Origin of the sequence: Pseudomonas sp. nanlin1, from assembly GCF_045571515.1 — a bacterium.
Classification (GTDB): domain Bacteria; phylum Pseudomonadota; class Gammaproteobacteria; order Pseudomonadales; family Pseudomonadaceae; genus Aquipseudomonas.
In genome coordinates, this window is the sequence record NZ_CP124218.1 from 4,061,532 (window position 1) to 4,118,015 (window position 56,484).

Below are 56,484 nucleotides of genomic sequence, written 5' to 3' on the forward strand. Positions count from 1 at the left end.
CATCACCCAGGCTTTCATGCTGCGCTCAGCCTGGGTGTCGAAATGCACCACTTGGCCGCAGGCATGCACACCAGCATCGGTGCGCCCGGCGCACATCAGCGACACGGGCGAGGCCGCGACCTTGGACAAGGCGTCCTCAAGGGTTTCCTGCACGGTACGCACGCCCGAGGCTTGGCGCTGCCAGCCGCGGTAACGCGAGCCTTTGTATTCGACGCCCAGGGCGACGCGGAAAAAGCCTGCGGCGGCCATTTCGGCCGCCGCTGTTTCATCGTTTTGCAAAAGAATTACAACCTGTGAGTGTGCCCAGTGGCGGGCATTATAGAGAGCTTCGCGGCAGAAACGACAACGGCAGCTCGTCAGGCTGCCGTTGCACGGGGTAAATCGACGCTCAGACCAGGCGCGACAGCATGTCCTCGGCTTCGCCACGCTGCTCGGCAGTCCCCTCTTTGCTCACTTCGTCGAGAATGTCGCGCGCGCCGTCGTTGTCGCCCATCTCGATATATGCCCGCGCTAAATCCAGCTTAGTGGTGACTTCGTCAGTGCCGGAGAGGTAATCGAATTCGTCCTCTTCAGCGCCCGGTGCCGCGAAAGGTTCGGCAATCGGCGCCTGGCCCAGGCTCTGGGAGAGGCTGTCGAGCTGGCCACTGACTTCATCGCTGCCCTTTGGCCCTGAACTGGCGGGCGGAGTGTTGTCCATTTCCTCGGCCAGGGACAGGTCGAAGTCGTCCGGCAGCTCCAAATCGTCGACGGGAACCGGCGCCGGATCTTTTTCGGCGACGTCCAGGGCTTGGTCAAATTCGGCGAGTTGCGCGTCGATTTCCAAGTCGCCCGTACTCTTGACCGGTTCATCGGCGGCGATGTCTAAATCGAAATCGCTGAGTTCATCGGCCGGCTTGACCTCGGTCTCGGCCTGGGCCAGCAGCGACTCGAAGTCCAGGTCGTTGTCGAACGCCGAACTGTTGTCGTGCTTGATGGGGTCTAGCGGGTCATCGAGGCTCAAGTCGAAGTCATTGTCAAAACCGCTGTCGAAGGCATCGTCGATGGGGTCGGCGGCGCCGGGCTTGTCTTCCAGCAGGGACTTGACGTAGTCGGCGTCCATTTGCGCGGCCACTGCGGCAGCACCGGCGGTCGCCGCGGCGATACCCAGCATCGCCGGGTAGCGACTTTTCAGGGTTTCGACTTCGGCGTGGTTCTGCCCGTTGGCAACCAGTTGGCGCTCCTGAAACACAAAGCCATCGCGATCGCCCTGCTGAGCATAGACTTCCATCAGCTTCAAACGCAGATCACTGCGGCTGGGCTCCTTGTCGATGGCGGCTTCAAGCACGTCCACCGCGTCGTTCAAGCGGCCGTGGTCGATGCACCGATCGGCCTCGGCGATGGGGTCGTAGTCAGGGCTTGGGGTCAAACCTGGGGTGGGGATCACGGTCTGCGGCGGTGCCGGGGCAAACCGCGACGGGCCCGCCGCTGCGGTCGCGGCGGCTGCAGAGGCCGCCATCATGGCCGGGGTGAGTTGTACATTGGCCGAGGGCCGCTCCAGACCTTCGAAGCTGCTTTCCGGTAGATCGTGGTCTTCGTTGCGGTACTCCGACTCCTCGGCCAGGGCCCGCGCCATGCGCATGTGTTTTTCGGCTTCTTGCTGGGCCTTGCGGCGGCGCGCCAACAGCAGCAACAAGAGCATGACCAGCAGCAGTGCCGCGCCGCCGACGAAGGCTAGCATTGCCGGGCTCGAGAGTAGCTTGTCGACCGAGTTGGTTTCGCCTGCGGGCGGGTTTTGCCCGTCGGCGGCTGACTCGGCAGGAACGACCTGCACCTGGGTGGCGGGCGGCAGCACGGCAAGCTCGTTGGGCACGCTAGCTTCACCACCCTCAGGGCTCTCGGCCGCAGGCCCGGCGAGCGGCGCCTCAGCGGCAGGCGCAGGCGCCGGATCGCTAGCCGGGGTGCCGGTGGCAGCGGCTTCCAGGCGGGCCAGCTGATCGTTCTTCAGTTGGATGATTTTCTGCAGCTTGTCCAATTGGCTCTGCAGGTCGCTCATACGACTTTTCAGTTCTTCGTTGTCACGGCGCGCGGTGTCCAGGCTTTCCTGGGTCACGGCGAGCTTTTCGCTCAACGCCTGAGCATCGCCTGCCGCGCCCTTGGCTGCCGTGCCTGTGCCAGACACCAGGCTGAGGTTGTCCTTGGGCGCCACGGGCGCAGCGGTACCGGCACCGCCCCGACGGGTGGCATCGACCTGTTGCGCGCGCGGCCCCAGGCGGCGCCCTTCGCGCCAGGCCGCATTTTGCCGGGCCACTTCAGCAATCGCCTCGCCCTGGGGCATGGCGCTGCTCTGCTGCGCGTCCGGCATGCGTAACACCTGGCCGGTTTTCAGGCGGTTGATATTGCCATCAAGGAAAGCGTCCGGATTCAGCGCTTGAATCGCCAACATGCGTTGCTGGACCGAACCACCGGCACGCCCGCGTGCAGCGATTTCCCACAGGGTGTCACGCGGCGTGGTGGTATAGCTGGCCGGGCTGGCATTGCGCGTGGGGGCACTGACCGCAGGCGTCGCCTGGGCCGCCTGCGCGGCTTGTGGAGAGAAACGCGCCGGGTCGAGCAACATGCTGTAGTCGCGCAACAACCGGCCATTGGGCCAAAGCACCTGCACCAGAAATTTGACCATGGGCTCGGTCAGCGGCTGGCTACTGGTGACCCGAATGACACTGCGGCCCCCGGGATTGATGACTGGGGTGAAGGTCAGGTCATTGAGAAACGCCGGCCGCGTGACGCCGGCCTTGGCGAACTCGTCGGCCGCCGCCAAGCCAGGCTTGACGTCGGCCGGGCTCAAGTCGCGCACATCCAGCAGCTCGATCTCGGCCACCAGCGGCTGGTTCGCGGCGGACCTCAGGGTCAACTCGCCGAGCCCGAGGGCGTGCGCCATACCGGAGGACAGCGCCGAAGCGGCCGCTATTGCTAACACCAGTTTGCGAACATGAACCATGGCCTAATCCTTTGTCTGAACATTCCCGGCTAGCGAGAAAAAGCATGCACCCGTGTATGACCTACTGCGGTGCCAAGCTAGAAATCTAGATACAAATTGCCGCCAAGTATCTTTTACACAAGGTCTTTTATCAACAATTCCGCCAACTGCACAGCATTCAACGCGGCGCCCTTGCGTACATTGTCCAAGGTCGCCCATAGATTGAGCTGGCGAGGGTCATCGATACCACCGCGAATACGTCCGACATAGACAACGTCCTGGCCCACCGCGTCGCCCACCGCAGTGGGGTAATCGTCGCCATCGACGCATTCGATTCCGGGGGCGCCGTTCAATAGCGCTTGGACCTGCGCTAAGTCGACATCGTTCTGTGTGTGCAACGAGACACTCAGGCTATCGCCGAAAAACACCGGAGCTTGAAGGCAGGTGACGGAAATCTTCAGTAAAGGCATGCCAAGGACTTCGCGCAACTCACTGACCAGGCGCCGCTCCAGCGCGCCGTGCCCTGCTGGGTCTGGCTTACCCACTTGGGCCAACAGGTTGAACGCGATCTGTCGGTCGAACACCTGCGGCTCTAGCGGGCGTACGTTGAGCAATTCTGCTGTCTGACGGGCCAACTCGCTGACGGCTTCGCGCCCTTGGGCGGAAACGGCCAGGCAAGCGGTGACATTGAGGTGGCTGATTTGCAGGGTGTCACGTAAAGGCGCCAGCAGCACCGCCAACGCGGTGGCACAGGAACTGGGGCTGGTGACCTGGGCTGGGGTCGGCAACCCGGCGAGGCGCCCGGCATTGGCTTCCGGCACCAGGGGTGGGGCTTGGTCGGCCGGCAAGGCCCCGGACAGGTCGACCACCGAGCAGCCAGCCGCCGTGGCTTTGCTGGCAAAGCGCGAAGTCACGGCCGGACCCGCAGCGAAAAACACTAATTTTGCTTGGTGAAAGTCAAACGACTCCACTTCACGGACCCGCACATTCTTGCCGCGAAACGCCACCGAACTGCCCGCCGACTCCATGCTGGCCAGCAAATGCAGGGTGCCCACCGGGAATTTTCGCTCCTCCAACACCTGAACCAGGGTTTCGCCCACGGTGCCGGTGGCGCCGACGACGGCAATATCGAAAGTGGAGGTCATGGCGGATTCCTTCGAGGGACACAGAAGGGGCGGCACTTTAGCGGGATTGTCACAGGTTGTGGAGCATTAAAGCGAACGCCATCCAAAAGCAAAGGCAAGATCAAAAGATCGGGGCCAAGGCCCCTCCTACATACCCCGTAGGAGGGGCCCGGGCGGCGCTCCGCTTGGCCCCGATCTTTTAACTAACGACGCCTCAACGCTCCAGCAGAATCCGCAGCATGCGGCGCAACGGTTCGGCGGCGCCCCACAGCAACTGGTCGCCTACCGTGAAGGCACCGAGGTATTGTGAACCCATGTTCAGCTTGCGCAGGCGCCCGACGGGCACATTCAGCGTGCCGGTGACCTTGGTGGGGGTCAGTTCCTGCATGCTGATCTCGCGTTGGTTCGGCACCAGCTTGACCCATGGGTTGTGCTGGCTGATCAGGCCTTCGATGTCAGCCAGGGGCACGTCTTTGTTCAACTTGATGGTCAGCGCCTGGCTGTGGCAGCGCATGGCGCCGATACGCACGCAGATACCGTCCACCGGGATCGGGCTTTTGAAACGGCCCAAAATTTTGTTGGTTTCGGCCTGGGCCTTCCACTCTTCACGGCTTTGGCCGTTGGGCAATTCCTTGTCGATCCAGGGAATCAGGCTACCGGCCAGCGGTACGCCGAAGTTCTCTGTAGGGAACCCCTCGCCGCGCATGGCTTCGGCCACTTTGCGGTCGATGTCGAGGATCGCACTGGCCGGGTTCGCCAGCTCGTCGGCCACGGCTGCTTGGGTAGCGCCCATTTGCTTGATCAGCTCGCGCATGTTCTGCGCGCCAGCACCGGACGCCGCCTGGTAGGTCATGGCGCTCATCCACTCCACCAGCCCGGCTTCGAACAACCCGCCCAGGCCCATGAGCATCAGGCTGACCGTGCAGTTGCCGCCGATGTAGTTCTTGGTGCCAGCGTCCAGTTGCTGGTCGATTACCCGGCGGTTGACCGGGTCGAGCACGATCACCGCGTCGTCCTGCATGCGCAAGCTAGAGGCGGCGTCGATCCAGTAGCCCTGCCAGCCGGCTTCACGCAGCTTGGGGAATACCTCGCTGGTGTAGTCGCCGCCCTGGCAGGTCAGGATCACGTCGAGGGTTTTCAGCTCGTCAATGCTATAGGCGTCTTTGAGCGGGGCAATGTCCTTGCCTACCGCCGGGCCCTGCCCGCCTACATTGGACGTGGTGAAAAACACCGGCTCGATCAGATCGAAATCCTGCTCTTCGAGCATCCGCTGCATGAGCACGGAACCGACCATACCGCGCCAACCGATCAGACCTACACGTTTCATCGCAACTACACCTTCAACAAAAAGTGGGCCGCTGCTCACGGCAGCGGGCCCAAGAGATTACAGATTCCGCAGCGCGGCGACTACCGCGTCGCCCATTTCCTGAGTACCCACCTTGGCACAACCTTGTGACCAGATGTCACCGGTGCGCAGACCTTGGTCGAGGACCAGGCTAACCGCTTTCTCGATGGCATCAGCGGCGGCCAGCTGGTTGAAGCTATAGCGCAGCATCATCGACACCGACAGGATAGTCGCCAGCGGGTTGGCAACGCCCTGCCCGGCGATGTCCGGTGCCGAACCGTGGCACGGTTCGTACATGCCCTTGTTCTGCGCATCCAGCGAAGCAGAGGGCAGCATGCCGATGGAGCCCGTGAGCATGGAAGCTTCGTCGGACAAAATGTCGCCGAACAGGTTGTCGGTCACTATCACGTCGAACTGCTTGGGCGCCCTGACCAGTTGCATCGCGGCGTTGTCGACATACATGTGGCTGAGTTCAACGTCGGGGTAGCCCTTGGCAACGTCCTCGACCACTTCACGCCACAATTGGCTAGAGGCCAGGACGTTGGCTTTGTCCACCGAGCACAGCTTTTTGCCGCGCACCCGGGCCATGTCGAAGCCGACCTGGGCGATCCGGCGGATCTCGCTCTCGCTGTAAGGCAAGGTGTCGTAGGCCTGACGCTCGCCGTTGGCCAGTTCACGCACGCCACGCGGGGCGCCGAAATAAATACCGCCGGTCAACTCACGGACGATAAGGATATCCAAACCCGCGACGATTTCTGGCTTGAGGCTCGAGGCATCTGCCAGTTGTGGGTAGAGAATCGCTGGGCGCAGGTTGGCGAACAGGCCCAACTGCGCGCGAATTTTCAACAAGCCACGCTCGGGGCGAATGTCGCGCTCGATCTTGTCCCATTTAGGCCCGCCCACAGCGCCCAACAGCACGGCATCGGCCTGACGCGCCCGCTCCAGGGTGGTATCGGCCAGGGGCACGCCATGTTGGTCGATGGCAGCACCACCGATGACGTCATGTTCCAACTCGAACTTCAGCTGGAACTTGTCGTTGGCCAGTTCCAGTACCTTGACCGCTTCGGCCATGATTTCCGGGCCAATGCCATCACCGGGGAGAATCAGAATCTTGCTCATGCTTTCCTCATTCGCTGCGGGGTACGGGTTTGCGGCCCCGCCCCGTTGGTCATTTATCGTTGGGCCCACAGCACCAGCACATCGGTGCTGAAAGAGCCGTGTTCATCGATTTGGTAATAGTCGCGTACTTCAGCGCCCATGGCGCGCTGTAACTGCCGAATGGCCGCGCGCATCACTTCAGGGGTGCGCATGCGCTCAACCCAGGATGTGTACTCCAGATGCAACCGTTGGCGGCTGTGGCTGCGCACCTGCAAGCCGGCTTCGTTGACCTGGCGCAGCCATTCGCCTGCCGAATAATCACGTACATGACTGGTGTCGCGCAGCACTTCGACAGTTTGCAAATAGGTGTCGAGCAAAGCGCTGCCCGGCGACATGACATCGATCAGGCAGGCTACGCCACCGGGCTTGAGCACACGCCGCACCTCGCGCAGGGCCAAGCCCAGATCACTCCAGTGGTGCGCCGAATAGCGACTGAACACGTAGTCGAATTCGCCGTCAGCGAAGGGCAACCGCTCAGCCGCCCCGCACTGGGTGCGGATGTTGCTAAACCCGCGATCAATGGCCGCCTGGGCGACCACATCGAGCATGGCCTGGGAGAGATCATAGGCGATCACCTCCTTGACCAACGTCGCTACCTGAAAGCTCACATGCCCGGCGCCGCAGCCCAAATCCAGCACGCGCGCCTGGCCCTGCCCCGTCAGCTCAGCCTGTAACAGGGCGAACTCTGTGCCTTGGGCATGCACGGCGCTGCTGAGATAGGCCTTGGCCTGCTCGCCGAACTGACGCTGGACAACTTGGCTGTGGCTGCTCACAAGGAAAACCTTCAATGGCTGGCGGTGGATTCATCGGGGGCAAGCCCCCCGATGCTTTCAAGCGTCGCGAAACAACCACGGCTGGCTCGCGCGATGACGCACTTCGAAGCTGGCGATCGCTTCGTGGTCTTGCAAGGTCAGGCCGATGTCGTCCAAGCCGTTGAGCAGGCAATGCTTGCGAAATTCATCCATTTCGAACCGATACACCGTGCCACTGGGGCTGATGACCGTTTGCTCGGCCAGGTCTACGGTCAATTGATAACCTGGGTGGCTGTCCACCTCTTGGAACAGCTGCTCCACTTCGGCATCGCCGAGGATGATCGGCAACAGCCCGTTCTTGAAGCTATTGTTGAAGAAGATGTCCGCGAAGCTGGGGGCGATCACGCAGCGGAAGCCGTACTCGTCCAGCGCCCAGGGCGCATGCTCGCGGCTGGAGCCGCAACCGAAGTTTTCCCGCGCCAACAAGATGCTAGCTCCTTGATAACGCGGTTGATTCAGGACGAACTCCTGGTTCAGCGGGCGTTTGGAGTTGTCCTGGTAAGGCTGGCCGACGTCCAGGTAACGCCACTCGTCGAACAGATTGGGGCCGAAGCCGGTACGCTTGATCGACTTGAGAAATTGTTTCGGAATGATCTGGTCGGTGTCGACGTTGGCCCGATCCAACGGCGCTACCAGGCCCGTGTGCTGAGTAAAAGCTTTCATGCTGCACTCCCTTCGATCATCTTGCGAACGTCGATAAAACGGCCGGTCACTGCAGCAGCAGCGGCCATCGCCGGGCTGACCAAATGGGTACGCCCGCCCGCCCCCTGGCGCCCCTCGAAATTGCGGTTCGAGGTAGAGGCGCAATGCTCGCCTGACTCCAACCGATCCGGGTTCATGGCCAGGCACATGGAGCATCCGGGCTCGCGCCACTCAAACCCGGCTTCGAGGAAGATTTTGTCCAAACCTTCCTGTTCGGCCTGGGCTTTGACCAGGCCGGAACCGGGCACAACGATGGCCTGCTTAATGGTCGAGGCGACTTTGCGGCCCTTGGCAATCGTTGCCGCGGCACGCAGGTCTTCGATGCGCGAGTTGGTGCAAGAACCGATGAACACGCGGTCGAGCTGGATATCGGTGATGGCCTGGTTCGCGGTCAGGCCCATGTACTTGAGGGCACGCTCGATAGAGCCACGCTTGACCAGGTCAGCCTCACGGGCGGGGTCCGGGACGTTCTGGTCGACCGCCAGGACCATTTCCGGCGAGGTGCCCCAGCTGACTTGCGGCTTGATCTGCGTGGCATCCAGGCGTACTACAGTGTCGAACACGGCATCGGGGTCCGAGACCAAGTCTTTCCAGGCTTCTACGGCCAGGTCCCATTCGGCGCCACGGGGGGCGAACGGGCGGCCCTTGACGTAAGCGATGGTCTTCTCATCGGCCGCCACCATCCCCACCCGCGCACCGGCCTCGATGGACATATTGCAGATGGTCATGCGGCCTTCTACGGACAGGTCGCGAATGGCGCTACCGGCAAACTCCATGGCGTGACCATTGCCTCCAGCGGTGCCGATCTTGCCGATCACCGCCAGTACGATGTCTTTCGCGGTGACGCCAAATGGCAACTGGCCTTCGACCGACACCAGCATGTTTTTCATTTTCTTCGCCACCAGGCACTGGGTGGCCAGCACATGCTCCACCTCGGAGGTGCCGATACCGTGGGCCAAGGCGCCAAAGGCACCGTGGGTAGAGGTGTGGGAGTCGCCGCATACAACGGTCATGCCCGGCAAAGTCGCGCCCTGCTCCGGGCCAATGACGTGGACGATGCCCTGGCGCACGTCGTTCATCTTGAATTCGGTAATGCCGTACTCGTCGCAGTTGTCGTCCAGGGTCTGGACTTGCAGGCGCGAGACCTGGTCAGCAATGGCCTCGATGCCGCCCTTGCGCTCCGCAGTGGTGGGCACGTTGTGATCGGGCGTGGCGATATTGGCATCGATACGCCAGGGTTTGCGCTTGGCCAGCCGCAAGCCTTCGAAAGCCTGGGGCGAAGTCACTTCATGGATGATGTGACGGTCGATGTAGATCAGCGACGAGCCATCGTCGCGCTGCTTGACCACGTGTGAATCCCAGAGCTTGTCGTAGAGCGTTTTGCCGGCCATCGGACGGTTCCTCATCAGGGTGTTGCTATTTTCTGTGCCAATAACCGCTTGGCTTGTAGGGATGAATATTATGGGGTTAACTTGGATAACTCAAATTCATAATTTTCATGCTTTGCATAACCATTAGGAATTCGCACCCGTGGACTTGGCCAATCTCAATGCGTTTATCGCGGTCGCTGAACTGGGCAGTTTTTCCGGGGCCGGCGAGCGTCTGCACCTGACCCAGCCGGCGATCAGCAAGCGCATCGCTGGCCTGGAACAGCAACTGGACGTACGCCTGTTCGACCGACTCGGCCGTGAGGTCAACTTGACCGAATTCGGCCGCGCGCTGCTGCCACGCGCCTATCAGATTATCAACGTGCTCGACGATACCCGCCGCGCCCTGGTCAACCTGAGCGGCGCGGTCAGTGGGCGCCTGACTTTGGCCACCAGCCACCACATTGGGCTGCACCGCCTGCCGCCGTTGCTGCGCACCTTCACTCGCCTCTACCCCGCCGTGGCCCTGGATATTCAGTTCCTCGACTCGGAAGTGGCCTACGACGAAATCCTCCATGGCCGTGCCGAATTGGCAGTGATCACCTTGGCCCCCATGCCCCACCCGTTGGTCAAGGCCGTAGCCGTCTGGGACGACCCACTCGACTTCGTGGTGGCGCCAGAACACAGCCTGGCCCTCAAGAAAGACGTCAGTCTGGCCGATATTGCTCATCATGCTGCGGTTTTTCCTGGCGGAAATACCTTTACTCACCACATTGTGCAACGGCTGTTCCAGCAACAAGGTTTGGCGCCCAACATCGCCATGAGTACCAATTATCTGGAAACCATCAAGATGATGGTCTCCATCGGCCTGGCCTGGAGCGTGCTACCGCGCACCATGCTCGATGAGCAAGTGGTCACCCTTAACCTGCCCGGCCTGCAGTTGACGCGGCAACTCGGTTACATCGTGCATACAGAAAGAACATTGTCGAATGCCGCCAGGGCTTTCATGTCGCTGCTGGATGCCCAGGGCGAGCTATCCTGAAGCGCATGTGCGCATCAGCAATCCACCACTAGGAAGCTTCATCGGCTAAAGGTCTGCCGCCCATGCACAAGTCCATCCAACGCTCGCCGCGTTTACCGCGCATCGATTCGGCGGCGCCCGACGATTCAGAACAGTCCTGGGAAAGCGCGCCACAATTGCTCGCCGCGCTCAACGGCGCGCGCCTGGGCGCTTGGCTATGGGATTTCGACAGCGGGATGATCAGTTGGTCACGGGGTACGCGCATCCTGTTCGGGCTGGACCAGGAACAGAGCATGCCCGAGACCATCGACTACCTCGACCTGCTGCCCCCCGAAGACCGCTACCGCACGCGCAAAACCTTCGAGGCGCTGATGCGCGGTGAATCCGTCGCCCAGGCCATGCGCCATAGGATCCGCTGGCCCGATGGCAGCGTGCACTGGGTAGAGGTCAGCGGCAGCCTGTCCATTGGCAAGTCAGGCCAACGCCAGATGATCGGCGTGGTGCGGGAAATCACCCAATTACGTGAACGCGAAAGCGCTTTAATCAACTCCGAAAAACGCTTCGCCTCGTTGTTTCACCTGAGCCCCATCGTCGTTCTGCTCACCCGCCGGCATGACGGCAAAATCGTCGAGGTGAACAAAGCATTCGAGAAAGTATTCGGCTGGGCGGGCCACCAGATCGTTGGCAAGACCACCCTGGAACTCGACATCTGGGTCGACCCACAGGAGCGTGCGCGCATTCTGCTGGCCACAGAGGGCACCAGTGAACCTTACACCACACAATTGCAAATGCGCGTGAGCTCTGGGCAGATCAGCGATGGCATCCTGACTATGCAAAATATCGAACTACAGGGTGACCACTATTTACTCAGCACCTATATGGACACCAGCGAGCGCCAGCGCGCCGAACAGGCACTCAAGGACAGCCAAGAGCGCCTGGACCTGGCCCTGGCCTCGGCACAGATGGGCACCTGGGACTGGCATATCCCCAGCGGCATGCTCTATGGCTCGGCCCGCGCAGCCCAACTGCACGGCCTGCCAGATGCGCCATTTCACAATGAATTCGAAGCGTTTTTCAAAGGCGTGTCGGCTCAGGACCAAGTCCGCATGCGGCAGGTTTACCGCGGGCTGTGCGACGAAGGCACCACCGATTGCCAGCAGATTACCTACCAAGTGCACCTGCCCAGCGGCACATCGCACTACATCGAGAGCCGCGCACGCCTCTATCGCAATGCTGACGGTCAACCATTGCGCATGGCCGGGACCATGCTCGACATTACCGAGCAAGTCGAGCGCGAACGCCGCCTGAGCAGCTCGGAAGAAAAATTCGCCAGCCTGTTTCAAGCCAGCAACGACCCCATTTGCGTGACCCGGCAAAGTGACGGCCAGTTTATCGAGGTCAACGAACGCTTCACGCAGGTGTTCGGCTGGGAGGCGAGCCAGCTCAAGGGGCACACGGCACAAGACATCGGCTTCTGGGCCGACACCAATCAAAGCGTGCAACGCGTTACCCAAGTGATCCGCGAGCGCGCCCTCAGTAACGTTGCGATAGAAGTCCGCCACCATGACGGCCATGCCCTGACCTGCATGATTTTCAGCCGCCTGATCCAGGTCGACGGGCAAGCCTGCGTGGTCACCACGTTGCGTGACATTACCCAGCAACAGCGCGCCGAAGCCGCCCTCAAGGCCAGCGAAGAAAAATTCGCCAAGGCGTTTCACTCAAGCCCCGATGCTATCACCATCACTGAGCGCGGCACCGGCCGCTACCTGGAGGTTAACGACGGCTTCACACGCCTGACCGGGCATCAGCCCGAGGACGTGCTCGGCCGCACCGCCGAAGAGGTGGGCATTTGGGCCGACGATAAGCAACGCGAACGTCTGATCAGCGTCTTGAAGGCCCAAGGCCGCGTCTATCACCTGGAGATGCTAGGGCGCAGCCAACGGGGTGATTTGCTGGTGCTGCAAGTCTCAGTCGAACCCATCATCCTTAACGACATCCCTTGCCTACTGCTGACCGCGCGGGACATCAGCCAACTGAAAAACGCCGAAGCGCGGATTCGCCACCTGGCCTACCACGACCCGTTGACCAACCTGCCCAACCGCCTGCTGCTGATGGACCGCTTGAGCCAGCAGATCAACCTGTTGGGCCAAAGCACTCGGCGCGGCGCCCTGCTGTTTCTTGACCTCGACCACTTCAAGCACATCAACGACTCGCTCGGCCATCCGGTGGGCGACACAGTGCTGAAGATCATCACCGCCCGCCTGGAGGCCAGTGTGCGCCTGGACGACACCGTGGCGCGCCTGGGCGGCGACGAGTTCGTGGTGTTGATCGGCGGGCTTGAAGGCAGCTACGACGAAGTCGCGGCCAACGTTCAGGAGGTGGCCGATACCCTACGCTCGTTGCTGGCCGAACCCATGTCGCTGGACGGGCAACGCCTGCAGGTCACGCCCAGCATCGGCATGGCGCTGATACCTGACCACGGCAGCACACCGGCTGACCTGCTCAAGCGCGCCGACATCGCGCTGTACAAGGCCAAAGACTCCGGGCGCAACACCAGCCAGCTATTTCACCCCAGCATGCAAAAGGCCGCCAGTGACCGCCTGCAGATGGAAAGCGACTTGCGCCTGGCGCTCAATCGCGGCGAATTCAGCCTCAGCTATCAACCCCAGGTCGATGCGCGCGAGAACCGTATCGTCGGAGCCGAGGCCTTGCTGCGCTGGCAACACCCACTCAATGGGGCGCAATCGCCGGCCGACTTCATCCGCGTGCTGGAAGACAGCGGGATGATCCTGGAGGTGGGCAGTTGGGTGCTGGAAGAGGCCTGCCGAGCCTGCGCCGAGCTATTTGGTGAAGGCTTGATCGATGTCGGCCATTTCAGCCTGTGCGTGAACATCAGCCCGCGCCAGTTCCGCCAGAGCGATTTCGTCGAACGCATTCAGCACAGCCTGAACCAGCATCACCTGCCCTATACCCTGCTCAAACTGGAAATCACCGAAGGCATCGTGATTCAAAACCTGGAAGACACCATCAGCAAAATGCATCAGCTCAAAGCCCTAGGTGTGAGCTTTGCCATGGACGACTTCGGCACGGGCTATTCCTCGCTCACCTACCTCAAGCGGCTGCCGGTGGACGCGCTCAAGATCGATCAATCGTTCATCCGCGACGCTACCACCGACCCTAACGATGGGGAGATCGTGCGCGCCATCGTCGCCATGTCCACCAGCCTGGGCCTGACAGTGATCGCCGAGGGCGTGGAACGGGACGAGCAGTTGGCGTTTCTGCAAGGGCTGGGCTGCCACTTGTACCAAGGCTACCTGCACAGCCGGCCGTTGAGCCTGCCGGCTTTTCGTGATTTGCTGCGTGATAAATAAGGGCCAAACAAAAAGGCCGGGGGCACGCGTACGCCGCCCCCGGCCTTTAGTTATCGCTTACTGCAGCGAAGGCTTGCTGGCAGAACCAATGGCAATGCGCTTGGCTTTGGCCTCTTCAGGCACAACCCGCAGCAAGTCGATGGCGAGCAAGCCGTTGGCCAGGTCGGCGCCCTTGACCTCAATATGGTCGGCCAGGCGGAACGACAGCTTGAACGCCCGTTGGGCGATGCCCTGGTGCAGGTAGGTGACGCTCTCGGCCTGGTTTTCGCGCTTGCCGCCGCTGACGGTCAACACGCCCTTCTCGACCTGCAATTCCAGGTCTTGCTCTTGAAAGCCCGCTGCGGCAATCACGATGCGGTATTGGTCATCGCCATGCTTTTCCACGTTGTAGGGTGGGTAGCTGCTGGCGGAATCATTGCGCGCCGCCGATTCGAACAGGTCGTTAAAGCGGTCGAAACCTACGGAATGGCGGAACAGTGGTGCGAGAGAAAATGCAGTAGTCATGTGAATCTCCTGAAATGATCAGCAAGGTTTTATCTCCGCGACCCGACTTCGGCATCGCGTACAAAAGAGATAGGGACCGGGCAAAACATTTCAAGAGAACCTACTAAAATTTTTTTCAAGCGGCCTGCGGCAGCGGCAACCCCAGCAGTTGCGCGACCCGGTCACAGTCTTGCTCGCGACGCACCAGGGTGAACAACTCCACCGCCTGCGGATAAGTGCGGGTGAGCATCGCCAACCATTGCTTGAGCCGCCCCGGTGCCTGGCGCGGGGTCAGTTGCGCGCGGGCCTGCAGCCAAAATTGGCGAATCAATGGCAACAATTCGGCCCATGTCATTTCTGGCAGCTCCACACCCGCCTGAGCAGCAGCGATCTGCCGAGCCAGGTCAGGGCGCGAAACCAGCCCGCGACCCAGCATGATGTCGCGCGCACCACTGACTTCGCGGCAGCGGCGCCAGTCATCGACGGTCCAGACCTCACCATTGGCATACACAGGCACCTTGACCGCGTCCTGTACCCGCGCCACCCACTCCCAGTGCGCAGGCGGCTTGTAGCCATCCACCTTGGTGCGGGCGTGGACCACGATCATCTCGGCGCCGCCTTCAGCCAAGGCAGTGGCGCAGTCCATGGCACCGTCCGGGCTGTCGAAACCCAGGCGCATTTTTGCCGTGACCGGTATGTGCGCCGGCACGGCACGGCGCACCTCGCAGAGAATGCGATGGAGCAGCTCGGGCTCTTTAAGCAACACCGCCCCGCCCCGCGACTTGTTGACGGTCTTGGCCGGGCAACCGAAGTTCAGGTCGATCACCGGTGCGCCCAGGCTGCAAGCCACTGCGGCGTTGTCGGCCAGGGCCTGGGGGTCGGAACCCAGCAATTGCACACGCAATGGCACACCGGCCGGGGTGACCGCCCCCTGCCGCAGTTCAGGCGCGAACCCATGGAAATAGCTGGGCGGCAACAGGCGGTCATTGACCCGGATAAACTCGGTGACACACCAGTCAATGCCACCCACCTGGGTCAGCACGTCACGCAGAATGTTGTCGACCAGGCCTTCCATGGGCGCCAGGGCTATTTGCATGCGGGGGTCTCACTTGCACGGGTCAGGCCTTGGCCGTAACCGTCAATGAATTCGGCCGGCATGCGCTTGGGCTTGCCGGTGGACAATTGGATGCAGACAAAGGTTGTGCGGGCGCGCAACAGGGTCGCACCGTCGGCCGGGCGCACCAGTTGAAACTCCCGGTGCATGGTCAAGCGTCGATCCCACTGCACGATCCAGGTCGCCAATGACAACGCGTCACCTTCGTAGGCGCTGGCCAGGTAGTCGATTTCATGGCGCATGACTGCCATCGCTCGGTCGAGGCGACGGTATTCGCACAGGTCCAGGCCGAGCCGTTGCGAATGGCGCCAGGCACTGCGCTCTAGCCAGCTGACGTACACAGCATTGTTGGCATGGCCGAGGCCGTCGATATCGTCGGGCCCGACTTCCAGCTCGATGACGAATGGCGTGGGCTTGTCCCAATTCATGTGCGCTCCGCTGATAGGCTGCAAAGGCAGTTTACGAAGATTGGGTGACGTAGAAAAAACAAAAGGCTCATTCAATATTCGAATGAGCCTTATAAGTCCCGCAGAGCGGGTAAAAGTGGCGTCCCCTAGGGGACTCGAACCCCTGTTACCGCCGTGAAAGGGCGGTGTCCTAGGCCACTAGACGAAGGGGACGCATAACCTTCGAGCAGACTCGCTTATAGCGAACCCTGGCAAATTGGTGGAGCTAAACGGGATCGAACCGTTGACCTCTTGCATGCCATGCAAGCGCTCTCCCAGCTGAGCTATAGCCCCGAATTTATCGCCTTGCGGCGGGATGCTGGCTTCACCCGGCATCTCTGTGAATCTGGCGTCCCCTAGGGGACTCGAACCCCTGTTACCGCCGTGAAAGGGCGGTGTCCTAGGCCACTAGACGAAGGGGACAAACCTTCTACCATGATCAGTCTGGATCTGATCGGGCTGAAGTCAAATGACAACTTCAAACCTTGGAATTTGGTGGAGCTAAACGGGATCGAACCGTTGACCTCTTGCATGCCATGCAAGCGCTCTCCCAGCTGAGCTATAGCCCCAAACAACGTGTTGCTGTGTGGACGGGGCGCATGTTAAGTGCCGCCCGCCCCGCTGTCAAACTTATTTTTATCGAAAAGCGATTTTTTTTACCGCGTTTACAGGGACTTACCGTTCACCCAGCAATTTCTCCCATTCCTTGTTTTCTTTCTTCGACACCCCGCCCAACAGATCCAGTGCCTGGCGCAAGCGGAAGCGGGTCAGGTCCGGGCCAAGGATCTCCATAGCATCGAGCACCGACACGGAACTGGCCTGGCCGGTGATCGCCGCGAACATTAATGGCATCGCGTCGCGCAGCTTCAGCTGCAAACCGTCGACCACGGCCTGGATGCAGCCGGTGATACGGTCTTTTTCCCAATGCCGCAGGCTTTCCAGGCGCCACAGGATCAATTGCATGACCTGGCGAACTTGGTCCGACGACAACCGCTTGCTTTCGAACAGGCGCGCGTCGAGTTGCAGGCTGCCGGCGAAAAAGAACGCCCCCAATGGCGCGATCTGGCTGAATGTCTCAACCCGGCCCTGTACGTGCGGGGCGATTTTCATCATGTATTGCGGGTTGAACGCCCACTGCTGCACCCGCGCGGCAAACTCCTCCACCGGCAGGTCACGCAGCCACTGGCCATTGAGCCAGGAGAGCTTTTCGATATCGAAAATTGGCCCGCCCAACGAGACTCGCGACAGGTCGAAATGCTCGACCATCTCGCTCAGGGAAAACTTCTCGCGCTCGTCAGGCATCGACCAGCCCATGCGCCCCAGGTAGTTGAGCATCGCTTCAGGCATAAAGCCCATGCGCTCGTAGAAGGTCACCGAGGTCGGGTTCTTACGTTTGGACAATTTGCTCTTGTCGGGGTTACGCAGCAACGGCATGTAGCACAGCTGAGGCTGCTCCCAACCGAAATATTCGTAGAGCTTCATCAATTTAGGCGCCGACGGCAGCCACTCTTCACCGCGTAACACGTGGGTGATGCCCATCAAGTGGTCATCGACCACGTTGGCGAGGAAATAGGTGGGCAGGCCATCGGTCTTCATCAGCACCTGCATGTCCATGCGATCCCATGGAATCTCCACGTCACCGCGCAACATATCCGGCACCACGCACACGCCCTCAGTGGGCACTTTCATGCGAATCACGTGGGGCTCACCGGCCGCTAGCCGGCGCTGCACTTCTTCTGCCGAGAGCAATAGAGCGCGGCCATCGTAGCGTGGGGTTTCGCCGCGGGCGGTTTGCTCGGCGCGCATCTGATCCAGTTCTTCAGCGGTGCAGAAACACGGAAACGCGTGACCCAGGTCGACCAATTGCTGGGCATATTGCTGGTAGATGGCCCCCCGCTCGCTCTGCCGATACGGGCCATGCGGGCCGCCGACGTCCGGGCCTTCGCTCCACTCGATGCCGAGCCAGCGCAGGGCGTCGTAGATCTGCTGCTCGGACTCGCGGGTCGAACGCAGCTGATCGGTGTCTTCGATACGCAGAATGAACTCGCCGCCATGCTGCTTGGCGAAGCAATAGTTGAACAGGGCGATATAGGCCGTGCCGACATGGGGGTCGCCAGTGGGCGATGGGGCGATACGCGTACGAACGGTCATGGAGGGTCTCGAGCAGTCGAATCAAAAGCGCAATGGTAGCAGGGGTAAGCGGTCGGGCTCCAGAAGTGCGCTACAGCGCGGCACCGACCGATTTTTGCTTACACCTTGAGTAGCCGGTCACGCAGCTTGCCGATTTCGTCACGCATCTGCGCAGCGGCCTCGAACTCCAAGTCGCGGGCCAACTGGTACATTTTCTCCTCCAGTTGCTTGATGCGTTTGGTGATCTCCCCGGGGGTCCGCAGCTCGTTTTCGTAACGGGCATTTTCCTCGGCGGCTTTGGCCATGCCTTTGCGCTTCTTGCTGCGCGAGCCTGGCACCGTGGCCCCTTCCATGATGTCGGCGACGTCTTTGAACACGCCTTTGGGGGTAATGCCATTGGCCGTGTTGAAGGCGATCTGCTTGTCGCGACGGCGTTCGGTTTCGCCAATTGCCCGTTCCATGGAGCCAGTCATGCGGTCGGCGTACAGAATCGCCCGGCCATTGAGGTTACGCGCAGCCCGGCCGATGGTCTGAATCAACGAGCGCTCGGAACGCAGGAAGCCCTCTTTGTCGGCGTCGAGAATGGCCACCAGTGACACTTCGGGCATGTCCAGGCCTTCGCGCAACAAGTTGATCCCGACAATCACATCGAAGGCACCGAGGCGCAGATCGCGGATGATCTCGACGCGCTCGACGGTATCGATATCGGAGTGCAGATAGCGCACGCGAACGTCATGGTCGGCCAGGTAGTCGGTCAGGTCTTCGGCCATGCGCTTGGTCAGCACCGTGACCAGGATGCGGTCATCGGTGGCCACGCGCTTGCGGATCTCGGACAGCAAATCGTCGACCTGGGTCGTGGCTGGGCGTACCTCGACTTGTGGGTCGACCAGGCCCGTGGGGCGCACCACCTGCTCAATGATCCGCCCGGCGTGCTCGGCCTCATAGTTGCCTGGAGTGGCCGAAACGAAAATAGTCTGGGGGCTGACCCCTTCCCATTCGTCGAAGCGCATCGGCCGGTTATCCAAGGCCGATGGCAGGCGAAAGCCATATTCCACAAGGGTTTCCTTGCGCGAACGGTCGCCCTTGTACATGGCGCCCACCTGCGGAACGCTGACGTGGGACTCGTCGATGACCAGCAGGGCATCGGCGGGCAGGTAATCGTACAGCGTGGGCGGTGCTGCCCCGGAAGGCCGACCAGACAGGTAGCGCGAGTAGTTTTCGATACCGTTGCAGTAGCCCAGCTCCAGGATCATCTCCAGGTCGAAGCGCGTGCGTTGTTCGAGCCGCTGGGCCTCGACCAGTTTGTTCTGGCCGCGCAAATACTCCAGGCGCTCCTGCAATTCGGCCTTGATGCCCTCGACCGCCCCAAGCAGGGTTTCCCGCGGGGTCACATAGTGGCTCTTAGGGTAAAAGGTAAAGCGCTGCAGCTTGCGGGTGACTTCTCCGGTCAAGGGATCGAAGGCGGCAATGTTCTCGACTTCGTCGTCGAACAATTCGATCCGAATGGCCTCGAGGTCGGATTCGGCCGGGTACACGTCGATGACATCGCCGCGCACACGGAACGTGGCGCGGGCGAAATCCATTTCATTGCGGGTGTACTGCAGGTCGGCAAGGCGCCGCAACAAGGCGCGCTGGTCAAGCTTGTCGCCACGGTCGATGTGCAAGACCATTTTCAGGTAGGTCTCGGGGCTGCCCAGACCATAGATGCACGACACGGTGGTGACAATGATCGCGTCTTTGCGCTCAAGCAAGGCCTTGGTGGCCGACAGCCGCATCTGCTCGATATGGTCGTTGATCGAGGCGTCTTTCTCGATAAAGGTGTCAGACGAGGGCACGTAGGCTTCTGGCTGGTAGTAATCGTAATAGGAAACGAAATACTCCACCGCGTTGTTCGGGAAAAACGCTTTGAATTCCCCGTACAACTGAGCGGCCAGGGTTTTGTTCGGCGCCAGTACCAGGGTCGGGCGCTGCACCTGGGCAATCACGTTGGCAATACTGAAGGTCTTGCCTGAGCCCGTCACCCCTAGCAGGGTCTGATGCGCCAGACCGGCTTCGATGCCTTCGACCATCAGGCGGATCGCTTCGGGTTGATCGCCCGCAGGCTCGAAACGGGTAACGAGTTGAAACTCGGACATGGAAAACCTCGCAATGCAGCGCTGGCCCCGAACGGGGCGCAGCGTGGCAGGATACTGTATTTATATACAAGTAAGGCTTGTCATACTGACTTTCAAGACAAGCCCCACACATGGCTAGGGTATTTCCTTGCAGCCCGACCGACGGGCACTGACCTGAAAATCCGAAAAACCTGACCAAAATGACTCAACGACGGTCGCGATGCCCCCCAAGCCTCTCTATACTGACTCCCCGCCTGCGCAACGTTTTGCTGTGGTCCGCCGCCACGTTGCGCGCCCTTTCACTCCTCCATCAGAGCCCTGGTAAACATGAGCCTGTTTTCTGCTGTCGAATTGGCACCCCGCGATCCCATTCTTGGCCTCAACGAGGCGTTCAACGCCGACACCCGGACCAATAAGGTGAACCTGGGCGTCGGCGTCTATTGCAACGAAGAAGGGAAGATTCCGCTTCTGCGTGCCGTGATCGAAGCCGAGGCGGCCCGCGTGGCCCAACACGCCGCCCGTGGTTACCTGCCGATCGACGGCATCGCCGCCTACGACCAAGCCGTACAAAAACTGCTGCTGGGTAATGACTCGCCACTGATCGACAGCGGCCGGGTTATCACTGTCCAGGCGGTCGGCGGCACTGGCGCACTAAAAATCGGTGCTGACTTCATCAAACAGATTTCCCCCAATGCCCTCGTCGCCATCAGCGACCCGAGTTGGGAGAACCACCGCGCGCTGTTCGAGAACGCCGGTTTCCCGGTGCAGAACTACCGCTACTATGATGCGACCAGCCACGACGTTAACCGTTCCGGCATGCTTGCAGACCTCAACGCCCTGCCCGCCGGTTCCATCGTGGTGCTGCACGCCTGCTGCCACAACCCGACCGGCGTGGATCTGACCGCCGATGACTGGCAAAACGTGCTCGAAGTGGTCAAAGCCAAGGGCCTGATCCCCTTCCTCGACATGGCCTACCAGGGCTTCGGTGACGGCATCGAAGAGGACGCCGCCGCAGTGCGCCTGTTCGCCGAGTCCGGGTTGACCTGCTTCGTTTCCAGCTCGTTCTCCAAGTCGTTCTCGCTGTACGGCGAACGTGTAGGTGCGCTGTCGATCATCACCGAGTCCAAGGAGCAAGGCGCCCGCGTACTGTCCCAGGTCAAACGGGTGATCCGCACCAACTACTCGAACCCACCGACCCATGGCGCGAGCATTGTCGCCGCCGTACTCAATAGCCCTACCCTGCGAGCTCAGTGGGAAGCCGAGCTGGCTGAAATGCGCCTGCGCATTCGCGAGATGCGCCTGCAGATGGTCGAGCGCCTGGCGCAACACGGCGCTGAGCAAGACTTCAGTTTCGTGGCCCGCCAGCGCGGCATGTTCTCTTACTCCGGCCTCAACGCCCAACAAGCTCAGCGCCTGCGTAGCGAATTCGGCATCTACGCCCTGGACACCGGGCGCATCTGCGTGGCCGCGCTCAACCACAACAACCTCGACGCCGTGACCCAGGCCATCGTCAAGGTGCTGTAAGGGTTCCAAGGGAGTCACCCATAAGGGTTGACTTCCCCTTAGCAATCAGTAACATACGCAGCAGATTCCGCGATAGCTCAGTTGGTAGAGCAAATGACTGTTAATCATTGGGTCCCTGGTTCGAGTCCAGGTCGTGGAGCCACATTAGGTTGTAGAGAAGGTTTTTTGATTCTCTAGAACACTCGAAAAAACCCGCCTTTTGGCGGTTTTTTTCGTTTTGCGACTGCTCTAGGCTGCAGCCTGCCCCTCTAGGGCCTCCCAACCAAGGCAAGCCAAAGCCAATGTGCGGGGTACAACTTCGCGGCCGCTACTATAGCGGCTGATGCTTCGCGCACTGACCCCTAGAGCGTGCGCGGCCTGGTCCAATGTCATTCGGTGCCGCAAACGCCAGCGTATAAACAATCGTGTATTTTCGTCAGATGCCGCTTGCGCCAACGCTTCAAGAAAAAGCGTATCGGCACCGATCTGAATATCAAGCGCCGGCCATTCAACCGTCCAACCGCCGTCGCCTAGGCTTGCGGCTTTAAATGCGGCAGCATTGCTCAAAGGTCTAAGACCGGGATAAGTCTTGAGATCCTGGGCCATGTCCAAAACGAGCTGCTGGCCATTGGTAAATGTCATTTCAAGCCGAGCACCGGGCTTGGCCCGTACGGCTTTTAGGCGAGGTCGTTTCATCGATGCCATTTTTTCCACTCCCTTAGTAACTCGGCCTGATTGGCGGTGATCCACGCCATGGCCTCTTTCAATACAGCTGCAGGTGCCCTACCACCAGTAACCTCTATAGTCTCCAAGCTAATTGCGACATCTATACCACCCCCCTGTGAGGTGAACATGCGGGGGAAGATGGTCTCTTTCGCGTAATTCAATACGGTACTTTTCTCTAAATCTATATTCGGTAGACATTTAATAATGTATAGCCAAATTGGCGATACAGCAAGAGGTTCTCTACTCACCGGACTAGCCCTAAGAAGGCCCGTACCCAGAAAAATCATTTTCCTACAAAACTTCAAGCTCCAAACCTGCAACCCAATTGGCAACCCCCGACATTTGACGCTATGCTAACGCCAAATGTCGCAGGAGCCCCACCCATGAGTGCAACTCTTCAGGCAGTCACGCCCCCTGCCCAACCGGATCGCAAACCCACCGAGGTACTGCTGCGAGGTCGCAAGGGCGATACCCCTTTGTCGATTATCGAGTACACCCTGGAAGGTTTTGACCTCAGTGACGTTCGCGACATGCTCTCCACCTCGGCGCTGTACATGGAGCATGGGCTGGTTCAGCGCATCACTGGTAAGTCCGTGCGGACTGTGCAGCGCCTGGCCAAAGCGGTCAAACCGATCCGGCTCAATCAGCAGCAAAGCACGGTGGCATTTCAATATGCGCAAACGCTGGAGCACGCCACCCAGGTCCTTGGCAGCCAGGCGCTGGCCGAAGACTGGTTGAAAAAACCCTGCAAATACCTGGACGGTCATGTGCCCCTGGACCTGATCGACAACGCGCTGGGTTACCAGGTGGTCGAGGACTATCTCACCCGCATGGAGCATGGGGTTTACCAGTGAACCCTCTGCCCTGGAGCGGTAAATGGCACGCCTGGCGCCTCGACCGGGAGGCTCATCGGGGCACGTGGGACAGTGGCATCGGCGCCCAAACGTGCGGCGGTCGTTGGAACCCGCCTGGGCGGCGGGTGGTGTATGCGTCGGCTGACCCTTCTACCGCGATTCTAGAAGTCGCCGTGCACAGCGGGTTCGCTACCCTCGATTGCGTGCCCTATGTGCTGACCTGCTTCGAGGTACTGGCACCGGAAACGATCAAGGTGATCCAGCCAGAAGACGTGCCCAACCCGAACTGGCTTATCCCGGCGCTACCCTCGAGTAATCAACAGCGGTTCGCTGATGAGTTATTGGCCCAACATCCGTTCGTGCTGATTCCTTCGGCCGTCAGCCACCACTCGTGGAACCTGCTGATCAGCTGTGATCTGGCCACCGATCAATATTCGCTGGTGTCCCAGGAGCGCTTTGGTTTGGATACGCGCTTAACCTAACCCTCGGGATCTGGCGCGATGGGAAAAAACACACCGCCGCTCCATACCCCTAGCCATGGCTGCCCTTCAACTTCGCGGGTGACCGCCAGTTCGACCAGTTGGTAGAACACATTGCGGTGGATCAGCGCATCCAGTTCGCTGCGAACGTGGACATAGGGCGAAGGCTCGTCGGTATTGGGGTCGAGTTCGACGCGAAGGGGGTGCTCGGGGCCAGCCTCTACGGTGTCTTCAACATTGGTCATAAACACCAGCGACTGCCCTGCGCCCTCGCCGCGCACTTGCAGCGTCACGGCGACAAAGGGAGCATCGTCAACGCGGATACCGACCTTTTCCACCGGGGTGACCAAGAAATAGTCATCCCCCTCGCGCCGCATGATGGTCGAGAACAGCCTGACCATCGGTTTGCGGCCAATCGGCGTGCCCAGGTAATACCAGGTGCCGTCGCGGGCGATGCGCATGTCGATATCGCCACAGAACGCTGGATTCCAACTGTGCACCGGCGGCAAGCCGCGCGCGCCAGAGGGAATTTGCGCGAGCAGGTTGTCGACAGTCATGGTCACTCCTTAGCGAGAAAAGCCCAACAAGCTACGAGCGTAGTCCTGCAGCGGTGGCCCGAGCAAGTCTTCGGGCTTGTTATCGTACAGCGTCAGCAATCCGCCGCGGCTGCGGATGGTCGCGGTATCGATCAAATAGCGGGTGCCGGTTTCGATCAACATTAATTGCACCACGCCGGAGTCCACCCCTAAACGGTCGACTGCTTCCTGGTCCGCCCATTCGTCGGTGGTGCCAATGCGGTCATCGGCCCGCGCGAAGCGGGTGTACAGCAGGTAGTGCGCACCCGCCGAACGCGCTTCGCTCAACGCCTGCTCCAGGCCAAGTGGCGCTTGGGCACGGCGTACCAGAGGGAAGTACTGAATGAACCCGCGGAAGGCTTCCTCCGCCACGACATTAGGCCGCGGGTAGGCGCCACCCGGCGGCATAAAGGCGCCCTGGCCAATGTAGATGAAGGAGTCAGGCTGTAGGCGGAAGTTGTTAACGCGACGGGTTTCGCTGTGGTTCAGCACGCCAGCATCGCTAAGTTGGGAGCGGGCGGTATCGCCCATATCACTGATGCTCATGCAGCCGCTAAGCGACAGCAGGGCGAGCCACAAAACCAGATTACGCATCTTCCCTCCAGATACCGGTGACGGAAAACCGGCGAATAGTCGCCTAATGCAGCTTTTGCGCCAGTCTGGTCAAAGGAGGGGAAGGATCAGTGGCTGGAAGCCTCAGGGTCGCGCTTGCGCTTGTTGCCCATTCGCACGCCGATGTCCATGAGGAACTGGAAAAAACCTTCCTGGTCTTCCAGGACATTGCTCCAGAACGGCGAGTGATACAGCGCCACGGCACCATGTACTAAGGCCCATGCCGCACAGTAATGGAAGTAAGGCGGGACATCTTCGAGCTTGCCTTCGTCGATGCGCCCCTTGATGAGGTCGGTCAACCGCTCGAAGTTGGATGCACGGATACTATGCAACTGCTCGACCAGCTCCGGCACTTGGTTGCCTTTGACGACCTTTTCTTCAAGGCGGTCGAATAGCCGATAGCGCTGCGGGTCGCGCATGCGGAATTCAAAATAGGCGCGCGACAAGGCCTCTTGGTCGCGGTCGATATCGGCAGAATGCAGAAGCTCATTCAGGTCACGCTCGTAGTCGAGCATCAGGCGCAGATAGATCTCCGCTTTGGACTTGAAATGCTTGTAGATCGTACCTTTGCCGATACCTACGGTGTCAGCGATCATCTCGACAGTGACGCTGTCTTCACCCTGCTCTAGAAACAACTTGAGGGCGGTATCGAGGATTTCTTGCTCGCGACGACGAAATTCACGGACCTTGCGAGGTTCTTTTTGCATAAAAAGGTCTAGGTCAATACCGAAGCCCGTTATTATGCCTAACTTGCGCCAAAATGCACGGATCATCCTACATGTCTATATTTCGTGACGAATTTCCTCAATCTCCTGGTCTTTGCTACCTCAACCACGCAGCTGTTGCCCCATGGCCTCGCCGGGCGACGGTGGCGGTGCAACGATTTGCCGACGAAAACCTCAGCCTGGGTGCCAGCCGCTATCTGGAATGGATGAAGGTCGAAACACGCTTGCGCGAGCGCCTCATGCGCCTGATCAACGCGCCATCGGTGGACGATATCGCGCTGTTGAAAAACACTTCCGAGGCCCTGTCGTTCGTGGCCAGCGGCTTGACTTGGGCGCCCGGCGACCAGATCGTCATCAGCGACGAAGAGTTTCCGTCCAACCGTATCGTGTGGGAGGCCCTCAGCGCACAGGGGGTCGAGCTGGTGCAGGTCAGCATCGCTGGCAGCGACCCTGAAGCCGCACTATTGGAGGCCTGCGGCCCACGCACCCGACTTATGGCAATCAGTGCCGTGCAATACGCCAGCGGCCTGCGTCTGGACCTTGCACGGCTCGGGCAAGGCTGCAAAGCCCGTGACGTGCTTTTTTGTATCGATGCGATTCAGCAATTGGGCGCCCTGCCCTTCGATGTCCAAGCCTATGACTGTGACTTTGCCATGGCCGACGGCCATAAATGGCTGCTCGCCCCAGAAGGCCTGGCGCTGTTCTACTGCCGAGCCGAGCTGCGGCCTCAGTTGAAACTGACCGAGTACGGCTGGCACATGGTCGAGCATATGGGCGACTACAACCGTTCGGATTGGCAACCGGCCCAGAGCGCACGGCGTTTTGAATGCGGCAGCCCGAATATGCTCGCCGTCATGGCCCTGGAGGCCAGCCTGTCGCTGTTCGAGGACATCGGCATGGCGCAAGTCAGCGAGCTTATTCTGCAACGCATTGACTGGCTGCGCGAAGGGCTGGCCGCCATTCCCGGGGTCAAACTGCACAGCCCGCAGGACCCGGCACGCCGCTCCGGCATTCTGTGCTTCAGTATTGCCGGTAAAGACCACAAGGCGGTTTGGGAACAGCTGATGAGCCACCGGGTCATCTGCATTCCCCGTGGCCCTGGCTTACGTTTCTCGCCGCACTTCTACACCGAGCGAGCGGTGATCGATGAGGCATTGCGCCAGGTCAGGTTGATTGCCATGCAATGAGCGATCAGCAGTCGCCCACGTATTCCAAATCTGTTTAAAAAACCAGCAATTGTCACTGGAAGACGCCTGGGCATAGCCAATACTTAGAGTATCGACCCGGCATCCCCCCAAGTGCCAGGCCGGTAAAGGTGCAGGGATAGCACCTTTTACTCCTAATGGTCTTGGCCCGGATTCCGCCCCCAGAAGCCGGGTTTTTTTTGCCTGTCAGCCGGCCACATGGGCTTGCGGGAACAAGCGCTTGAAGTTGGCTGTGGTCTGTTCGGCGAAGCGCTCCATGGGCTCGCCGCGCAACTGGGCGAGAAACTCGGCCACCTCGCGCACGTACTCAGGCAGGTTGGGCTTACCACGGTGAGGGATGGGCGCCAGGTAGGGGGAATCGGTCTCGACCAATAAACGGTCGGCGGGCACCTGCCGCGCCACCTCTCGCAGCGCCTCGGCATTGCGAAAGGTGACGATCCCCGAGAGCGAGATATAAAAGCCCAGGTCTAGCGCTGCCTTGGCCATGTCCCAGTCCTCGGTAAAGCAATGCAGTACGCCAGCACTGGCCAGCTGCGCCTCGCGCAGTAGCGCCAAGGTGTCGGCACGCGCGCCGCGGGTATGCACCACCACTGGCTTGCCGGTGATTTGCGCGGCTTCCAGGTGCAGGCGAAAGGAGGCCTGCTGGACCTCGGCCGCTTCCGGCTCGTAGTGGTAATCCAAGCCGGTTTCGCCGATGGCCACCACACGCGGATGGTCCAACTCGCGCAGCAACCACTCGAGCGCCGGCGGCTTGCCGGGGGCAACGTCCAGCGGGTGGATACCGACCGAGCAATCGACATCGGCATAACGTTCGGCCAACTGCTTGACCGCTGCCGCGTTATCGGCGCTCACACCGATGCACAGAAAGTGCCCGACGCCTTTGCTGCGCGCCGCTTCCAGGGCGGCATCCAGGGAGCCACCATGGGCGGCCAGGTCAAGGCGATCGAGGTGGCAATGGGAATCTACAAGCATGGGGCAAACAACTACATGGTATGGGTGGGGCGGTCGGACTTGAGGGCTCCGGCCAAATAGGTTTCGATCTTGTTACGCGCGGTATTGTCGCCGTCGTTGAACTGCACGCCCACCCCCGCAGCTCGGTTGCCCTGAGCGCCTTTGGGGGTGATCCAGGCGACCCGGCCGGCCACAGGAATTTTTTCGGGCTCGTCCATGAGGTTGAGCAACATGAACAACTCGTCGCCCAGCTTGTAGCTGCGCGCGGTGGGGATAAACAGCCCGCCGTTCTTGATGAATGGCATATAAGCGGCATACAGCACCGATTTGTCCTTGATGGTCAGGGACAAAATACCGTTGCGCGGGCCGGGACTGACTGGTTGATTCATTCGTACTCCTTCAGGGATCAGGCCTGGCCAGGCAAGGCTGCCCAGGACACGAGAAACGCCTCGAGTAACAATTCACGATTCAGGTTGCCCTTGGCCAATACCTTCTGGCGTTGCGCTAGCACCCAGTCCTGAATTTGCAGCACCTTGCCCTGCGCGCTTTTCTGCGCCAGGTACTGGATGACTTTGCGCATATCGCTCAAGCCTAATCCGTCCTCGTCCTGAGTCAACTGATAACGCAAGATCAAACTCGACCAGTCACAGAACCAGTCGAACAACAATAACAGAGGAATGGTTTTCCAGCTCTCGGCCAATTGCGTCGGCGTCTGCTGGCCCTTGAGCAATTTTTTCACCCCTTCGACCACCTGCGCTCGCTGCTCGCGCACGCCCTGGGCGTGCAAGGTGACCGCCGCCAGTGGCGAGCCCGCCGCCAACGCGAGTAATTCCTCGCGCTCAGGTTCGGTGCTGTCGGGCATGGCCGCCGCTAGCCACTGCAGGCTGATCGCCCAACCCGGCAACGGGCAAGCCTGCTGAACGCAGCGGCTTTTCAGGGTGGGTAACAAGCGGCTGGGTTGATGGCTGACTAGCAGCAGCACGGTATCGCCCGACGGCTCTTCAAGGCTCTTGAGCAAAGCGTTGGCGGCATTGATGTTCATGGCCTCTACGGGCTCGATCAACACCACCTTGCGCCCGGCCAACTGCGCGGTCTGCACCACGAAACTGACCAAGTCGCGAACCTGATCGACCTTGATCGCCTTATCGGCCTCTTCCGGCTCCAGCACATAGTTATCAGGGTGACTGCCCGCAGCCAACAACCGACAGCCTTTACATTCGCCGCAGGCCGCCCACTCAGCGGGCCGCTGGCACAACAACAAGGCCATTAGCCGCTCGGCCAGCGCTCGCTTGCCGATGCCTTTGGGGCCGTGCAGCAAATAGGCATGGGCATGCTGTTGGCGCCCCGCCATCTGTTGCCACAACCCCTCTTGCCAGGGGTAGGCCTCAGCCACGGGCCAGGCCCAGCAGCTCGGGGAGCAGGCCATCCAGCGCCCGTTGCACCTGCACCAGCGGCTGCGCGGCGTCGACGATGCGGTAGCGTTGCGGCTCGGCGCCTGCACGGGCCAGGTAAGCGCTGCGGACCCCATCGAAGAAAGCCCGGCCTTCCTGCTCGAAGCGATCCAACCGGCCACGGGCCGACGCCCTGGCCAGGCCGACTTCCACGGGCAGGTCGAAGATCAGGGTCAGGTCTGGCCGCAAGTCGCCCTGGACAAATTCTTCCAGGGCGCCAATGCGCGCCACGGACAGGCCGCGGCCGCCGCCCTGGTAGGCATAGGTGGCATCGGTAAAGCGATCGCACAGCACCACCGCGCCGCGCTCTAGCGCCGGGCGGATGACCCGGGCCAAGTGCTGCGCTCGGGCAGCGAAGACCAGCAGTAGTTCGGTATCGGCATGCATGACTTCATCGCAGGGAGCCAGCAGCAGCTCGCGGATACCCTCGGCCAGGGGCGTACCGCCCGGTTCACGGGTCAGTACGACGTCTAGCCCGGCGGCTCGCAGCTGCTCGGCCAGGTATTCGCGGTTGGTGCTTTTACCTGCACCCTCCGGGCCTTCCAGGGTGATGAATAGACCGCTCACACGTTGTCCTTGATAGTTGTCATTGAGCCTTGGGCTCGGTGCTTTGCTCGATCGCTGTACCGGTACCCTGTGCCGGCGCTGGCATGGGCGCAGGGCTGGAACGGTAATCGGCGCGGCGTTTGAGTTGATATTCGCGCACGGCGTCGTTATGGGCGTCCAGGTCATCGGAAAACACATGGCTACCATCGCCGCGGGCGACGAAGTAGAGGCTGGTGCCCGGCTCAGGGTTGAGTGCGGCGTGGATGGCTTCACGGCCAACCATGGCGATAGGCGTGGGCGGCAGCCCGGCGATGACATAGGTGTTGTAAGGAGTCGCTTCGCGCAAGGCGGCGCGGGTCAGCTTGCCGGTGTAGCGCTCGCCCATGCCGTAGATCACGGTGGGGTCGGTCTGCAACAACATGCCGCTCTGCAAACGGCGCACGAACACCCCAGCGATCTGCCCACGCTCCTCTGGCACACCGGTTTCCTTTTCTACCAGCGACGCCATGGTCAAGGCTTCGTAGGGATCCTTGTAGGGGGCCTCTTTGGAGCGCGCCTGCCACTCTTTGGCGAGTACGTCCTCGAGCCGGTCGTAGGCCTGCCCGAGCAGATCGGCGTCGGTCATGCCGCGCACGTACTTGTAGGTATCAGGGAAGAAGCGACCCTCGGGGAATACATCGGCGTGGCCCAGCTTGGCCATGACCTCTGCATCGCTGAGGCCGGCCAGGGTCTGTTTGAGTTTTTCCTGCTTGGCCAAGGCAGCACGGACTTGGCGGAAGTTCCAGCCCTCGACCAGGGTCAGGCTGTACTGCACCACTTCCCCGCGCTGCCACAAGTCCAGCAGGTCGGTCATGCGCATGCCCGGCGTAAGGCGGTATTCGCCGGTGTGCAGGGGTTGCCCGGCCTTATTGAAGCGCCAATACAAGCGCAGCCAAAAGGCATCGTTGGCGGTACCGTCGGCTTGCAGGCGGTTGAACACGCCTGTAGGCGTTGAGCCCAGCGGGACATCGAGCAATTGCTCGGCGTTGATATTCAGGGGTTGATTGACCGCGCTGTACATTTTCCAGGCCGCGAAGCCTGCGATCAACGCGGCCAGGAGCAAGCCGGTGCGCACTAGCCACAATAATTTACGTATCACGTATCAAGCATCCAATAGGCCGCTGGCAATGCCCTGCAGTTTACGGGTCACGGGCCCGGCCGACCAGTTCAGTCGCGCGAATCTTCGCACCGGCCAAACCCCGTAGACACTGTTGCACACAAACACTTCTTCGGCGGCTTCCAGATCGGCAGGCCAGAGGTCGCACACGCGTGTCTGCAGCCCAAGCTGTGCCGCCTGCGCCAAGAGCTCGGCGCGCATGACTCCGGCTACCCCGCTGCGGCTCAGATCAGCGGTGAGCAAGCGACCTTCGCGAACCATGAACAGGTTGCTGTACACCCCTTCTATGAGGCGCCCGGAAACATCCAGCAGCAAACCTTCAGCGAACCTGGGGTCGGCCCACTCACTACGCGCCAACACCTGCTCCAGCCGGTTCAAGTGTTTCAGGCCTGCCAGCAAAGGCTGCTCAGCGAGCCGAGTGACGCAGGGATAGAGCTCGATACCTTCAAGGGCGTGGCCGGGCGGGTAAGGTGCGGGAGCGCTGCCTTGAAGAATTCGCCGAGCCGGGCTGGCCGGATCCGGCGCGTAACCGCGCGGGCTGTCGCCGCGGGTCACGATCAATTTGACCACTCCTTCCCGCAGCGCTGCCGCATAGGCGAGAATTTCAGCCTGTGCGGTAGCGCCATCCAACTCGATAGATAGCCGCTGGCAGCCGTGCATCAAGCGCTGCAGGTGGCGCTCCAGCAAGCGTGGCCGCCCTGCCCTGACCGCGATGGTTTCAAACACACCATCGCCGTAGGCCAGGCCGCGGTTGTTCGGCGCCAGGGCGCTGGCCGGGCGCCCGTCAACCCAGGGCTGCATCAGCCGGCGAACCGGCGAAACACCAGGGAGCCGTTGGTACCACCGAAACCAAACGAGTTGGACAGCACCACATCGATGGGCATGCTACGTGCCTTATGGGGCACGAAGTCGAGGTCGCAGCCTTCATCGGGCTCGTCCAGGTTGATGGTGGGAGGGGCTATCTGGCTGTTGATCGCCAGCACACTGAAGATGGCCTCGACCGCACCGGCAGCGCCCAGCAGGTGCCCCGTCATCGACTTGGTCGAACTGACGGCCAGCTTGTAAGCATGTTCGCCGAACACGGTTTTGATGGCCGACACTTCGGCCAGGTCACCTGCCGAGGTGGAGGTGCCGTGGGCGTTGATGTACTGGACCTGGTCGGGGCTTACACCGGCATCGCGCAGCGCATTGACCATGCAGCGCGCCGCGCCGGCACCGTCTTCGGGCGGCGAGGTCATGTGGTAGGCGTCGCCGCTGGTACCAAACCCGATCAACTCGGCATAGATGGTCGCGCCGCGGGCCTGGGCGTGTTCCAACTCTTCGAGCACCAAGGCACCGGCACCGTCGGACAAGACGAAGCCATCCCGGCCTTTGTCCCAGGGCCGACTCGCGCGGGCAGGTTCGTCGTTACGCGTCGACAGTGCTCGCGCAGCACCGAAACCACCCATGCCCAGGCCGCAGGCGGCCATCTCGGCACCGCCGGCGATCATCACGTCGGCGTCGCCATAGGCAATGTTACGCGCCGCCATGCCAATGCAGTGGGTGCCGGTGGTACAGGCCGTGGCGATAGCGTAGTTGGGCCCTTGTACACCGAGGTGTATGGAGAGAAACCCGGAAATCATATTGATGATGGAGCCCGGCACGAAGAACGGCGATATACGCCGAGGCCCCGTTTCATGGAGGGTCCGGCAGGTTTCTTCGATATTGGTCAAACCGCCGATGCCTGAACCCATCGCCACGCCAATGCGCTCGCGATTGGCATCGGTGACTTCTAGCCCGGCATTGCGCACCGCCTGGAAGCCCGCGGCCAGGCCGTACTGAATAAACAGGTCGAGCTTGCGCGCCTCTTTCAGAGACAGGTACTGCTCTACATCAAAGCCTTTGACCGAGCCACCAAAGCGGGTGGAATAGGCCGACAGGTCGGTATGCTCAATGGGGGCAATACCACTACGACCTTGCAAGACCCCTTCCCAACTGCTCGGCACGTCAGTGCCCAGCGGCGACAGCATCCCCATACCAGTGACTACGACGCGTCTACGCGACACAGCACTCTCCTTCTTCTAAGAACGACGCTTGCGCCTGCTTGCTGCGCAAAGAAAAAACCGCACGCCAGTAACGGCAGTGCGGTTTTTCCACGCAAGAAGCGGCGATTACAATCTTAAGCCTGGTGGCTAGTGACGTAGTCGATAGCTGCTTGAACGGTAGTGATCTTCTCGGCTTCTTCGTCAGGAATCTCGGTTTCGAATTCCTCTTCCAGAGCCATCACCAGCTCAACGGTGTCAAGGGAATCGGCACCCAGATCTTCTACGAAGGAAGCGGAGTTGGTCACTTCATCTTCCTTAACGCCCAGTTGCTCGGCAACGATTTTCTTGACGCGTTCTTCGATGGTGCTCATACCTTGTTTTCACTCCTAATGGACATATGTCAGGCAGCTGGCCAGTGCGTAAGTTTATAGGAAGCACTCGGCTTTTCAAGCTCAAAGCGTCTTCCCGATGCTACCGCTTGCCCGCTACCCGGAATCTGGTTGCAGCTTTATAACGGATTTTAGACTGCTCGTAGGACATTTTTTTGCAGCGAGCCGTCACATTCCGCTTACATGTACATGCCGCCATTAACCGGAATTGTAGCCCCGGTTACGTATGCTGCACCTTCAGAAGCCAGAAAAGCGACCACTTTCGCGATCTCTTCGGCCTGGCCCAGCCGCCCCAAAGGTATCTGGGTCAGCAACGCATCGCGCTGCGCTTCAGGCAGTTCGCGCGTCATATCCGTGTCGATAAAACCAGGCGCTACGGCATTGACCGTAATCGCCCGCGAGCCGACTTCGCGCGCCAGTGCCCGGCTGAAACCTTCCAGCCCTGCCTTGGCGGCGGCATAGTTTACTTGACCGGCGTTGCCCATGGCACCCACAACCGAACCAATATTGATAATCCGCCCCCACCGGGCCTTGCTCATGTCGCGCAAAAGCCCGCGCGACAGGCGATAAAGGCTGGTCAGGTTAGTGTCGATGACGTCATGCCATTCGTCATCTTTCATCCGCAGCATCAAATTGTCGCGGGTGATCCCGGCATTATTGACCAGAATCGTGGGCACACCGAACTGCGCCTTGATGGCTTCCAGGACGGCCTTGACCGACTCGTCGCTGCAGACATTCAGCTCCAGGCCGCTGCCTTCGATGCCATGCTCTTTGAGGGTAGCGGCGATGCGCTCGGCACCTGCGGCCGAAGTGGCCGTGCCGATTACCGTGGCGCCTTGGCGCCCCAATTCCAGGGCGATTGCCTGGCCGATGCCACGACTGGCGCCAGTAACCAGCGCTACTTTACCTTGCAGACTCATGCAAGTTTCTCCTTAGATCAGGCCAGCGCCGCGCGGGCGGCGGCGAAGGCATCCGGGGTATCCAGATTGTGGGTGTTGACGCCTGCGGCGCAACGCTTATTCAAACCCGAGAGCACTTTGCCCGGGCCACACTCGACCAGCTCGGTGGCGCCGTTGGCGGCCAGGCACGCCACGCTCTCGACCCACCGCACCGGCATATAAAGCTGGGCCAGCAGGTCGCGCTTGAGGGTATCCAATTCGGCCACGACCATGGCGCTGACGTTCTGCACCAGCATGATTTGTGGCGGTTGCCAGTCGATCGCTTCGATGTTCTGGGCAAACTGCTCAGCGGCCGGGCGCATCAGCTCACAATGGGACGGCACGCTGACCGGCAAGGGTAGTGCACGCTTGGCGCCCAACGCCTTGCAAGCCACGATGGCGCGGTCTACGGCAGCTTTGCTACCCGCGATGACCACCTGCCCAGGCGAGTTGAAGTTCACCGCACTGACCACCTCACCCTCAGCGGCTTCGGCACAGGCCGCCACCACCTGGGCGTCTTCCAGGCCCAGAATCGCGGCCATGGCGCCTTGGCCCGCAGGCACTGCCTGCTGCATCAACTGGCCACGGCGCTCTACCAGGCGTACGGCGTCGGCCAGTGTCAGGCTCTGTGCAGCGACCAATGCGCTGTACTCGCCAAGGCTGTGCCCGGCGACAAAGGCTGGAGTGGTGCCGCCTTCGGCCAGCCACAAACGCCAGAGGGCGATGGAGGCGGTCAGAATGGCTGGCTGGGTCTTGTCGGTCTGGTTGAGCAACTCCGCCGGGCCTTGCTGGGTCAGGGCCCAGAGGTCGTAGCCGAGCGCCGCGGAGGCTTCGGCAAAGGTGTCGATCACCAGCGAGTGCTGCTGGCCCTGCTGAGCCAGCATGCCCAGGGCTTGGGAACCTTGCCCTGGAAAGACGAATGCGAGGGATGCAGACATAGAACAAACCCTTAATTGTGCGTGCCGTCGATGATTTGGCGCCCGAAGAAGTCGAGCAGAAAAAACTGACAATTGGATGACGAATGAAACTGGGCGGTCACATTGTAAGCATTCATGGGCCGATATGCCTAAGGCAAAAGCCCGTTGAGGCGCACCTGTAGCCGCTCTGCCAGGTTTTCCCGGCTGTCGATACGCGCCCGGCGTATGGCGCTCTGAAAGCCCTCCACGCCCGCCGCGCCATGGCTCTTGATCACCACACCCTGCAACCCTAGCAGGCTGGCACCATTGTGCTTGGCGGGCGCCAGGTCGTTCTGCAGACGGCGCATTAATGGCAGGGCCAAAGCCCCCACCAGGCGGGACGCCAGGCCTTGGCGAAAGAGCCCGTCGATCCGCTCGGCGATCATGGTCGCCAGGCCCTCGCTGGATTTGAGCAAAATATTGCCGACAAACCCATCGCACACCACCACGTCGGCTTCCCCCCGGTAGACCCCATCACCTTCGATAAAACCTATGTAGTTCAACCCGGCACAACCCTGCAGCAAGGCAGCGGCGGCTTTGACCTGCTGGTTGCCCTTGATCTCTTCACTGCCCACGTTCAACAGTGCCACCCGCGGCTCTTGCAGGCCCAAGGTCTCTGCCGCCACCGTGCCCATCAAGGCAAACTGGAGCAGTTGCTCGGCGCTGCAGTCGACATTGGCGCCGAGGTCCAGCAGTTGGCAAAAGCCACGCTGGGTGGGCAACGCCGCGACCATCGCGGGCCGATCGATACCGGGCACGGTTTTGAGCACCAAACGCGACAGGGCCATCAGCGCCCCGGTATTACCCGCGCTGACCACTGCCTGCACCGCACCATCACGCAACAACTGCAACGCCACGCGCATGGAGGCATCCGGCTTGCCACGTAACACTTGGGAAGGTTTGTCGCCCATGCCGATGACTTCGCTGGCCGCTGCAATGTGCAGGCGCGCGCGATCGGCCCCGGGGTGGCTGGCAATCAGTGCTTCAAGAAGTGAGGGTTGACCGACGAGGGTCAGGTGCAGCGAGGGGTCTTCCAACAGGCAAGCGAGGCTGGCCTGAACAATGTGGCGGGGACCGAAGTCCCCACCCATTGCATCAATCGCGATGGACTGAGCGGACAAGATTTACTCGTCAGCGCCCTTGTCGATCACTTTACGGCCACGGTATACGCCTTCTGGCGATACGTGGTGACGCAGGTGAACTTCACCAGTGGTCTTTTCCACGGACAGGGTGCTAGCCTCGAGGGCGTCGTGCGAACGGCGCATGTCGCGGGCAGAGCGGGATTTTTTGTTCTGCTGAACAGCCATAATTGATTAACTCCTAAACGTTTGGGTCACGCTTTAACTGCGCCAATACACTGAACGGGTTGGACCGCGTTACCTCGTCCTCGCTCGGTTCGGGCTCATTAGCGCCCGCCGGCTGCTGGCATTCTTCCGGATGATGAGCAGGCACGATGGGCAAGGCGAGCAAAAGCTCCTCCTCGATCAAAGCCTGCAGATCCAAAGGATCTTCGCCCACTTCCAGCACGTCATAACCTTTCGGTAACGACTGGGTATTCGCACCCTCCTTCACCACGGCATAACTGCACTCGCTGTGGATAGGCAGGGTGACCAGCTCAAGACAACGCTGGCAAACCATTTTGACTTCGACGTCCAGAAAACTGTGGATGACCACAGACTTGCGTTCGTCTCGCTCGAAAATGAATTTGACCTGCACCGTACCGACGTCGTCGGAAAGCGGGTCGCAGAGTCTCGCCAAGTCGGCTAACGGCAGCTCACCCTCAAGGGTTACGCCACGATCGGCCAATTTGCGCGGGTCAACGTGAGGTGGAATCGGGTCATTCAACATAGGCGCAGCATTCTAGGGATGCCCCCCGTGGCTGTCAAAGGAAATTGCGCCTTTACAGGGTGTTAGACTCACCGTTCATCTTAAGGGAGCCCCGCATGCCCACTCTGCTACTCGCCTCCAGCTCGCCCTACCGCCGCCAATTGCTCGAGCGCCTGCTTTTGCCCTTCGACTGCGCCAGCCCGGATATCGACGAAACCGCCCTGCCCGGCGAAGCGCCTGCCGCCCTGGTAATGCGCCTGGCCGAGGCCAAGGCGCGGGCATTGGCCGGCTCCCATGGGGCCCAGTTGATCATCGGCTCGGACCAAGTGGCCGTGCTCGGCGAGCGCATTCTGGGCAAGCCCCACGACTTCGAGCGGGCCCGCGAACAGTTGTTGGCCGCCAGCGGCCAGCGCGTGACCTTCCTTACCGGCCTGGCCCTGCTCAACAGTGCCAACGGGCGCTGTCAGGTCGACGTGGTGCCGTTCAGCGTGCAAATGCGCACCCTAAGCCAAACGACAATCGAGCGCTATCTGCGGGCGGAACAGCCTTACGACTGTGCCGGTAGTTTCAAGGCCGAGGGGCTGGGGGTGAGTTTGTTTCAATCCACCGCTGGGCCGGATGCTACCAGCCTGGTGGGGTTGCCGCTTATCCGCCTGGTGGACATGTTGCTGGCAGAAGGTTGTGAGGTGCCATAAGCCGAGACCAGCCGCTGGCACTTCAACCTGAGTTCAAGCTATCGCAGCACCGGCCCGCTGAAGCCCATCCACATGGCGATCCGGTCGGCCACGCTGGCGCCGATTTTTTTCGAAAAGCGGTCGAATGCCGATTCTTCGGTGGTGAAGTCCATCAACTCTTTCTGGCCGATGACATCACGGGCCACCGAAGCCGCGCTCCCCAAGCCGTCGATCAAGCCCAACTGCAGCGCCTGCTCGCCCGACCAAATCAAGCCGGAGAACAGCTCTGGATGCTCTTTATCTTTCAAGCGCTCGCCTCGGCCCTGACGAACGCTGGCGATGAATTGCTGGTGGGTGGTGCCGAGGACACTTTGCCAGAAGCGGGTTTCGTCTTCTTTTTGCGGCTGGAAGGGGTCTAGGAACGACTTGTGTTCGCCAGCGGTATAGGTACGGCGCTCTACACCTAATTTGTCCATGGCGCCGACAAAACCGTAGCCCGACGCGGTCACGCCGATGGAGCCCACCAGGCTGGCTTTATCAGCGTAGATCTGGTCCGCTGCACTGGCGATGTAATAAGCCCCCGAGGCGCCGAGGTCGGAAATCACCGCATACAGCTTGGTGTCTGGGTGTAGCGCGCGCAGGCGACGAATTTCATCGTACACGTAGCCTGACTGCACCGGGCTGCCGCCTGGGCTATTAATGCGCAGGATCACGCCTTTGACGCTGGTATCTTCGAAAGCCGTATTCAAACTGTCGATGATATTTTCTGCGCTGGCCGCTTCTTTGTCGGCGATCACGCCGCGAATGTCGATCACCGCCGTGTAGCCTCCACTGGTGGCGGTGCCCTTCTCCAGCTTCATCAACGGCGTGAACAATGCCGCGAAGATCAGGATAAACGTCAGGCATTTAAAGAAGATCCCCCAGCGTCGAGCCCGACGCTGCTCCTGCACACTGGCCAGGAGGGTTTTTTCCAGCAGCTTCCAGCTTTTTTCGTCGACCACCGTGACGGCTTCGTCATCGCTGGCCCGTGGCGCTTTCCATTGATCCGACATCATTCACCTTCCCGGCAACTATTAAAGGGCCCGGCCACTTAGCCAGGCCTGCAATTGTGAAAAATGCTCGATTGCCAGGCGCGGCCCGAAGGCCCGCAGCGCTTGCAAGGGCACCGCACCGTAGCCCACCGCCACCGATGCCATACCGGCATTGCTGGCCATTTCCAAGTCGAACGAGGAGTCCCCCACCATCAAAGCGCGCGCCGCGCCCACTTGGCAATGCGCCATAATCTGCTCAAGCATTAATGGGTGAGGTTTGCTCAGGGTTTCGTCGGCAGCGCGGGCGATGTCGAAAAAGTCACTCCAGCCATGGGCCGCAAGCACCCGGTCCAGCCCGCGCCGCGACTTACCGGTGGCCACTGCCAGGCGATAACCCTCGGCGCGAAAACTTTCGAGGGCTTCGCGCACGCCAGGAAACAACGGCGAAGGCTCAGCCTCCAGCGCCATATAATGGTCGGCATAGTGCTGACGAAACTGCAGCAACTGGGTGTCGTCGATACTGGGGTGCAAAGTGCGAATGGCTTCCGGCAAGCCAAGACCGATAATCCCTTTCACGGCCTCATCGTCACGCGGCAAAAAGCCGCTGGCGCGCGCCGCGGCTTGCATTGAATCGACGATACGGCCGATGGAGTCGGCCAGCGTCCCGTCCCAGTCGAAGATCAGTAGATCGTAGTCAGGATGCACTCAGGCGCTCCACGGTCCGGGCCCAAGCCTCGTCCACCGGCGCCTCGACCTTGAGCTGGCTGCCATCGGGCAGCGGCACGGTCAGGGCGTAGGCGTGCAGAAACAAGCGTTTGCCACCCAGTTCACGAATCTCGCGGGAGAACTCCTCATCCCCGTACTTGCTGTCGCCAGCGATACAGTGCCCGGCGTGCAACGCATGTACGCGGATCTGGTGGGTGCGGCCGGTGATGGGACGTGCTTCGACCAGGGTGGCGAAATCATTGAAGCGCCGCAGCACCTTGAACAGGGTGAGCGCTTCTTTACCTTCCTCATTGACCTCGACCATGCGCTCGCCAGAACGCAGATTACTCTTGAGCAGTGGCGCATTGACCTGCTTCTGGGCGGTTTCCCAGCGCCCACGCACCAGGGCCATATAGCGTTTGTCGACCCCATCACCGCGCAGAGCGGCATGCAAGTGCCGCAACATGCTGCGCTTTTTGGCGATCATCAACAGGCCCGAGGTATCGCGGTCGAGGCGGTGCACCAGCTCCAGCTCTTTGGCGTCCGGGCGCATCTGCCGGAAGGCTTCGATCACCCCGAAGTTCAGGCCACTGCCGCCGTGCACTGCGATCCCGGCCGGCTTGTTCAACACAATCAGGGCTTTATCTTCGAAGACAATTGCCGCTTCCAGGCGCTGCAACAGGCCCTGGGCCACCGGCACCGGCTCGTCGCGCTCAGGCAGACGCACCGGCGGCACACGAATGATGTCGCCGGCCTGTAACTTGTACTCAGGCTTGATTCTGCCCTTATTCACCCGCACTTCGCCCTTACGCAGGATGCGGTAGATTAAGGTCTTGGGCACACCCTTGAGCGCAGTGAAGAGAAAGTTGTCGATGCGTTGGCCGGCAAGTTCCGGGGCAACCTCGATCAGCTGGACGCCGGAGGTTGGAGGGGCAATAGTCGTCATGTCGGCGATGATAACAATTTTTATGGATTTGAAGCACTTAATGATTACTGCTATAGTCGCGAACGCCGCCAAAAGCGGCTGGGCAGCGGACAAGCGGTGATTAACCGGCCCTGACCCACGCAATTCTAGAGGACGCGAGGCCGTCCGACGGGGCTTTTGCCAGTTTGCGAAGTGTTTGAAAGCGTTATCGGCGCAGAAGCGAGAAGACCGTTGAAAGAGCCTAAAGCGCGCAGGTGCGCTGCTTTATTAAAGTCTTTTTTCAGATGCCACTCCTCCTGGTGCGGACGTAAACAAGCAGTTCGGGGCGAAAGCTTCGGAAACATGAAGCCTTAGTAATGATACTGATGCGTGGGTTCCCAGAACTGGAACTCACGATAAATGCCAACCCGTTGCGGATTCAGCGCGCGGCAGCACCCGAATTATCAGGGATACGTGTAGGGTGGAGATGCACAACCGTCAGACCGTGTAGCACCGCAGCATGGTCGCCAATGGGCGACCCGCCAAGGGCTTTCACAAGACGCTTCAGGGCGTCCACGGCCGACGTTTGATTCCTCCTCCTGACTGAGTGCTTTTGACACCACAGCAAGCAGGACGCGTCGTCGCGACACCGCCGCTATCAGGCAGGGTCGCAAGATTCTGTACGTAAAGTCGCCGAGCGGCACTGTACGCACAGAACGAGACTACAAGGGCATCGCCCCTGTTGACGCACCTGACACCGACCGTGAGAAGTCGTGTGTGCCGAACGCCGTTTCCGGCAGCCCGGAAACCGACGGTACTACATGAAAAGAATGCTGATTAACGCAACTCAACCCGAAGAGTTGCGTGTTGCCCTCGTAGACGGCCAGCGCCTCTACGACCTGGACATCGAATCCGGCGCCCGCGAGCAGAAAAAGGCCAATATCTACAAAGGCCGTATCACTCGCATCGAACCGAGCCTCGAAGCCGCCTTCGTCGACTTCGGCTCTGAGCGCCACGGCTTCCTGCCGCTCAAGGAAATCTCCCGCGAATACTTCAAGAAGGCCCCTGAAGGCCGCGTCAACATCAAGGACGTCCTGAGCGAAGGCCAGGAAGTCATCGTTCAGGTCGAAAAAGAAGAACGTGGTAACAAGGGCGCCGCCCTCACCACCTTCATCAGCCTGGCTGGCCGCTACTTGGTGCTGATGCCCAACAACCCGCGTGCCGGCGGCATTTCCCGGCGTATCGAAGGCGAAGAACGCAACGAACTGCGGGAAGCGCTCAATGGCCTGGTGGCTCCCGCCGACATGGGTCTGATCGTGCGTACCGCCGGCCTTGGCCGTAGCAGCGAAGAAATGCAGTGGGACCTCGACTACCTGCTGCAACTCTGGACCGCCATCAAAGAAGCGTCGCTGGACCGCTCCGCACCTTTCCTGATCTACCAGGAAAGCAACGTCATCATCCGTGCGATCCGCGACTACCTGCGCCAGGACATCGGCGAAGTACTGATCGACAGCATCGAAGCCCAGGAAGAAGCCCTGACCTTCATCCGCCAGGTGATGCCGCAGTACGCTAGCAAGATCAAGCTGTACGAAGACAGCGTGCCCCTGTTCAACCGCTTCCAGATCGAAAGCCAGATCGAGACCGCCTTCCAGCGTGTGGTCGAACTGCCATCGGGCGGCTCCATCGTCATCGATCCGACCGAAGCCCTGGTGTCCATCGACATCAACTCGGCGCGCGCCACCAAAGGCAGCGACATCGAAGAAACCGCCCTGCAGACCAACCTGGAAGCGGCTGAAGAAATCGCCCGCCAACTGCGCCTGCGGGACATCGGCGGCCTGATCGTGATCGACTTCATCGACATGACCCCGGCCAAGAACCAGCGCGCCGTCGAGGACAAAGTCCGCGAGTCCCTGGAAGCCGACCGCGCCCGCGTTCAAGTGGGGCGTATTTCTCGCTTCGGCCTGCTCGAAATGTCGCGCCAGCGCCTGCGCCCTTCTCTGGGTGAAAGCAGCGGCATCGTTTGCCCTCGCTGCAACGGCACCGGCATCATCCGCGACGTAGAATCGCTGTCGCTGGCGATTTTGCGCCTGATCGAAGAAGAAGCCCTGAAAGACCGTACGGCCGAGGTACGCGCTCAGGTGCCGATCCCGGTCGCCGCGTTCCTGCTGAACGAAAAACGTAACTCCATCACCAAGATCGAACTGCGCACCCGTGCGCGCATCGTGATCTTGCCCAACGATCACTTGGAAACACCGCACTTCGAAGTGCAGCGCCTGCGTGACGACAGCCCGGAAGCTTTGACCAATCAGTCGAGCTACGAAATCGCTGCCGCCGAAGTCGAAGAAGTGCTGCCGGTCGCGGCGACCCGCACCCTGGTGCGCCAGGAAGCAGCCGTCAAGACGGCCCCAGTGCGCACTGCCGCACCGGTATCGGCCAGCGCCGAGGCCACTTCCACGGCCCCTACGGCCGCCCCGGCGCAACTGCCGGAGCCAAGCCTGTTCAAGGGCCTGGTGAAGTCCCTGGTCAGCCTGTTCGCCACCAAGGAAGAGCCTGTCGCCGCCGCCCCGGCCGTGGTTGAAAAACCCGCCAGCGAGCGTCCGGCCCGTAACGACGAGCGCCGTAACGGTCGCCAGCAAAGCCGTAACCGTAACGAACGCAAACCGCGGGAAGACCGCGCCCCACGCGAAGATCGCCAGGCCCGTGCCCCGCGTGAAGAGCGTGAGCCGCGCGAAGCTGCCGCTACCCCTGCCCCAGCCGTAGCCCGCGAAGAACGCGCGCCGCGCCAGGAGCGCCAGCCGCGCACCCCACGTGAAGGCCGTAATAGCCGTAACAGTGAAGACCGCCCGGTACGCGAGCTGCGCGAGCCGCTGGACGCGACCCCGGCCGTTGCCGCTGCCGCAGTCACTGCTGCCATGGAAGAGCCCGCCGAGCGCGCCCCGCGTGCCGAACGAACGCCTCGTGAAGAGCGTGCTCCCCGTGAAGAACGAGCGCCGCGCGAAGAGCGTCAACCGCGCGCACCCCGTGAAGAGCGTGCCCCACGCCCGGCAGCGGTGGAAACCGCTTCGACCGAGGAAGACACCGAGCAAGCGCCTCTCAACGAGGAAGCCCTGCAAGATGACAACCAGGACAACGCCGAGGGTGATCGCCCACGTCGCCGCTCCCGTGGGCAGCGTCGTCGCAGCAACCGCCGCGAGCGTCAGCGCGACGCCAATGGCGATGTGATCGAAGGCTCCGAAGAAGGCAACGACGGCGAAGACAGCGACGCTAGCGAGTCGACTCCTGCCGTGGCCACCCCAGCCATTACCGCCGCCGCCAGCGCTGCGGCCGGCGAAGGTGTCATCAGCTCAGCCGCCGAGGCCCAGGCCCACAGCCAAGCCGAGCGGGCCACTGCCGCGACCCTGGAAAACGCCGAACTGGCCGCTCCGGAAATCGTTGCCACAGCAGCGGAACCCGTTCAGCCTGAGCCGGCCGCAGCCGTCGAGCCTGCCGCTGTTGAGCCTGAAGCCCAAGCCAGCCCTGCCCCAGTGATCGAACAGCCGTTCGTTCCCGTGGAACCAGCACCAGCGCCTGTCTCTGTAGAGCCTATCGAAGTTCAGCCACAAAGCCTGAACAACGAACCGGCGTTGATGCAGATCAGCGAACCGCAGCCAGAGGCTAGCGTGACCGAACAGGCCGAGCCCGTTGTGGAGTATCAACCGCAACCGGCCCAGGTCGAGGCGATCCAGGCTGCACCGGAGCAAGTGACCGAGCCAGCACCGGAAGAAGCCGCAGCGGCTCAGCCCCAGCCAGCCGCCGCCGAGCCTGTAGTGGTCGAGCCAGCCCCTGTGGCTGAACCCGTGGTGCCGGTTGCCGCCCCTGCGGTAGCCAGCAACGGCCGCGCGCCTAACGACCCACGTGAAGTACGTCGGCGTAAGCGTGAAGCAGAACTGGCCGCTGCCGCCGCCCGGGAAACCGAGCAGTCGGCAGCCCTGAGCAGCGCTAAAGCCGAAGCCGAGGCGGTACACGCCCCTGCTGAAGTAGCCGCTACTCCTGTGGATGAAAACCTGCAGTCGGCAGAGCCTGCCGCTGAGCAACACCCGGATCACAGCAACGAGCCTAAACCGCTCGCCTGACACCCCGGGCAGTCATAAAAAAACCCTCGTCGGCTTGTGCCGGCGAGGGTTTTTTTATGGGGGGGACTTAATCGGGTACGTCAGCCGGTAGGTCGACATCTCGGTAAATGCCGGGATCGTCCGTTGGGACCGGCACCACCTGACCCGCGCAGAACAGGCGTTTGGCCCCCTGATCGCCGCTCAAGCCCAGCAGCCCCGCTCCGTAAGCGCTACCAAAACCGACGGGGTGGCCATAGCCCTGCGCACCGCAGGCCACACTAATGTATGCAGGCTGCATGGCATCGAGCACGGCCTGCAAGCTGGCTGGGCGCACCCACGGCATATCCCCCAGCAGCACAAGCCACCCCGCCTGGCCTGGGCTGGCGGCAATAGCAGCGGCGAGGCTGTCGCCCATGCCGGCAGAGGCCAAAAGAATGATTTCACAACCATAGCGCTGCGCCAGCTCAATGACCCCATGGCGCTCAGGCCGAGTGACCACCAAACGCCGCGCCACCGGCTGGCCCAGATTCACCAGCACCTGCTCGAAAACGCTCCGGCGCACCCCATCCAGGCCGGTGCAAACAGCCATGAGTTTGTCTAGGTCTTGCTCGCAGGCTTCGCGGTATCGGCGCCCGTGCCCGGCAGCCAGGATCACAGCTGCCACCTCGCGGCTCATGACGAAGCGTTCTTCAGCGCGACGATCTGCGCCATTAACGACAGGGCGATCTCGGGCGGTGTATGGCTACCGATCGGCAGCCCGATGGGGCCATGCAAGCGGGCGATCGCCGCCGCCGGAACGCCCAGCTGCGCCAGGTTGGCCCGGCGTTTCTCGCTATTGACCCGTGAACCCAGAGCGCCGACATAAAATGCGGGGGATTCCAGGGCGGTCAACAGGGCCATATCGTCCAGGCGAGGATCGTGGGTGAGTGCGACCACCGCCGTGCGTTCGTCGGTCTTGATCGACAGCACCGCATCGTCCGGCATCCCCGCGACGAACTGCACCTCGCCGGCGTCCCAGGCGTGGGAAAACTCTTCGCGCGGGTCGCAGACCAATACCTGAAAATCGAGTAGACGCGCCATTTCCGCCACGTAGCGAGACAACTGACCGGCACCGATCAGCAACAGCCGCCAGCGCGGCCCATAAACAGCGCGCAAGATGCGCTCATCGAAACTGAAAGCGTCTTCGCGGGTGGCGGGCTGCAGGCTGACCTGGCCGCTAGCGAGGTCGAGTACCCGGGCAACCAGTTCATGCCCCTCGCAGCAGGCCAACAATTGCGTGACCCATTGGACGTCGCCAACCCATTCTTCGGTCAAGCGCAAGGTTCCACCGCACGGCAGACCAAAGCGCGCCGCCTCATCACGAGTGACCCCATAGGTGATCAACTGCACGGGCCCTTGGCGCGAGCGCCCGTCGTGCAACCGAGTGATCAAGTCATCTTCGATACACCCACCGGACACCGAGCCGATGACCATGCCATCATCGCGCAGCGCCAGCATCGCTCCCGGCGGACGTGGCGCACTGCCCCAGGTCTGCACCACGGTATAGAGCACCACGCCCCGGCCCTCTTGGCGCCAGGCGAGAACGCTGCGCAAGACATTTAGATCGACACTGTCCACGTGCAACGGGCCTCTATCGGAAATATGGATTCAGCAAGTTAGGACACGGGGCTGCTGCGAGGGTTCTATCAGGCTCGCGCCCTGCACGATGAAGGGATTGGGGCTAACGCCCCTCACCAGGGATCAATAGAGGTTGGGTTCCATTTCCAGCTCTACCCCGAACTTACTCAGGATGTCCGCCCGAATACGCTGGGCCAGTTCATAGAGCTGCGCGCCAGTGGCTTGGCCATAGTTGACCAGCACCAGCGATTGCAATCGATGAACACCGGCATCGCCCTCTCTGAAGCCTTTCCAACCAGCCCGTTCGATCAGCCAACCGGCGGCCAATTTGGTTTGCCCGTCTGGCTGAGGGTAAGCCACCAGATCCGGGTGATCAGCTTTGATCGATTCGGCCAGTGCGGCGGGAACCAGCGGATTTTTAAAGAAACTACCGGCATTGCCCAACTCAGCGGGGTCGGGCAGTTTTTCCCGACGAATGCTGCAGATGGCTGCGCTGACATCCGCCGGGGTGGGCGCCTGAATGTCCATTTGCTGCAAGCGCTGGCGCACAGGGCCGTAGTCGAGGTGCAAAGGCGCATGACGAGCCAGGCGAAAGCGCACACGCAGGATCAACCAGCGGCCCGGCTCGCGCTTGAAGCGGCTGTCACGGTAGCCGAACTGACAGTCAGCCAGGCTGAATTCACGGGTTTGCAGGGTATGCCTGTCCAGTGCGATCAGGCTGTGAAACACGTCCTTGATCTCAACCCCATAAGCCCCGATGTTCTGCATCGGTGCCGCGCCCACCGTACCGGGAATCAGGCTCAGGTTTTCCAGCCCGGCCAGGCCCATGGCCAAGGTCGCCAAAACAAACGGGTGCCAGGGTTCGCCCGCCTCCGCTTCGATCACCACCTGACCCTGTACCTCGCTCAGTTGGCGAATACCACGGCTGCCCATGCGCACCACCAGCGCCTCAACGTCGCGGGTCAATAGCAGGTTGCTGCCACCGCCCACCAGCAACACCGCCTGCCCAATGGCGTCGGCATGGCGCAGGGCCGCGCAGGCCTGAGCATCATCATGAACCTCGACGAAGGCCCGGGCGCGCACGTCGATGCCGAACGTATTGAAGGGTTTGAGCGAGACATCATGCTCGACAGCCAGGCTCACAGGCGGCCTCGCAGTTCGCTGACCAGGCCCTGGCAGGCATGCTCGATCAAGTCGAGCACCTGTTCGAACCCGGCATCACCGTCGTAGTAAGGGTCGGGCACTTCGTCCACGGGCGCGTCGAAGCGGCGCAGGAACAGATCCAGCTCGGCGCGGCTACCCGCGGGCTGCAAGCGCTTGAGGTCGGCCAAATTGCTCCGGTCCATGGCAAAAATAAAGTCGTAGTGCTGGAAGTCGGCCACGCTGACCTGCTGCGCGCGCTGTGCAGACAAGTCATAGTTACGCGCCAGCGCGGCGCGCTGGGAGCGGGCGTCTGGTGGCTTACCGACATGCCAGGCGCCGGTACCGGCGGACGCCACCTCGACCCGCTCGGCCAACCCGGCCTGAAACAACTGCTGCTGCAACACCCCTTGCGCGGTGGGCGAGCGGCAGATGTTACCCAAACAGACGAACAATACCCGCATCAGGCCTCCAACAGGCGCCGCACGCGCTCTAGGTCTTCAGCGGTATCGACGCCGGGCGGCGGCGCGATCAGCGCATCGGCCACATGAATACGCACCCCGTGCCATAGGGCACGCAACTGTTCGAGGCATTCGGTGTTTTCCAGCCAGCACGGGCCCCACGCCACGAAGTCCTGAAGGAAACCGGCACGGTAAGCGTAGATGCCGATATGCCGCCGGTAAGGCACTTCTGGCGGCAGGCTGTCGCGGGCCCGGGCGAAGTCGTCGCGGGCCCAGGGCAACGGCGCGCGGCTGAACGTCAGGGCCAGGCCATTGCAGTCGCTGGCCACTTTCACCACGTTGGGGTTGAACAGTGTTTGCGCGTCTTGGATAGGCTCGGCCAGGGTCGAGATACCGGCTTCGGCGTGGGCCGCCAGGTTGGCCGCGACTTGGTCGATGACCTGCGGCGGAATCAACGGCTCGTCGCCCTGAACATTCACCACAATGGCGTCAGCCGCCAGCCCCAGCGCCGCCGCCACTTCCGCCAGGCGGTCGGTGCCGGACGCATGATCGTCGCGGGTCATCAGCACCTGGGCGCCAAAGGCCTCACAGGCAGCAACGATGCGCGCATCGTCGGTGGCCACCACCACTCGCGTAGCGCTGCTCTTACAAGCCTGCTCCCATACGTACTGGACCATCGGCTTGCCCGCGATCAGTTGCAGGGGCTTACCGGGCAACCGCGTGGAGGCATAGCGTGCCGGGATCACCACGGTGAACTCAGCACTCATTTTTCCAGACGCTCGTCGTCGGTGAGCGTACGCGCTTCGCTTTCCAGCATCACCGGAATCCCATCACGGATCGGAAAGGCCAGCCCGGCGCCCTTGCTGATCAGTTCGGTCTTGTCCGCGCTGAGCTTGAGCGGCCCTTTGCAAACGGGGCAGGCGAGGATATCGAGCAATTTGGTGTCCATGGAGCATCCTTTAGAAAAATGGCAACGGAACAGGAATCAGGGCTGGGGTGGCGTGCCCAGCAAGCGCTGCAGTTGCTGATCGAACCACACCACGAAAGCCGGTGACGGCACGGCCTCAACAGCCAGATACCACCAATCGTCAGCGGCGAACGGCTGGCATTTGACGGCGTCTTTTTCAGTCATCACCACCGGTAACGGCGGCTGAAAACTCAGGGCCTCGGCGCTGTACTGGGCGTGGTCGGCGAACGGGTGCGGCAGTGGCTGCCAGTGTAGCGCCTGCAGGGTCTTGAAGAAACGCTGCGGGTTACCGATACCGGCCACCGCGTGCAGCGCTTGGCCAGGCGGAAAATGCTCGAGAGAGTGACGCTTGCCACTGCGCAGGTTGATCAGTGCGGTGGGCTGCAGGGTGAAGGCAAAGCCTTGCGCCGAATCAGCCGGCGCGCCGTTGAACAACACGGCGTCCACCGAGGCCAAACGCTCGCGGGGCTCGCGCAGCGGCCCGGCAGGCAGGCAACGGCCGTTGCCCAGCCCCCGGGCCGCGTCGATCAGCACCAGCTCAAGGTCACGGGCCAGGCGGTAGTGTTGTAAGCCATCATCCGACAGGATGAGGTCGACTGGCTCGGCCGCCAACAGCGCGCGCACGGCCTGGCTGCGGTCTGGGTCGATCACCAGCGGCACGCCGGTACGGCGCACAATCAGCAGAGGCTCGTCCCCGGCTTGGGCCGCGGCCTGCTCAGGCAACACTCGCCACGGCCAATGGGGCGGCCGCGCGCCATAGCCACGGCTGACCACGCCCACGCGCAGCCCCTGACGCTGACAGTGCTCGATCAGGTAGAGAATCATCGGGGTTTTGCCGGTGCCACCGACCGTGATGTTACCCACCACCACCACCGGCACTGGCGCGCGGTAACTGGCGCCCTGCCCGGCTTCGAAGCGCTGGCGCTTACGCATCACCACCCGGCGGTAGAGGCATTCCAACGGGCGCAGCAGCGACAAGGCCGGGTGGCCCTCGTACCAGGCGCGCACCAGGCGCTCACCGAACGCCATCAGCGCCCGCCCTGCGCCTCGACAGTGGTCATGTCGAGCTTGCTGAAGCCTAACTTGCCGGCGGCATCCATGGCGGTGATCACCGACTGATGGGGGGTCTTGCCGTCAGCGCTGATCGACAAACGCAGCGTGTTGTCGCCACCGGATGCTTGTTGTATCGCGTCGAGCAACGTGGGCAGATCGCTTTTGGGCAGCAGTTGATCATTGACCGAGTAAACCCCATCGGCGCTGATGGCCACCTCGATGCGCTTGCCCGCCGCGTCTTCAGCCGGCATGCCGCTGACCGCTTCGGGCAGCTCGACACGCAGCTGGCTCTGGCGGGTGAAAGTGGTGGTGACGACAAAAAACAGCAGCAGGACGAACACCACGTCAATCAATGAGATGAGGTTCAGCTCGATATTTTCCCGGCGGCGGCGGCGGAACTTCACACTTTGCCCTCGTCGAAATCGACCTCGCGCTCACCTTGCACCACCTCGACCAACTTGATGGCTTCCTGCTCCATGCCGACGATCAGCTCGTCGAGCCGGCGTTGCAGAAACCGGTGAAAGAACAGCGCCGGGATCGCCACGATAAGGCCCGCGGCGGTGGTCACCAGGGCCTTGGAGATACCACTGGCCATGAGTGCCGGGTTGGCGCTCATGTCGCTGCCCATGAACGAGCTGAAGATTTCGATCATGCCGATCACCGTCCCCAGCAGGCCCAGCAAGGGCGCCATGGCCGCGATGGTGCCCAAGGCATTGATATAGCGCTCCAGTTCATGGACGACACGGCTGGCGGCCTCCTCAATGGACTCTTTCATGACTTCGCGGCCATGCTTGGAGTTGGCCAGCCCGGCCGCCAGGATTTCACCCAAGGGTGAGTCGGCGCGTAGCTCCTTGAGTTTTTCTTTGTTCAGCTGTTTGTCTTTGCGCCAGCGCCACACTTGGCCAACCAAGTGCGGCGGTGCGACGCGGCTTGCCCGCAGGGTCCAGAGACGTTCAGCCGTGATACCTAGAGCGGCGATGGAGCTCAAAATAATCGGCAGCATCATCCAGCCGCCCGACTTGACCAATTCCCACACAGTAACGACTCCCTCGCAAAAGTGCGCCACTCTACCATAGGCCGCGTAGGCTGGCCGAGACCGTGATGACGGTTGGCGGCCAGTTTTACGGGGCTGGCACATGGTCATCACGCCAAAAGCGCCGCTGGCTGCGCCAGGCCGTTGGTCCACTAAAACGCCCCAGCGTGAGTTGCAGGGCGCCATCAATGGCGTTGTCGTGCAGGCTGGCTCCGGCTTGCCGGTAGCGCTCGACCACACTGATGTGCGGGTGGCCGAAAGAATTGCCCTGCCCGCGGGGAATCATCACGCCACGGGGCGCCACGGCGTCAACGAACCGCTGGGAAGATGAGGTGCGGCTGCCATGGTGGGGTGCTTGCAGCCAATCGGCCGCCACGTCCAAGCCGCTGTCGAGCAGCGCTCGCTCTGCCGCACTGTCGATATCGCCGGTCAACAACAAACGCTCACCGCTCGCCTCGACCAGCAGGACACAGGAGGCCGGATTGCTCTCGCGGGCCTGCAGCCAGCGCCATACGGTAAAGGTCACGCCGTCCCAAACCCAACTGGCGCCTGGGCGACAGGCTTGGGCGCGCCAGGCTTTGGGCAAGCCGGCGGGCTCACCGGCCAGCACCTGCGCGGCGGGGAAGCTACGCATCAAGGCCGGCGCTCCGCCGGCGTGGTCGAGGTGGGCGTGGCTGATCAGCAGGCTGTCCACCTGGCCCACGCCAAGCTTGCGCAGGGTCGGCACCAGAACCCGCTCGCCGCTGTCGAAACCTGGGGTGCGCGGGCCGGTGTCGTAGACCAGGGTATGTCCGCGCGTGCGCACGATAACGGCAAGGCCTTGCCCAACATCCAATTGCCAGATCTGCGCCTGCCCCCACGCTATGCGCTCGCCGCCGGGCCATACCACCAATAGCAACAACGGCCAGCCCAGCGGCCGCAATGGGCTGCCGGCGGGCAACAGCACCAGGAAAGCGCCGAGCCCCACCAACGCGGCCAGCCAGCCGGGGACCAATGGCGGTGTCCAGGCAGGCGCGAGTTGCGCGGCCCACTGCAGAAACATAAACAACGCTTCCAGCGATCCCCCGGCCAGCCATAACAACGCGCTACCCACCCCAGGCCAGGGCAGCAGTAGGGTGCCAGCCAACGCCAGGGGCAAAATACCGACACTGACCCATGGCACCGCCACCAGGTTGACCAGCGGCCCGCTCAGGCTGATCGGCAGACCTAACGCCAACAACATCGGCAACAGCCCTAGGGCGATCAGAAACTGCGCACGCCCCCAAGCCCGCCAAGGCCGCCAGGCGCCCAGGCGGCCGCGAAAGATCAGCATAAGCACTGCGACCGCACCGAATGACAACCAGAAGCCGGGTTGCAGGCTGACCAGCGGCTCGATCAACAGCACCGCATCAAACACCAGCAGCAGCGGCAGCAATAGCCCCAAGTGGCGGTAGCGCAGGCGCCAGACCAGCACCAGCGCGAGCATCAGGCAGGCACGCTGCACGGGCACCTGGAAACCGGCCAGGGCGCCGTAGCCCAGGGCGGCCAGCATTGCCAAGGCGCAGGCCCACGGCAGCCAGGGCCAGCGGCGCGGCCATAACCCCAGGCGCGCCAGGCCAGCTACCAGGCCGTAGACCAGCGCGCCGACCAGACCGATATGTTGCCCTGAGATCACTAGCAAATGCACCGTGCCGGTGGCTTGCAAAATGGCCCAATCGGCGCTGCTGACACCTTGCCCATCGCCGAGTACCAACGCACGCAAGGCGCCTTCACGGCCCCAGGCATCAACCCGCGAAAGCCGCTCGCGCAGATCGTCGCGCCAAGCGTGCCGGGCAGGAACAAGCAAATGGCCGTCTTTGACACTGCCCGTGGCGCCTATGCGGTGGCTGAGCAGCCACTGCTCATGATCGAAGCCGCCCGGGTTGACCAGCCCCCGCGGGCGTTTCAGGCGCACCGCCAAACGCCAGCGCTCGCCTTCGCGCACCGCCGGGCCGTTGAACCATGACAGCCGCAGGCGAGTCGGCAGCTGGTGCTGACGGGCTTGGATGTCACGCAACTCGAAGCGCACAGAACTGCCGGATCTATCGGGTAGGCCGCTGACTTGCCCTTCCAACCAAAACGTGCGGCCGTCGAGCTGCGCCGACAAGCGGTCATCCAACGCCCACTGCGCCGAGGCGCAGGCCCAGGCTACGCCCAGCAGCAACGCACTCACGCGGTACGTACGCAGGCACAAACCCAACAGCGCGCCCGCCGCCACCCCCAATAGCGCCCAGGCAGGCGGCAAGCTCGGCAAAAACGCCGGCGCGAGCAGCCCCAAGCCCAACGCGAGCATCCCTGTTCGCATGGTATCGGTCCTTGATTTTAAACCCACTGGGATAGGCTTAGACCAAGGCCCTAGAACGCGCTCTTATTAAATGTCACAAAGTCTGAATTTGCCTGGAGGCGAATCTGTGCATACTGGCTCGACCGTTTTGCAGCCGACCGAGGACCGCCATGCCGCGTCGATTATTCAAACGCTACATGCCCGATCCCACCAGTATTCGTGAGCACAAATCGCTGCGCTTTCTTGGCCGCCTGCTGCATGACCCCAACCTTTGGCACCTCAACCGCCATTCCGTAGCGCGGGCCATGGCGGTCGGCCTGTTCGCGGCCTTCATTCCCATTCCTATGCAAATGCTCTTGGCCGCCAGCCTGGCGATACCGGTGCGCGCCAATATGCCCATAGCCGTCAGCCTGGTGTGGCTGACAAACCCCATCACCATGCCGCCGGTGTTCTACTGCACCTACAAGGTGGGCTCATGGCTGATGCAACAGCCACCACGCAACTTGCCCGACGACCTGACCTTCCAATGGATCACCGACCAGCTTTACACGCTGTGGCAGCCATTCCTGCTGGGTTCGGTGGTGTGCGGGCTGGTACTGGGGGCGTTGGCGTATTGCCTGACCATGCTGTACTGGCGCTGGTGGGTGGCCAGGCAATGGCGGCGGCGCAAAGCGCAACGCCGCCAGCAATGAAGTTCAAACAGCGTTCGTAAGGGCTACGAGCGCATCCCGCGGCCACTGACCAACAACCGCGCGCAAGCGATATACAGCACCACTGTCGCCACCAGCATAAAGGCCACGGCCACGCCAATGCTGATATCCGACACGCCGAGAATCCCGTAGCGGAACGCGTTGACCATGTGCAGCACTGGGTTGGCCAGGGACACGGTCTGCCAGAACGGTGGCAACAGAGTGATGGAATAGAACACCCCGCCCAGGTAGGTCAGAGGCGTCAGCAGGAACGTGGGGACGATGGAGATATCATCGAAATTGCGCGCGAAGACCGCGTTGATGAACCCCAGCAGCGAAAAAATCGTTGCCGTCAGTATCACCACCAATAAGGTAATACCCAGGTGATGCACCTGCAGGTGGGTGAAGAACAGCGACAGCAGCGTCACGATGATCCCCACCGCCAAGCCCCGTAGCACGCCGCCCATCACATAGCCCACCAGAATGGTGTGGGGCGACACGGGCGACACCATCAACTCTTCGATGGAGCGCTGGAACTTCGCGCCGAAGAAGCTTGAGACCACGTTGCCATAAGCATTGGTGATCACCGACATCATGATCAGCCCCGGCACGATGTACTCCATGTAGGTGAAGCCACCCATTTCACCGATGCGCTGGCCAATCAGGTTACCGAAGATCACGAAGTACAGCACCATGGTGATCGCCGGGGGCAGCAGGGTTTGCGGCCAGATCCGGGTGAAACGATGGATCTCACGGTAAACGATGGTTTTCAGGGCGACCAGATTCGGCCGAAACTCGGAGCTCATATGGCGACCTTCTTCAGATTTTTCTCTACCAAAGAAACGAACAGTTCCTCCAGGCGATTGGTCTTGTTGCGCAAGCTGATCACCTGAATGTTTTGCAAGGCCAACTGGCTGAACAAACCGGTGATACCTACTTGCTTATCGACCTGAACCTCTAGAGTTCGGGCGTCGACCAGCCGGCATGGATAACCGGCCAACTGCGGTGCGGCCGCCAGCTCATGGCTCAGGTCGAGCAGGAAGGTCTCAACGTGCAGGGTGCCCAGCAACTGGCGCATGCTGGTGTTCTGGACGATCGTACCGTGGTCAATGATGCCGATATTGCGGCACAGCTGCTCAGCTTCTTCCAGGTAGTGGGTCGTCAGAATGATGGTGATGCCTTTTTGGTTTAGCTCGGTCAGAAAGGTCCACATCGAGCGACGCAGCTCGATGTCGACGCCGGCGGTAGGCTCGTCGAGGATCAACAACCGCGGTTCGTGGATCAACGCACGGGCGATCATCAGACGCCGCTTCATCCCCCCTGACAACGAGCGCGAAGGAGTATCGCGCTTATCCCATAGGCCGAGCTGGGTCAGATACTGCTCGGCACGCTCCTTGGCCACTTTAGCCGGAATACCGTAGTAACCAGCCTGAGTCACGACGATATCGAAGGTTTTTTCGAACTGATTGAAATTGAATTCCTGGGGCACCACGCCGATGCAACGCTTAAGCGCAGCCGGTTGCTGGTCAAGGTCGTGGCCAAAGATATTGACCGAGCCGCTGGACTTATTGACCAGGGTAGAAAGGATGCCAATGGTGGTGGACTTACCCGCCCCGTTGGGGCCCAGGAGGGCGAAAAAGTCACCTTCGGCAACATCCAGGTCAATACCGTTCAAGGCCTTGAAACCGTTACCGTATGTTTTGGTTAGCTGCCGGATGGACAGAGCAGAACTCATAGAAGGTCTATACACCGTATATAAAAATCGTGGATGGGTGAAAGCGCACAAGGCTCAGCTAAGCCCGCCATGGTGCAAGAACCGAGCACTTGAGTACAGTGATGCTTGGTGATAGTCACTATCAGGGCGAACAGGTCGGCAAGTTCAGGAAGCCCACCGCTGTTAGTTTGTTTCGAGGTGTATCCGGGGCGTACGTTCCATTGGGTTTCGCCGCGAACTCCCACCTATCGCCAGGGTCATTTACCCTGTAGCCATGGGTTTTCCCACAGACCGAAGCCTGCCGTTGCGACCCTCCTCCACGCCCATCCCCGTCTAGACTGAGGGAATAGCCATATGGGTTGGCCGTACGCTGTCTTCACGGAGGAATGAATATGCTGTTGTTGTGGATTCTGGTTCTGCTGGTCGGCGTTGCCTGGTTGGCTCATCGACGCTTTGAGCCGCTGCCCGCCATGGGCGTAGTCGCTGGCTACCTGGTGTTAATGGGCCTGTTTGGGCATCCACCAGTGCTGCTGATGATCGTGCTTTGGCTGTTGCTGATCGCCGCTGCCGCCCTGGTGCTGCTCCCCGACCTGCGCCGCCAGCGCTTAAGCCGGCCGCTGTTCGCCTGGTTCAAGAAAACCCTACCGCCCATGTCCGAAACCGAGCGCGACGCTATCGACGCCGGGACCGTTTGGTGGGACGGCCAGCTATTCAGCGGTAAGCCCGACTGGAATACCCTCCTCGCCTACCCCAAAGTCAGCCTGACCGAGGAAGAGCAGGCCTTCATCGACGGCCCTACCGAGGCCCTCTGCGCGATGGTCAGCGACTGGCAGATCGGCCAAGACATGGACCTGCCGCCCGAGGCCTGGGCCCATATCAAGGAACATGGCTTCTTCGCCCTGATCATCCCCAAGGCCTACGGCGGTAAAGGCTTCTCGGCCTACGCCCACTCCCAAGTGGCCATGAAGTTGGCGACCCGCAGCGGCGACCTGGCTTCCACCGTCATGGTGCCCAACTCCTTAGGCCCAGCCGAGTTGTTGTTGCAC

At 61.3% G+C, this 56,484-nt stretch carries 55 protein-coding genes, 5 tRNA genes and 1 pseudogene (2 of these 61 running past the window's edge); 11 read left to right on the forward strand and 50 right to left on the reverse strand.

Features of this window, described 5'->3' with window-relative positions; all coding sequences use genetic code 11:
- The 8 genes from truA to leuC form a co-directional block, all read right to left on the reverse strand.
- Positions 1–249: the 5' end (the start) of a tRNA pseudouridine(38-40) synthase TruA gene (truA, locus tag QCL65_RS18635; protein ID WP_407316925.1), read on the reverse strand. The gene continues 594 nt to the left of window position 1, outside the view; 249 of the gene's 843 nt are visible here — the first part of the coding sequence; the start codon lies at positions 247–249; its stop codon lies off the left edge, out of view.
- Between the two features lie 139 nt (positions 250–388).
- On the reverse strand, positions 389–2,974 hold the full coding sequence (locus QCL65_RS18640) for a FimV/HubP family polar landmark protein (RefSeq protein ID WP_407311319.1): 2,586 nt from the start codon (positions 2,972–2,974) through the stop codon (positions 389–391).
- A gap of 113 nt (positions 2,975–3,087) precedes the next feature.
- Complete coding sequence (locus QCL65_RS18645) at positions 3,088–4,098, reverse strand: aspartate-semialdehyde dehydrogenase (RefSeq protein WP_407311321.1); 1,011 nt, start codon at positions 4,096–4,098, stop codon at positions 3,088–3,090.
- 193 nt (positions 4,099–4,291) lie between these two features.
- On the reverse strand, positions 4,292–5,404 hold the full coding sequence (gene asd, locus QCL65_RS18650; protein ID WP_407311323.1) for an aspartate-semialdehyde dehydrogenase: 1,113 nt from the start codon (positions 5,402–5,404) through the stop codon (positions 4,292–4,294).
- Between the two features lie 57 nt (positions 5,405–5,461).
- Positions 5,462–6,541 carry a 3-isopropylmalate dehydrogenase gene (gene leuB, locus QCL65_RS18655; RefSeq protein ID WP_407311325.1) on the reverse strand — a complete coding sequence of 360 codons (1,080 nt, stop codon included), beginning with the start codon at positions 6,539–6,541 and terminating at the stop codon, positions 5,462–5,464.
- A 53-nt stretch (positions 6,542–6,594) separates the two neighbouring features.
- On the reverse strand, positions 6,595–7,353 hold the full coding sequence (locus tag QCL65_RS18660) for a class I SAM-dependent methyltransferase (protein WP_407311327.1): 759 nt from the start codon (positions 7,351–7,353) through the stop codon (positions 6,595–6,597).
- 57 nt (positions 7,354–7,410) lie between these two features.
- Entirely contained in the window at positions 7,411–8,055 is a 645-nt protein-coding gene (gene leuD, locus QCL65_RS18665) for a 3-isopropylmalate dehydratase small subunit (RefSeq protein WP_407311329.1), read from the reverse strand.
- Complete coding sequence (gene leuC / locus QCL65_RS18670) at positions 8,052–9,485, reverse strand: 3-isopropylmalate dehydratase large subunit (protein ID WP_407311331.1); 1,434 nt, start codon at positions 9,483–9,485, stop codon at positions 8,052–8,054. The genes leuD and leuC overlap by 4 nt, the downstream gene beginning before the upstream one ends.
- A 139-nt stretch (positions 9,486–9,624) precedes the next feature.
- Between leuC and QCL65_RS18675 the strand changes: the two genes are divergently transcribed.
- Together QCL65_RS18675 and QCL65_RS18680 are read left to right on the forward strand one after the other, a co-directional pair.
- On the forward strand, positions 9,625–10,503 hold the full coding sequence (locus QCL65_RS18675; RefSeq protein ID WP_407311333.1) for a LysR family transcriptional regulator: 879 nt from the start codon (positions 9,625–9,627) through the stop codon (positions 10,501–10,503).
- A gap of 62 nt (positions 10,504–10,565) precedes the next feature.
- Positions 10,566–13,853, forward strand: a complete 3,288-nt coding sequence (locus QCL65_RS18680; protein ID WP_407311335.1) for an EAL domain-containing protein — start codon at positions 10,566–10,568, stop codon at positions 13,851–13,853.
- 57 nt (positions 13,854–13,910) lie between these two features.
- Here QCL65_RS18680 and QCL65_RS18685 read toward each other — a convergent pair whose 3' ends face one another.
- From QCL65_RS18685 to uvrB, 9 genes are all read right to left on the reverse strand, one after another.
- A complete protein-coding gene (locus tag QCL65_RS18685; protein WP_407311337.1) occupies positions 13,911–14,357 on the reverse strand; it encodes an Hsp20 family protein in 447 nt (148 codons plus the stop codon).
- Between the two features lie 115 nt (positions 14,358–14,472).
- Entirely contained in the window at positions 14,473–15,432 is a 960-nt protein-coding gene (locus QCL65_RS18690) for a tRNA dihydrouridine synthase (RefSeq protein WP_407311339.1), read from the reverse strand.
- Positions 15,423–15,878: an acyl-CoA thioesterase gene (locus QCL65_RS18695; protein WP_407311341.1), complete on the reverse strand. Its 456-nt coding sequence runs from the start codon at positions 15,876–15,878 to the stop codon at positions 15,423–15,425. Before QCL65_RS18695 ends, QCL65_RS18690 begins: the two co-directional genes overlap by 10 nt.
- A 116-nt stretch (positions 15,879–15,994) precedes the next feature.
- A tRNA-Glu gene (locus QCL65_RS18700) sits at positions 15,995–16,070 on the reverse strand.
- A 44-nt stretch (positions 16,071–16,114) separates the two neighbouring features.
- A tRNA-Ala gene (locus tag QCL65_RS18705) sits at positions 16,115–16,190 on the reverse strand.
- Between the two features lie 53 nt (positions 16,191–16,243).
- Positions 16,244–16,319: transfer RNA gene (locus QCL65_RS18710), tRNA-Glu, on the reverse strand.
- A gap of 70 nt (positions 16,320–16,389) precedes the next feature.
- A tRNA-Ala gene (locus QCL65_RS18715) sits at positions 16,390–16,465 on the reverse strand.
- Between the two features lie 106 nt (positions 16,466–16,571).
- On the reverse strand, positions 16,572–18,047 hold the full coding sequence (gene gltX, locus QCL65_RS18720) for a glutamate--tRNA ligase (protein WP_407311343.1): 1,476 nt from the start codon (positions 18,045–18,047) through the stop codon (positions 16,572–16,574).
- 98 nt (positions 18,048–18,145) lie between these two features.
- On the reverse strand, positions 18,146–20,161 hold the full coding sequence (gene uvrB / locus QCL65_RS18725; RefSeq protein ID WP_407311345.1) for an excinuclease ABC subunit UvrB: 2,016 nt from the start codon (positions 20,159–20,161) through the stop codon (positions 18,146–18,148).
- A 306-nt stretch (positions 20,162–20,467) separates the two neighbouring features.
- On the opposite strand from uvrB, the gene QCL65_RS18730 reads away from it, so the two are divergent.
- Both QCL65_RS18730 and QCL65_RS18735 read left to right on the forward strand, forming a co-directional pair.
- Positions 20,468–21,664, forward strand: a complete 1,197-nt coding sequence (locus tag QCL65_RS18730; protein WP_407311347.1) for an amino acid aminotransferase — start codon at positions 20,468–20,470, stop codon at positions 21,662–21,664.
- Between the two features lie 66 nt (positions 21,665–21,730).
- Positions 21,731–21,806, forward strand: a tRNA-Asn gene (locus tag QCL65_RS18735).
- Between the two features lie 86 nt (positions 21,807–21,892).
- On the opposite strand, the gene QCL65_RS18740 is transcribed toward QCL65_RS18735, so the two are convergent.
- Both QCL65_RS18740 and QCL65_RS18745 read right to left on the reverse strand, forming a co-directional pair.
- Positions 21,893–22,348, reverse strand: a complete 456-nt coding sequence (locus tag QCL65_RS18740; RefSeq protein WP_407311349.1) for a DUF2442 domain-containing protein — start codon at positions 22,346–22,348, stop codon at positions 21,893–21,895.
- Positions 22,336–22,567: pseudogene (locus QCL65_RS18745) on the reverse strand (DUF4160 domain-containing protein). Before QCL65_RS18745 ends, QCL65_RS18740 begins: the two are co-directional and overlap by 13 nt.
- Positions 22,568–22,752: 185 nt before the next feature.
- Between QCL65_RS18745 and QCL65_RS18750 the strand changes: the two are divergent.
- Together QCL65_RS18750 and QCL65_RS18755 are read left to right on the forward strand one after the other, a co-directional pair.
- Complete coding sequence (locus tag QCL65_RS18750) at positions 22,753–23,223, forward strand: antitoxin Xre/MbcA/ParS toxin-binding domain-containing protein (RefSeq protein ID WP_407311351.1); 471 nt, start codon at positions 22,753–22,755, stop codon at positions 23,221–23,223.
- Entirely contained in the window at positions 23,220–23,705 is a 486-nt protein-coding gene (locus QCL65_RS18755; protein WP_407311353.1) for an RES family NAD+ phosphorylase, read from the forward strand. The genes QCL65_RS18750 and QCL65_RS18755 overlap by 4 nt, the downstream gene beginning before the upstream one ends.
- On the opposite strand, the gene QCL65_RS18760 is transcribed toward QCL65_RS18755, so the two are convergent.
- The 3 genes from QCL65_RS18760 to QCL65_RS18770 form a co-directional block, all read right to left on the reverse strand.
- The gene (locus tag QCL65_RS18760; RefSeq protein WP_407311355.1) at positions 23,702–24,259 is read right to left on the reverse strand and encodes a DUF1285 domain-containing protein; all 558 of its coding nucleotides are present in this window, start codon (positions 24,257–24,259) and stop codon (positions 23,702–23,704) included. The genes QCL65_RS18755 and QCL65_RS18760 overlap by 4 nt on opposite strands.
- 9 nt (positions 24,260–24,268) lie before the next feature.
- On the reverse strand, positions 24,269–24,871 hold the full coding sequence (locus tag QCL65_RS18765) for a DUF4823 domain-containing protein (RefSeq protein WP_407311357.1): 603 nt from the start codon (positions 24,869–24,871) through the stop codon (positions 24,269–24,271).
- Between the two features lie 86 nt (positions 24,872–24,957).
- Positions 24,958–25,596, reverse strand: a complete 639-nt coding sequence (locus QCL65_RS18770) for a TetR/AcrR family transcriptional regulator (protein ID WP_407311359.1) — start codon at positions 25,594–25,596, stop codon at positions 24,958–24,960.
- Between the two features lie 71 nt (positions 25,597–25,667).
- Here QCL65_RS18770 and QCL65_RS18775 point away from each other — a divergent pair, with 71 nt between their 5' ends.
- Positions 25,668–26,801, forward strand: coding sequence for an aminotransferase class V-fold PLP-dependent enzyme (locus tag QCL65_RS18775; protein WP_407311361.1), 1,134 nt, complete (start codon positions 25,668–25,670; stop codon positions 26,799–26,801).
- Positions 26,802–27,005: 204 nt separating this feature from the next.
- Here QCL65_RS18775 and QCL65_RS18780 read toward each other — a convergent pair whose 3' ends face one another.
- The 13 genes from QCL65_RS18780 to QCL65_RS18840 all read right to left on the reverse strand — a co-directional run bounded on the left by QCL65_RS18780 (position 27,006) and on the right by QCL65_RS18840 (position 37,078).
- Positions 27,006–27,791, reverse strand: coding sequence for a TatD family hydrolase (locus tag QCL65_RS18780; RefSeq protein WP_407311363.1), 786 nt, complete (start codon positions 27,789–27,791; stop codon positions 27,006–27,008).
- An 11-nt stretch (positions 27,792–27,802) separates the two neighbouring features.
- Positions 27,803–28,159: a PilZ domain-containing protein gene (locus tag QCL65_RS18785; RefSeq protein WP_407311365.1), complete on the reverse strand. Its 357-nt coding sequence runs from the start codon at positions 28,157–28,159 to the stop codon at positions 27,803–27,805.
- A gap of 17 nt (positions 28,160–28,176) precedes the next feature.
- Positions 28,177–29,163, reverse strand: a complete 987-nt coding sequence (locus QCL65_RS18790) for a DNA polymerase III subunit delta' (protein ID WP_407311367.1) — start codon at positions 29,161–29,163, stop codon at positions 28,177–28,179.
- Complete coding sequence (gene tmk / locus QCL65_RS18795; protein ID WP_407311369.1) at positions 29,156–29,788, reverse strand: dTMP kinase; 633 nt, start codon at positions 29,786–29,788, stop codon at positions 29,156–29,158. The genes QCL65_RS18790 and tmk overlap by 8 nt, the downstream gene beginning before the upstream one ends.
- Positions 29,789–29,807: 19 nt before the next feature.
- Positions 29,808–30,905, reverse strand: a complete 1,098-nt coding sequence (mltG, locus tag QCL65_RS18800; protein WP_407311371.1) for an endolytic transglycosylase MltG — start codon at positions 30,903–30,905, stop codon at positions 29,808–29,810.
- Positions 30,906–30,908: 3 nt separating this feature from the next.
- Entirely contained in the window at positions 30,909–31,724 is an 816-nt protein-coding gene (gene pabC, locus QCL65_RS18805; protein WP_407311373.1) for an aminodeoxychorismate lyase, read from the reverse strand.
- A complete protein-coding gene (gene fabF, locus QCL65_RS18810; protein ID WP_407311375.1) occupies positions 31,724–32,968 on the reverse strand; it encodes a beta-ketoacyl-ACP synthase II in 1,245 nt (414 codons plus the stop codon). The genes pabC and fabF overlap by 1 nt, the downstream gene beginning before the upstream one ends.
- A gap of 113 nt (positions 32,969–33,081) precedes the next feature.
- Positions 33,082–33,318, reverse strand: coding sequence for an acyl carrier protein (gene acpP / locus QCL65_RS18815; protein WP_407311377.1), 237 nt, complete (start codon positions 33,316–33,318; stop codon positions 33,082–33,084).
- A 197-nt stretch (positions 33,319–33,515) separates the two neighbouring features.
- Positions 33,516–34,256, reverse strand: coding sequence for a 3-oxoacyl-ACP reductase FabG (gene fabG, locus QCL65_RS18820; protein WP_407311379.1), 741 nt, complete (start codon positions 34,254–34,256; stop codon positions 33,516–33,518).
- Between the two features lie 17 nt (positions 34,257–34,273).
- On the reverse strand, positions 34,274–35,212 hold the full coding sequence (gene fabD, locus QCL65_RS18825) for an ACP S-malonyltransferase (RefSeq protein WP_407311381.1): 939 nt from the start codon (positions 35,210–35,212) through the stop codon (positions 34,274–34,276).
- A gap of 128 nt (positions 35,213–35,340) precedes the next feature.
- Entirely contained in the window at positions 35,341–36,351 is a 1,011-nt protein-coding gene (gene plsX, locus QCL65_RS18830; RefSeq protein ID WP_407311383.1) for a phosphate acyltransferase PlsX, read from the reverse strand.
- Between the two features lie 3 nt (positions 36,352–36,354).
- Complete coding sequence (gene rpmF, locus QCL65_RS18835) at positions 36,355–36,537, reverse strand: 50S ribosomal protein L32 (protein ID WP_003179396.1); 183 nt, start codon at positions 36,535–36,537, stop codon at positions 36,355–36,357.
- A 13-nt stretch (positions 36,538–36,550) separates the two neighbouring features.
- Positions 36,551–37,078, reverse strand: coding sequence for a YceD family protein (locus tag QCL65_RS18840; protein WP_407311406.1), 528 nt, complete (start codon positions 37,076–37,078; stop codon positions 36,551–36,553).
- Positions 37,079–37,173: 95 nt separating this feature from the next.
- Between QCL65_RS18840 and QCL65_RS18845 the strand changes: the two genes are divergently transcribed.
- On the forward strand, positions 37,174–37,752 hold the full coding sequence (locus QCL65_RS18845; RefSeq protein WP_407311408.1) for a Maf family protein: 579 nt from the start codon (positions 37,174–37,176) through the stop codon (positions 37,750–37,752).
- Positions 37,753–37,790: 38 nt separating this feature from the next.
- Here the strand turns inward: QCL65_RS18845 and QCL65_RS18850 are convergent, their stop codons facing one another.
- From QCL65_RS18850 to rluC, 3 genes are read right to left on the reverse strand one after another with little or no spacing between them, the layout of a single operon-like run.
- A complete protein-coding gene (locus QCL65_RS18850; RefSeq protein WP_407316927.1) occupies positions 37,791–38,783 on the reverse strand; it encodes a S49 family peptidase in 993 nt (330 codons plus the stop codon).
- Between the two features lie 21 nt (positions 38,784–38,804).
- Positions 38,805–39,467, reverse strand: coding sequence for an HAD-IIIA family hydrolase (locus QCL65_RS18855; protein ID WP_407311410.1), 663 nt, complete (start codon positions 39,465–39,467; stop codon positions 38,805–38,807).
- Positions 39,457–40,413, reverse strand: coding sequence for a 23S rRNA pseudouridine(955/2504/2580) synthase RluC (gene rluC / locus QCL65_RS18860; protein ID WP_407311412.1), 957 nt, complete (start codon positions 40,411–40,413; stop codon positions 39,457–39,459). The genes QCL65_RS18855 and rluC overlap by 11 nt, the downstream gene beginning before the upstream one ends.
- Positions 40,414–41,192: 779 nt before the next feature.
- Between rluC and rne the strand changes: the two genes are divergently transcribed.
- Positions 41,193–44,483 carry a ribonuclease E gene (rne, locus tag QCL65_RS18865; RefSeq protein ID WP_407311414.1) on the forward strand — a complete coding sequence of 1,097 codons (3,291 nt, stop codon included), beginning with the start codon at positions 41,193–41,195 and terminating at the stop codon, positions 44,481–44,483.
- Positions 44,484–44,550: 67 nt separating this feature from the next.
- On the opposite strand, the gene QCL65_RS18870 is transcribed toward rne, so the two are convergent.
- The 10 genes from QCL65_RS18870 to QCL65_RS18915 form a co-directional block, all read right to left on the reverse strand.
- Positions 44,551–45,138 (reverse strand): NTP transferase domain-containing protein, encoded by a 588-nt coding sequence (locus tag QCL65_RS18870; protein ID WP_407311416.1) that lies wholly within the window; start codon positions 45,136–45,138, stop codon positions 44,551–44,553.
- Positions 45,135–46,079 carry an XdhC family protein gene (locus QCL65_RS18875; RefSeq protein WP_407311418.1) on the reverse strand — a complete coding sequence of 315 codons (945 nt, stop codon included), beginning with the start codon at positions 46,077–46,079 and terminating at the stop codon, positions 45,135–45,137. The genes QCL65_RS18870 and QCL65_RS18875 overlap by 4 nt, the downstream gene beginning before the upstream one ends.
- A gap of 123 nt (positions 46,080–46,202) precedes the next feature.
- Complete coding sequence (gene murB, locus QCL65_RS18880; protein WP_407311420.1) at positions 46,203–47,222, reverse strand: UDP-N-acetylmuramate dehydrogenase; 1,020 nt, start codon at positions 47,220–47,222, stop codon at positions 46,203–46,205.
- A complete protein-coding gene (locus QCL65_RS18885) occupies positions 47,219–47,683 on the reverse strand; it encodes a low molecular weight protein-tyrosine-phosphatase (RefSeq protein WP_407311422.1) in 465 nt (154 codons plus the stop codon). The genes murB and QCL65_RS18885 overlap by 4 nt, the downstream gene beginning before the upstream one ends.
- A complete protein-coding gene (gene kdsB, locus QCL65_RS18890) occupies positions 47,683–48,447 on the reverse strand; it encodes a 3-deoxy-manno-octulosonate cytidylyltransferase (protein WP_407311424.1) in 765 nt (254 codons plus the stop codon). Before kdsB ends, QCL65_RS18885 begins: the two co-directional genes overlap by 1 nt.
- Complete coding sequence (locus QCL65_RS18895; RefSeq protein ID WP_407311426.1) at positions 48,444–48,629, reverse strand: Trm112 family protein; 186 nt, start codon at positions 48,627–48,629, stop codon at positions 48,444–48,446. The genes kdsB and QCL65_RS18895 overlap by 4 nt, the downstream gene beginning before the upstream one ends.
- 36 nt (positions 48,630–48,665) lie before the next feature.
- Positions 48,666–49,676: a tetraacyldisaccharide 4'-kinase gene (gene lpxK, locus QCL65_RS18900; RefSeq protein ID WP_407311428.1), complete on the reverse strand. Its 1,011-nt coding sequence runs from the start codon at positions 49,674–49,676 to the stop codon at positions 48,666–48,668.
- The gene (locus QCL65_RS18905) at positions 49,676–50,104 is read right to left on the reverse strand and encodes an ExbD/TolR family protein (protein WP_407311430.1); all 429 of its coding nucleotides are present in this window, start codon (positions 50,102–50,104) and stop codon (positions 49,676–49,678) included. Before QCL65_RS18905 ends, lpxK begins: the two co-directional genes overlap by 1 nt.
- Positions 50,101–50,736 (reverse strand): MotA/TolQ/ExbB proton channel family protein, encoded by a 636-nt coding sequence (locus QCL65_RS18910; protein ID WP_407311432.1) that lies wholly within the window; start codon positions 50,734–50,736, stop codon positions 50,101–50,103. The genes QCL65_RS18905 and QCL65_RS18910 overlap by 4 nt, the downstream gene beginning before the upstream one ends.
- A gap of 85 nt (positions 50,737–50,821) precedes the next feature.
- A complete protein-coding gene (locus tag QCL65_RS18915; protein WP_407311434.1) occupies positions 50,822–53,056 on the reverse strand; it encodes a ComEC/Rec2 family competence protein in 2,235 nt (744 codons plus the stop codon).
- A gap of 149 nt (positions 53,057–53,205) precedes the next feature.
- On the opposite strand from QCL65_RS18915, the gene QCL65_RS18920 reads away from it, so the two are divergent.
- The gene (locus tag QCL65_RS18920; protein WP_407311436.1) at positions 53,206–53,727 is read left to right on the forward strand and encodes a DUF2062 domain-containing protein; all 522 of its coding nucleotides are present in this window, start codon (positions 53,206–53,208) and stop codon (positions 53,725–53,727) included.
- A 23-nt stretch (positions 53,728–53,750) separates the two neighbouring features.
- On the opposite strand, the gene QCL65_RS18925 is transcribed toward QCL65_RS18920, so the two are convergent.
- Positions 53,751–54,530: an ABC transporter permease gene (locus tag QCL65_RS18925; RefSeq protein ID WP_407311438.1), complete on the reverse strand. Its 780-nt coding sequence runs from the start codon at positions 54,528–54,530 to the stop codon at positions 53,751–53,753.
- Positions 54,527–55,459 (reverse strand): ABC transporter ATP-binding protein, encoded by a 933-nt coding sequence (locus QCL65_RS18930; RefSeq protein ID WP_407311440.1) that lies wholly within the window; start codon positions 55,457–55,459, stop codon positions 54,527–54,529. Before QCL65_RS18930 ends, QCL65_RS18925 begins: the two co-directional genes overlap by 4 nt.
- Before the next feature lie 371 nt (positions 55,460–55,830).
- Here QCL65_RS18930 and QCL65_RS18935 point away from each other — a divergent pair, with 371 nt between their 5' ends.
- On the forward strand, positions 55,831–56,484 hold the 5' end (the start) of the coding sequence (locus QCL65_RS18935) for an acyl-CoA dehydrogenase (protein ID WP_407311442.1). 1,794 nt of this gene lie beyond the right edge of the window; 654 of the gene's 2,448 nt are visible here — the first part of the coding sequence; the start codon lies at positions 55,831–55,833; its stop codon lies beyond the right edge, outside the window.

Bases quoted from the DNA above. Each gene is read 5' to 3' on its own strand.
- leuC (WP_407311331.1), bottom strand. From the start codon at position 9,485: ATGGCCGGCAAAACGCTCTACGACAAGCTCTGGGATTCACACGTGGTC.
- asd (WP_407311323.1), bottom strand. From the start codon at position 5,404: ATGAAACGTGTAGGTCTGATCGGTTGGCGCGGTATGGTCGGTTCCGTG.
- QCL65_RS18695 (WP_407311341.1), bottom strand. From the start codon at position 15,878: ATGAATTGGGACAAGCCCACGCCATTCGTCATCGAGCTGGAAGTCGGG.
- fabD (WP_407311381.1), bottom strand. From the start codon at position 35,212: ATGTCTGCATCCCTCGCATTCGTCTTTCCAGGGCAAGGTTCCCAAGCC.
- QCL65_RS18915 (WP_407311434.1), bottom strand. From the start codon at position 53,056: ATGCGAACAGGGATGCTCGCGTTGGGCTTGGGGCTGCTCGCGCCGGCG.
- QCL65_RS18645 (WP_407311321.1), bottom strand. From the start codon at position 4,098: ATGACCTCCACTTTCGATATTGCCGTCGTCGGCGCCACCGGCACCGTG.
- QCL65_RS18760 (WP_407311355.1), bottom strand. From the start codon at position 24,259: ATGACTGTCGACAACCTGCTCGCGCAAATTCCCTCTGGCGCGCGCGGC.
- lpxK (WP_407311428.1), bottom strand. From the start codon at position 49,676: ATGGCGTTCGGTGAGCGCCTGGTGCGCGCCTGGTACGAGGGCCACCCG.
- kdsB (WP_407311424.1), bottom strand. From the start codon at position 48,447: ATGAGTGCTGAGTTCACCGTGGTGATCCCGGCACGCTATGCCTCCACG.
- QCL65_RS18925 (WP_407311438.1), bottom strand. From the start codon at position 54,530: ATGAGCTCCGAGTTTCGGCCGAATCTGGTCGCCCTGAAAACCATCGTT.
- QCL65_RS18840 (WP_407311406.1), bottom strand. From the start codon at position 37,078: ATGTTGAATGACCCGATTCCACCTCACGTTGACCCGCGCAAATTGGCC.
- QCL65_RS18640 (WP_407311319.1), bottom strand. From the start codon at position 2,974: ATGGTTCATGTTCGCAAACTGGTGTTAGCAATAGCGGCCGCTTCGGCG.
- QCL65_RS18775 (WP_407311361.1), top strand. From the start codon at position 25,668: ATGTCTATATTTCGTGACGAATTTCCTCAATCTCCTGGTCTTTGCTAC.
- rne (WP_407311414.1), top strand. From the start codon at position 41,193: ATGAAAAGAATGCTGATTAACGCAACTCAACCCGAAGAGTTGCGTGTT.
- QCL65_RS18780 (WP_407311363.1), bottom strand. From the start codon at position 27,791: ATGCTTGTAGATTCCCATTGCCACCTCGATCGCCTTGACCTGGCCGCC.
- QCL65_RS18870 (WP_407311416.1), bottom strand. From the start codon at position 45,138: ATGAGCCGCGAGGTGGCAGCTGTGATCCTGGCTGCCGGGCACGGGCGC.
- QCL65_RS18885 (WP_407311422.1), bottom strand. From the start codon at position 47,683: ATGCGGGTATTGTTCGTCTGTTTGGGTAACATCTGCCGCTCGCCCACC.
- QCL65_RS18920 (WP_407311436.1), top strand. From the start codon at position 53,206: ATGCCGCGTCGATTATTCAAACGCTACATGCCCGATCCCACCAGTATT.
- rpmF (WP_003179396.1), bottom strand. From the start codon at position 36,537: ATGGCTGTTCAGCAGAACAAAAAATCCCGCTCTGCCCGCGACATGCGC.
- QCL65_RS18850 (WP_407316927.1), bottom strand. From the start codon at position 38,783: ATGTCGGATCAATGGAAAGCGCCACGGGCCAGCGATGACGAAGCCGTC.
- QCL65_RS18685 (WP_407311337.1), bottom strand. From the start codon at position 14,357: ATGACTACTGCATTTTCTCTCGCACCACTGTTCCGCCATTCCGTAGGT.
- QCL65_RS18765 (WP_407311357.1), bottom strand. From the start codon at position 24,871: ATGCGTAATCTGGTTTTGTGGCTCGCCCTGCTGTCGCTTAGCGGCTGC.
- QCL65_RS18750 (WP_407311351.1), top strand. From the start codon at position 22,753: ATGAGTGCAACTCTTCAGGCAGTCACGCCCCCTGCCCAACCGGATCGC.
- QCL65_RS18895 (WP_407311426.1), bottom strand. From the start codon at position 48,629: ATGGACACCAAATTGCTCGATATCCTCGCCTGCCCCGTTTGCAAAGGG.
- QCL65_RS18730 (WP_407311347.1), top strand. From the start codon at position 20,468: ATGAGCCTGTTTTCTGCTGTCGAATTGGCACCCCGCGATCCCATTCTT.
- pabC (WP_407311373.1), bottom strand. From the start codon at position 31,724: ATGCAGCCCTGGGTTGACGGGCGCCCGGCCAGCGCCCTGGCGCCGAAC.
- QCL65_RS18845 (WP_407311408.1), top strand. From the start codon at position 37,174: ATGCCCACTCTGCTACTCGCCTCCAGCTCGCCCTACCGCCGCCAATTG.
- leuB (WP_407311325.1), bottom strand. From the start codon at position 6,541: ATGAGCAAGATTCTGATTCTCCCCGGTGATGGCATTGGCCCGGAAATC.
- uvrB (WP_407311345.1), bottom strand. From the start codon at position 20,161: ATGTCCGAGTTTCAACTCGTTACCCGTTTCGAGCCTGCGGGCGATCAA.
- leuD (WP_407311329.1), bottom strand. From the start codon at position 8,055: ATGAAAGCTTTTACTCAGCACACGGGCCTGGTAGCGCCGTTGGATCGG.
- fabG (WP_407311379.1), bottom strand. From the start codon at position 34,256: ATGAGTCTGCAAGGTAAAGTAGCGCTGGTTACTGGCGCCAGTCGTGGC.
- gltX (WP_407311343.1), bottom strand. From the start codon at position 18,047: ATGACCGTTCGTACGCGTATCGCCCCATCGCCCACTGGCGACCCCCAT.
- acpP (WP_407311377.1), bottom strand. From the start codon at position 33,318: ATGAGCACCATCGAAGAACGCGTCAAGAAAATCGTTGCCGAGCAACTG.
- QCL65_RS18770 (WP_407311359.1), bottom strand. From the start codon at position 25,596: ATGCAAAAAGAACCTCGCAAGGTCCGTGAATTTCGTCGTCGCGAGCAA.
- QCL65_RS18930 (WP_407311440.1), bottom strand. From the start codon at position 55,459: ATGAGTTCTGCTCTGTCCATCCGGCAGCTAACCAAAACATACGGTAAC.
- QCL65_RS18690 (WP_407311339.1), bottom strand. From the start codon at position 15,432: ATGCAAATAGCCCTGGCGCCCATGGAAGGCCTGGTCGACAACATTCTG.
- QCL65_RS18680 (WP_407311335.1), top strand. From the start codon at position 10,566: ATGCACAAGTCCATCCAACGCTCGCCGCGTTTACCGCGCATCGATTCG.
- QCL65_RS18740 (WP_407311349.1), bottom strand. From the start codon at position 22,348: ATGGCATCGATGAAACGACCTCGCCTAAAAGCCGTACGGGCCAAGCCC.
- QCL65_RS18785 (WP_407311365.1), bottom strand. From the start codon at position 28,159: ATGAATCAACCAGTCAGTCCCGGCCCGCGCAACGGTATTTTGTCCCTG.
- rluC (WP_407311412.1), bottom strand. From the start codon at position 40,413: ATGACGACTATTGCCCCTCCAACCTCCGGCGTCCAGCTGATCGAGGTT.